The organism is Streptomyces sp. NPDC050145, from assembly GCF_044460245.1.
Taxonomy (GTDB): Bacteria; Actinomycetota; Actinomycetes; order Streptomycetales; family Streptomycetaceae; genus Streptomyces.
On record NZ_JBITJS010000007.1, the window covers coordinates 283359 to 339475 of the forward strand.

Genomic DNA, 56117 nt, shown 5'->3' on the forward strand with positions numbered 1-56117 from the left:
GGGGCGCGTGGCCGCTACTTGCCGGCCTCGACCCGCTTCTTCAGGCCGGCGAGGGCGCGGTCGATGATGACCTTCTCCGCCTTGCGCTTGATCATCCCGAGCATGGGGATCTTCACGTCGACCGTCAGGGAGTACGTGACCTCCGTGCCCGCACCCGCGGCGCGGAGCACATAGGTGCCGTCGAGAGAGCGGAGCATCTGGGACTTCACGAGCGTCCAGGACACCTCGTTCTCGCCCGTCCACGTGTACTTGAGCGTCTGGTCGTCCTTGATCGCACCCGCGTCCATGACGAGCCGGACCTGCTCGGCGCGCCCGGAGTCGTCGGTCGCCAGGACCTCCGCCTCCTTCACCTCGCCCGTCCAGTCCGGATACCGCGCGAAGTCGGCGATCACGCCCATGACCTCGGCAGGCGCCGCCTCGATCGTGATGCTCGAACTGGTGTGTTCCGCCATCGCCGTGGCTCCTCCAGATAACGGTCAGGGGTCGGCCGTGCCTACGTGTGTGTGCGCGAGCAGGCTATCGCGCGCGAGCGGGCCCGATGTCACCGCTCCGGCATCACCATTCGAGGGCCCAGGGCCGCCCGCCCCGGGCGAAGTGCCCGACGTTCACACACTCGGTGGCGCCGATGCGCATGCGCCGGGCGAGCGGCTGGTGGACGTGGCCGAAGAGTGAGTACCGGGGCCGGGTCTTCCGGATGGCGTCGAGGAGCGCGCGGCTGCCCCGTTCGAAGCGGCGCGCGACCGTGTCGTAGACGAGCTCGGGGACCTCCGGCGGGATGTGCGTGCAGAGCACGTCGACCTCTCCGACGGCCTCGATCTTCGCCGCGTACTCCTCGTCGTCGACCTCGAAGGGCGTCCGCATCGGGGTGCGCAGGCCGCCGCCGACGAAGCCGAAGGTCCAGCCGCCGATCTCGACCCGCTGCCCGTCGAGCACGGTCGTGCCCGGGCCCGCGTACTCGCTCCACAGCCCCGGGATGTCGACGTTGCCGTAGGTGGCGTACGTCGGAGTGGGGAACGCCGGGAACATCTCGGCGTACTGCTTGCGCACCGCCTTCTCGATGGCGGGGAAGCGGTCGACGCCGGCCCAGAGCTTCGCGCCGAAGGCGTGCGCCTCCTCGAAGCGGCGGGCGGTGCGCAGCTCGACGAGGTGGTGGGCGTTCTCGACTCCGAACAGATCGGGAAAAATGCCGCGTGAGTGATCCGCGTAGTCCAGGAAGAGGACCAGGTCGCCGAGGCAGAGGAGGGCGTCGGCACCGTCGCCGGCTCGTGCGAGGTCGGTGGAGTTTCCGTGCACATCGCTGACCACATGTACGCGCATACGATCACCCTAGGACGCCTGCCCCGAGGTGGGTAGAGGTGGCCGGACCTGCGGTGACTTCCTGGTTCGCAAAGAGGTGGACTACCCTGCGGAAAGCACCGCCCCGACGTGTGACGCAGCGAACATCTGGCCTGGACCCCCTACCGAAGAAGCTGTACTGATGGGTAACGTCCGGGCAGTCCAGTCGTGCTCAGTTCAACCATGATGAGCACCTGCCCGATCTTGGACCGTACCGACGCATCACACAGAGTCGTGGCGCCGGCGCCCTATGAGGAGCAGCAGTCTTGCGCGAGTTCAGCCTTCCGGCTTTGTACGAGGTCCCTGCCGACGGCAATCTGACCGACATCGTCCGCAGAAACGCCGCGCAGCATCCGGACGTCGCCGTCATCGGTCGCAAGATCGGCGGCACCTGGCAGGACGTGACGTCCGTCCAGTTCCTGGCCGAGGTGCGGGCCGCCGCCAAGGGCCTCGTCGCCGCCGGCGTCCAGGCCGGTGACCGGGTCGCCCTGATGTCCCGCACGCGCTACGAGTGGACCCTGCTCGACTTCGCGATCTGGAGCGCGGGCGCGATCACCGTCCCCGTGTACGAGACCAGCTCCGCCGAGCAGATCCAGTGGATCCTCGGCGACTCGGGCGCCGTCGCGATCCTCGTCGAGTCGGACGCGCACGCCGCGGCCGTCGCCTCCGTGCGCGACAGCCTGCCCGAGCTGCGGCACGTCTGGCAGATCGACGCCGGCGGCGTCGAGGAGCTGAACCGGTCCGGCGCCGTGCTGCCCGACTCGGCCGTCGACGAGCGCAGCGCCATCGCCAAGGCCGACGACCCGGCCACGATCGTCTACACCTCCGGCACGACCGGCCGCCCCAAGGGCTGCGTGCTCACGCACCGCAGCTTCTTCGCGGAGTGCGGCAACGTCGTAGAGCGTCTGAAGCCGCTCTTCCGCACCGGCGAGTGCTCGGTCCTCCTCTTCCTGCCCGTCGCGCACGTCTTCGGCCGGCTGGTCGAGGTCGCCTCGCTGATGGCGCCGATCAAGCTGGGCCACGCGCCCGACATCAAGCACCTCACCGATGAACTCGCCGCGTTCCGGCCGACGTTGATCCTGGGTGTGCCGCGTGTCTTCGAGAAGGTCTACAACTCGGCGCGGGCCAAGGCGCAGGCCGACGGCAAGGGCAAGATCTTCGACAAGGCCGCGGACACGGCGATCGAGTACAGCCGCGCGCTCGACACCCCCAAGGGCCCGTCGCTGGCCCTCAAGCTCAAGTACAAGACGTTCGACAAGCTCGTCTACAGCAAGCTGCGCGCGGTGCTCGGCGGGCGCGGCGAGTACGCGATCTCCGGCGGCGCCCCGCTCGGTGAGCGGCTCGGCCACTTCTTCCGCGGCATCGGCTTCACGGTCCTGGAGGGCTACGGCCTGACCGAGTCCTGCGCCGCGACCGCCTTCAACCCGTGGGACCGCCAGAAGATCGGCACGGTCGGCCAGCCGCTGCCCGGCTCGGTCGTGCGGATCGCCGACGACGGCGAGGTGCTGCTGCACGGCGAGCACCTGTTCACGGGGTACTGGAACAACGAGGGCGCGACCGAGGAGGCCCTGGCCGACGGCTGGTTCCACACCGGTGACATCGGCACGCTCGACGAGGACGGGTACCTCCGGATCACCGGGCGCAAGAAGGAGATCATCGTGACGGCGGGCGGCAAGAACGTCGCGCCGGCCGTCATCGAGGACCGCATCCGCGCGCACGCGCTGGTCGCCGAGTGCATGGTCGTCGGCGACGGGCGGCCGTTCGTCGGCGCGCTCGTCACGATCGACGAGGAGTTCCTCGGCAAGTGGGCCGAGGACCACGGGAAGCCGGCCGGCTCCAGCGTGGCGTCCCTCCAGGGTGACGCGGATCTGCTCGCGGCGATCCAGAGTGCCGTGGACGACGGGAACGCGGCGGTGTCCAAGGCGGAGTCCGTCCGCAAGTTCCGCGTGCTGGGCGCCCAGTTCACCGAGGACTCGGGGCATCTCACGCCGTCGCTGAAGCTCAAGCGGAATGTTGTGGCGAAGGACTACGCCGAGGAGATCGAGGCGATCTACCGGGGCTGACGCGCCTCATCGCCGTAGCGGGTACTTGCCGGTCGGCGAGTGCCCGCTTCGTCGTGGTTGCTCGCGCAGTTCCCCGCGCCCCTGGAAGGCATGCGGCTTCGCCGCGCCTTCCCCCGACCACAGGCGCCCCGCGCCTCGATCGGGGAAATGCGCCCGAAGGGCATGCATTTCAGGGGCGCGGGGAACTGCGCGAGAAGCCCCACCGGCCCGCACTCGCCCGGCAACCCCTACAACAACCCTCGTAGGCGCTCCGCCAGCAGATCCCAGCGCCACTTCTCCTCGACCCAGGCGCGCCCCCGCTCCCCCATCCGGGCCCGCAATTCCGGGTCCAACAACAGCGGCACGATTCGGTCCGCCGCCGCCTCCGGCGAACCGCCCCGCACGACCCACCCGGTCTCCCCGTCGAGCACCGCGTCCGGCGCCCCGCCGGAGTCCCCGGCGACCACGGGCAGCCCCGTCGCGGAGGCCTCCAGGTAGACGATGCCGAGCCCCTCGACGTCCAGCCCGCCGCGCCGCGTCCGGCACGGCATGGCAAAGACGTCGCCGGCCCCGTAGTGCGCCGGCAGCTCGCTCCACGGCACGGCCCCCGTGAACACCACCGAGTCCGCGACGCCGGTCTCGTGCGCGAGCCGCCGCAGTTCCTTCTCGTAGGACCCGCCGCCGACGATCAGCAGCACAGCGTCGGGCACCTCCGTGAGGATCCGCGGCATGGCCAGGATCAGCGTGTCCTGCCCCTTGCGCGGGACGAGCCGCGAGACGCACACGACGACGGGCCGGTCGCTGAGCCCGAGCCGGGCCCGCGCCTCCGCGCCGCCGGAACCGGGGTGGAAGGTCTTCTCGTCGACGCCGGGCGGGAGTTGGACCATGCGGCCGGCCGCCTCGGGGGTGAGCGCGGCGGCGATCCGGGAGCGCGTGTACTCGCCGAGGTACGTGATCGTGTCGGTGCCCTCGCCGATGCGGCGCAGCAGTTGACGGGAGGCGGGCAGCTGGGCCCAGCCCGCCTCGTGCCCGTGGGTCGTCGCGACGAGGCGCCGCGCTCCGGCCCGGCGCAGCGCGGGCGCCATCAGGCCGAGCGGGGCGGCGGCCCCGAACCAGACGCTCGTACAGCCGTGTTCCTTCAGGAGGCCCACCGCGCGGCGGGTCACGCGCGGGGTCGGCAGCAGCATCGTCGTACGGTCGCGCACGACGGTGAAGGGCTGCTCGGCGTCGAAGGCCTCGGTCGCCTCGACGCCCTCCCGGCTCCGCTTCCACGTGGACGCGTAGACGACGAGCTGTTCGGGATCCAGGCGCAGCGCCATGTTGTGCAGGAAGGCCTGGATGCCGCCGGGGCGGGGCGGGAAGTCGTTGGTCACGATCAGGGTCTTGTGCATCGTGGCAGACAGTACCGAACCGGTGAAGCGGCGCACGGCACGCCGTGGGGGTCCGTGGCCAGGGCGCGGGAGCGGCGGGCATGATGACTCGAATGAAGACGCGAACCCCCACATCGCTCCTCGTCGTCTGGGTCCTGACCAGGACGCTTCTGCTGCTGTGCGTCTTCAAGGTCGTGACGGTGCCGGGCCCGGACGTGACGAGCGACGTGTCGGTGATCTACCAGGGCTGGTTCGACGTCCTGCGTACCGGAACGTTTCCGCTGGACGATGTGACCTGGCAGTACCCGCCGGCCGCGGCGGTCGCGATCCTCTCCCCCGGCCTGCTGCCGTTCCTGGAGTACGCCTCGGCGTTCTTCCTGCTGTCGTTCCTCGCGGACGCGGCGGTCTTCTTCCTGCTCCTGTACGTGGCCGAGCGGCAGGGCAAGGCCCGGCGCGGGGTGTGGGTGTGGGTGGTGGGCCTGCCGCTGCTCGGGCAGACGGTGTACGCGCGCTACGACGTGATGGTCACCGCGGTCGCCGTCGCGGCGCTGCTCGCGATGGCGCGCCACCCGCGCGCGGCGGGGGTGCTGACCGGGATCGGGGCGATGCTCAAGGTGTGGCCGGTGCTGCTCCTGATCGGCACCCGGCGCGGCCGGGCCACCCGGGCGACGTGGGGCGCGGCGGCGCTGACGGCGGGGGTGCTCGCGCTGGTGTCGGCCCTGTCGATGCCCGGGGCGTTCGCGTTCCTGACGTTCCAGCGGGACCGGGGTACGGAGGTCGAGTCGCTCGGGGCGCTCGTGTTCCATGTGGCGCGGCGCTTCGGCTGGTCCGGTTCGGTGCAGCTGAACTACGGCTCGGTGGAGTTCCTGGGCCCGCACGTGGATCTGGTGAGCGCGCTGGCGCAGGGGCTGACGGCGCTGGCGTTCGGCTGGCTGGTGCTGTGGCGGCTGCGGGCGCGGGCCTGGTCCTCGTCGACGTTCGCTGACGCGGGTCTGACGGCGGTGCTGCTGTTCACGACGACGAGCCGGGTGATCAGCCCGCAGTACATGGTGTGGCTGGTCGGGGTCGCGGCCGTGTGCCTGCTGTTCCGTGAGAGCCGGATGGCGCTGCCGGTGTGGCTGGTGCTCGTGGCGTCGGCCGTGACCTTCCTGGAGTTCCCGGTCTGGTTCGGGCACGTGGTGGCGAGCGACTCGCTGGGCCTGGCCCTGATGCTGGTCCGCAACGGTCTGCTGGTGGCGGCGACGCTGCTGGCCTGCCGCCGCTTGTGGCGCGCGACGGTGACCGAGCCCCGCCGCGCGGAGCGCTCCGCGGTCCCGGACCAGTCCACCGACGACCGAGCGCTGTCCGTCTGACGGCCGGTGGGGGCTGGTCGCGCAGTTCCCCGCGCCCCTGAAATGCAGACCCTTCGGGTCGCATTTCCCCGATATGCCCGATCCTCAGCCGCCCAATTGCTGGCGCACGTACTCCCGCCAGCGCGCCGTGAAGTCCTGTTCGCCGATGCCGAGGACGTTCTGGAGGGCGGACTCCACCGCGCCGGCGCGGCCGTCGTGACGTCCTACGGCCGCGTAGAAGGCGTTCAGCTTCGCCTCGCCCCAGCGGTCTGCGATCATCCTGCAGGCCAGCCAGCCGCTCTCGTAGGCCCGTGCGAGGCGGCCCGGGTCGCTGCTGAAGCCGAAGTCGGCGTCCTCGGGGAGATCGGTGGGGGCGGCGCCGTCGCGGACCGCGCTGCGCAGTTCGGGCGCGGCCTGTGCGGTGGTGCGTCCGGCGTCCCGATATCCGGCCCAGTCCGCGTACCCCTCCGAGAGCCACAGCGGGGTCGCCGCGGTGGTCACCGCGCGGGTCGCCACGTGGGCGGTCTCGTGCGTGAGGACGACCTGTTTGCCGACGGAACCGAGCACCCCGTACGCCTCGGGGTTGATGATCACGCGGTCGGCGGGCGCCGCGCCGGAGCCGCCCGCCTCGCCCGTGGTGACGGCGGCGATGCCCCGGTAGCCGGAGGCGGGGGCACCGAGGAGCTGTCCCATGCCGTCGAGCGAGCCGGGGACGAGGATCACGACCTCGCGGGCCCAGTCCCGGCCCCAGGCGTCGGTGACGGCGGGCACGGCGCGGTCGGCGAGGCGGGCGTAGGAGCGCAGCACGTTGTCCTGCTGGCCGACGCCGAGGACGAGGCTGTGGGCGCCGCGGACGGCGGTCACCCGGCCCTGCTCCCACAGCTGCCGCCCGGACTTCCCGGCCGGTTCGTCGCCGACGACGCGCCAGCGGCCGTCGGAGCGCCGCAGGGTCAGGGTCCGCCGGGCCACGACGGGCACGGTGTCGTACCCGGCGACGCGGTAGCGCAGCTCGGCGTCGGCGGTGATCCGGGGCCCGGTGCCGTCGAGCCGGGTCACCCGGTACGTCCAGGAGGCGAGGGGGACGGCGGCGAGGTCGGTGAGCAGGTACGGGTCGGCGCCGCCGGTCTCCCGGTACGCGGTGGCGTCCCCGTCGAGGACGGCGTCCGCGCGCCGGTCCAGGACGCGCTGCACGGCGGCCCCGCGGGCGTCCACGGGCGCGGGTGCCCGCTCGCATCCGGCGCTGCCGAAGAGCAGGGCGCCGAGCGCCACCCAGCACCCCGCCCCGCGCACCGCACGCCGTCGACCAGCCATCCCGCTGATCGTACGGCGTGCCGGCGGGCCGGGTCTCAGACGCGGGTCACGGACGAGACGGGCATCATGCCGACCGGGTCGTAGCGGACCGGGGCGCCCGGGTAGGGGGCGTGGATGACCTGTCCGTTGCCGGCGTAGATGCCGATGTGGTGGGCGTCGGCGCCGTACGCGACGAGGTCGCCGGGCCGGGCCTGCGACAGCGGCACCTGGCGGCCCGCGTACCGCTGGGCCTGCGAGGTGCGCGGCAGGGCGACCCCGGCGCGCCCGTACGACCACTGCATGAGGCCCGAGCAGTCGAACGCGGAGGGCCCGCTGGCGCCCCACACGTACGGCTTGCCGAGGGCGGACTGGGCGGCGGCCAGGGCGGTCGCGGCGCGACCGGAGGCGGCGGCTCCGGCGCCGCTCAGGTCGGGGCGCTCGCCGCCGCGCGAGGAGCGTTCGTAGGCGGCGCGGTCGGCGTCCGGCAGGGAGTTGAGCAGCTGCCGGGCGCGGGCGAGCTTCGTCTCGACGCCGCGTTTGTGCCGGGCGACGGCCTTGCGGCTCGCGTCGAGCTCGGCGAGCTTGCGGCGGGCCTCGGTGCGTTCCTGCGCGAGGTCGCGTTGCGCGGCGCGCAGTTCGGTGAGCTCGCCGGCGTGCCGGGCGCTGATCCGGTCGAGGGTGCCGGCCTTGTCGAGGTAGGAGTCCGGGTCGGAGGAGAGCATGAGGGCGAGCGAGGGGTCGATGCCGCCGGAGCGGTACTGGGCGCCGGCGAGGAGTCCGAGGGCGCGCCGCATCGCGTTGATCCGCTCCTGGCCGCGGGCCACCTCGTCCTGGGTGGTGCGCAGTTCGGTGCGGAGCCGGTCGGCCCGCTCGTCGGCCTTGTTGAAGGCCTCGGTGGCCTTCTCGGCCTGCTCGTAGAGGCGGTCGACCTCGGCCTTGGTGTCGGCCGGGGTGTCCTTCGGGGCGGCGTCCGCGGGGACGGCGGCGAGTGCGGCGGCCGCGGAGGCGACGGCCACGGTGAGGACGGTTGCGCGAGTGTTCCGGTCGAGACCGGGGAGCCGAGAGTGCGCAGTTCGGCGATGGGACCCCACGGGAAGCCGCTCTCCCTTCCGCTGACGGACCCCCGTGCTCGGGGGAATGCGCGCCGACAGTAGTCGGGCGCCCCGGCCCCCTCCAACGATCGAACAGCGTCCGCACAACGCGGCACCCCGCCTCTGACGCAGGTCAGTGGCGGGGCGCGGGGTAAGTGCGGGATGCCGGAATTCGCCCGAACGGGCGCGTTTTCCGGTGTCGTTGGTACGAGGATCGCACGCGCACCGGACCGGGCACGGCTCCGGTCAGATGCGGACGCCGAACTGGAAGGATCCGATCGTGCTCATCGACTCGTAGCGGACGACGGCGCCGGGGTGCGGGGCGTGCAGCACCTGGCCGTTGCCGGCGTAGAGGCCGACGTGCGCGAGGTTGTTGAAGAAGACGAGGTCGCCCGGCTTGAGCTGGCTCATGCCGATCTTCGGGCCGTCGTTCTGCTGCGTGTACGTGGTGCGGGTGATGCCCACGCCGGCCTGGTTGTACGCCCACTGGGTCAGGCCCGAGCAGTCGTACGAGTTGGGGCCGGAGCCGCCGGAGACGTACGGCTTGCCGATCTGGGTGGCGGCGGCGCTCAGGGCGGCGGAGCCGCGCTGGGAGGCGGGCACCTCGTTGCCGAGGTCGACGCGGCCGGCGGCGTCGCGGCTGGCGCGCTGCTCCTTCTCGGCCATCTTCTGGCGCTCTTCGGCGGTGAGGGTGTTCAGGAGCCTCTGGGCCTCGCCCAGCTTGCTCTGAACTTCCTTCTTCTTCTTGCCGAGTTCGGTGCGGGTGTCCGCGAGGTCCTTGAGCTTCTCGGAGGCCTCGGCGCGCTCCTGCGCGAGGGTCCGCTGCTTCTCCTGGACCTTCTTGAGCGACTGCAGCTGCTGGGCGCTCAGCGAGTCGAGGGTGGACGCCTTGTCGAGGTAGTCGTCCGGGTCGGCGGAGAGGAAGAGCTGCACGGAGGGGTCGATGCCGCCCGAGCGGTACTGCTGGCTGGCGAGCGAACCGAGGCCCGTGCGCAGCTCGTTGAGATCCTCCTGGCCGCGCGCGACCTTGTCCTGGATCTCGCCGATCTGCTTCTCGAGCTTCTTCTGCTTCTCCTTGGCCCCGTTGTAGAGGTCGGTGGCCTTGCCCGCCTCTTCGTAGAGCTTGTCGACCTTGGCCTTGACCTCCCCCTTGTCGGGGTTCGGCGCGGCGTTGGCGGCCTGCGAGGTGAGGGCCACGGCAGCGGCGGCGGTCGCGGTGAGCACGGTCACACGGGTGCGGCTCGGCTGCTTGGGTCGACGGTGGGACGCCACGAAGGCGAGCTCCTTCTTCCTCCAGCCGCCCACAGACACCCGGTGGGCGGTGCCCTCCGCCGTCGCTCACCTCGTGCGAGCGATCATCCGAGCGGAGGTTCGAGGCCCGACCCTAGTGACCTTCTTGTGATCAGTTCAAATCCTGACGAGAAAATTCTCGGTCACCCACTGCATTCTTTGCCATCAACTCACGTGCAGTGATGTCCGTTTGACGCTACGTTGCGTGAAGGTTTCGCCAATTCGGGCAAGTGGAACGGATGTTGCCGGTCCGGCCGAACCGGACATCAGGCGTGCGAAAGCCTCTTCAGGAGCATCACGGACGGAACCGGACGGGCCCCCGCCTTCGCCACCCCGTCGGCGACCTCCCGGTCCGTCGAGACGACGATGACCGGACGGCCCGGCGGCTCGGCGCGCACCAGCTGACGGATCAGCTCGTCGGCCGTCACGCCCGCCTTCGAGAACAGGACGCGCACCCCGCGCGGCGGCGCGAGCAGCACCGGCGCGGCCAGCTCCGCCCCGTCGAAGACACATGTGACCTCGGCGCCGGTCTGCGCGGCCAGCTGGGACAGCGAACCGAGCAGCCGCAGCCGCTGCTTCTCCAGCGGCATCGTCGGATAGCCGGTCTTCGTCACGTTGTAGCCGTCGACCACGAGGTGGGCCTGCGGCAGCGCGAGCAACTGGTCGAGGATCGCCGGGTCGTGCTCGTGCAGGGCGCGCGCCGCGATGTCCTTCGGGGTCATCCGGCCCGGCTCCACGGCGTCCACCGAGTCGGCGGGCCGCATCGACACCGGCGGCAGCGCCAGCTCCCGGCGCAGCCCCTGCGCCGCCTCGAGCACGGTGTCCAGGAGCAGCCGCACCCGCATGTCCTCGACACTGCGCCCCTCGCGGGCCGCCCTGCGCGAGGCCTCGAGCGCCGCCTCGACCTCGCCGAGCCGCGCCTTGAGCCGCCGGCTCTCGCTCTCGGCGGACGACACCTGCGCCTGCCCCTCGGCCCGTGCCGAGTCGGCCTCGGCCCGCGCCTTGCGGGCGGCGGCCTCACCGCGCTTGACGTCGCTGAGCGCGGCCCGCAGCTTGCGGTGCACGGACTCGGCCTCGCGCCGGGCCGTGTCGAGCTCGGTGCGCAGCCGCTCGGTCTCGGACCGGGTGTGCGCCTGCGCCTCGGCCAGCTGCTCGCGCAGCCGGTCCAGCTCGGCGCGGGTCTCCTCGTCGACGCGCTCGGCGTCGGCCCGCTGGGCCTCCTCGCCGGCCGCGGCGACGAGCTTGACCCAGCCCGCCGGGCGCAGCACGTACGCGGCCGCGGCCACGTCGAGCGGGTCCGCGGCGGGCGGCGGGGTCCCGGAGTCCAGGGCCCCCGCGAGCTCGGGCTGCGCCTCACGCAGCCGCTCCCCGATCCGCTGGCGGAACAGGGTCTCGCTCTCCAGCGCGGCCGCCATCGCGTTCCCGGCGAACTTGGCGCGCCGGGTGGGCGTGAACCGCGCGTACTGGCGCAGCTGGGCCGGAAGTTCGTTCATCGTCAGACCGCCGAAGCCGTCCGAGACGATCGCCACGACCCGCCGCCGTACGCCTTCGGGCAACGGCCGGTCGAGCAGCTCGGCGGCTCCGCCGTCCCCGGCCTCCCCGCCCGTGCTCTCCACCATCCGTCACCCCAAAGTCCGTGGGGACCGCTCCGTCAGGAGTCGGCGCCCGGCCTGTCCACGAGTTCCACCTGGTCCACCGCGTTGCACCAGCGGCAGCGCACCGACTCGATGGTCTCATCGACCACCTTGCGTTCCTCGACGCTCGGCTCACCGGCCAGGTCGAGGTGGACGTACTCCACGACCTTCGAGGAGCGGGTCACGTCGAACCGCGTGAGGTTGCCGCAGAGCGTGCAGCGCCAGCGGGTGGTGGCGGTCGGCAGGGGAACCGTCATCGGACTGTGCCTTCTTTCAGCTCTCGGCTCTCGCGGCCGTCTTGCCCGTAACCCTACGGCCTGCCGTACGCCGTCCGCTCCCCGCCTTGCGTCATGCTCTGTCCCATGATCGGCAACGGGCGTGAGGGCATCGCACGGGCGACCGCGTTCCTGAGGGGCCCCGCCCCCGTCACGTACACCCTGATCGGGGTGTGCTGCGTCGTCTTCGTCCTGTCCCCGGCCTCCGGCCTGAACCCCTCCTACGGCACCGGGGACCGGCTGCTCGCGGCGCAGAGCGCGTACTTCGAGCGGTGGGGCGTGGTGCCCGCGGAGCTGTTCGCGGGGTCCTGGCGGGCGGCGCTCAGCCCGCTGACGGCCCTGTTCGTGCACGGCAGCTGGCTGCACCTGCTCGGCAACATGCTCTTCCTGCACGTCTTCGGCACGATGACCGAGGAGCGCGTGGGCCGGCTGCCCTATCTGCTCTTCTACCTGGTCACCGGGTATCTCGCGCTGTTCGGGTACGCGCTGGCGCACGCGAGCTCGGAGCAGACCCTGGTGGGCGCGTCCGGGGCGATCTCGGCGGTCCTGGGCGCGTTCCTGTACCTTTTCCCGGACGCGCGCGTGACGAGCCTGTTCCCGTTCCTGCTCTTCCTGCCGCTGCGCTTCCCGGCCTGGGTGGTGCTGCCGTTCTGGGTGGCGCTCCAGTGGGCGGCGGCGGGGCAGGCCGGACAGGGCCCGGGGGTGGCCTATCTGGCGCACCTGGTCGGCTTCTCCACCGGCTTCCTCTACGCATGGGTGCGGTACCGGGGCCGGGCTAGAGTGAAGGCGACCCACACCACGGCCACCGAGGGAGACAGCCAGCCGTGATCACCGCGATCGTGCTCATCAAGACCAGCGTGGACCGCATCCCCGAGATCGCGGAGTCGATCGCGGCGCTGGAGAGCGTCAGCGAGGTCTTCTCCGTCACCGGTACGTACGACCTGATCGCCATGGTCCGGGTCGCCCGCCACGACGACCTGGCCGATGTCATCCCCGGCAAGATCAGCAAGATTCCGGGTGTGGAGGCGACGGACACCCACGTCGCCTTCCGCACCTACTCCCAGCACGACCTGGAGGCCGCGTTCGCCATCGGCCTGGACGGCTGAGCGGACCTCCCTAAAAGTCTCGCAGGCCTCGTATGCCTCAGGAGGCCGGGACGCAGCGTCCGTCCTCCGTGCGGTAGTTCCAGCGGGCACCGTCCCGGACCAGCTCGGTCACCGCGGCGACGAAGCGCTCGACGTGCTCGTCGGGGGTGCCCGCGCCGAAGCTGACGCGGATCGCGTTCAGCGACTTCTCGCCGGGCGCGGCCTCGGGGGCACCGCACTCCCCCTGCTGCTGCGGGTCCGAGCCGAGCAGCGTGCGCACCAGCGGGTGGGCGCAGAAGAGACCGTCGCGCACGCCGATGCCGTACTCGGCGGAGAGCGCGGCCGCGAAGTGCGAGGAGTTCCAGCCCTCGACGACGAACGAGATGACGCCGACCCGCGGGGCGTCGTCGCCGAACAGCGACAGCACCTTCACCTCGGGCACCGCCGCAAGGCCCTCGCGCACCTTCCGGATCAGGTGCTGCTCCCGGGCGACGAGGGAGTCGAAGCCCGCCTCGGTCAGCGCCTTGCAGGCGGAGGCGATCGAGTAGACACCGATGACGTTGGGCGAGCCGGCCTCGTGGCGGGCGGCGCTCTCGTGCCACTCGACGTCCACGCCGCCGTCCGCGCGCCGGGCGACCTTGCGCGACGCGCCGCCGCCGGCCAGGTACGGCTCGGCCTCGGTCAGCCAGTCGGAGCGGCCCGCGAGCACGCCCGAGCCGAACGGCGCGTACAGCTTGTGCCCGGAGAAGGCGACCCAGTCGACGTCCAGGTCCTGTACGGAGACGGGGTGGTGGGGGGCGAGCTGGGCGGCGTCGAGGACGATGCGGGCGCCGTGCGCGTGCGCGGCGGCGGCCAGTTCGCGCACCGGCCACAGCTCACCGGTGACGTTCGAGGCGCCGGTGACGCAGACGAGGGCCGGACCGTAGGGGTCGCGGTCGGTGAGGGCGCGCTCCAGGGTGGCGACGGCCTCGTCGGGGGTGCGCGGCGCGTTCAGGTAGGTGACGCGGGCGTCGCGCCAGGGCAGCAGCGAGGCGTGGTGCTCGGTCTCGAAGACGAAGACCTGGCAGTCGGCCGGGAGGGCCTGGGCGAGCAGGTTGAGCGAGTCGGTGGTGGAGCGGGTGAAGACGACCTGGTCGCCCTCGCGGCAGTCGAGGAACTCGGCGACGGCGGTGCGGGAGTTCTCGAACAGGTCGGTGGACAGCTGGGAGAGGTACCCGGCGCCGCGGTGCACGCTGCCGTAGTACGGGGCGTACGCGGCGACGTCGTCCCACACGCGCTGGAGGGCGGGGGCGCTGGCGGCGTAGTCGAGGGCGGCGTAGGTGACTTCGCCGCCGGTGACGAGCGGCACGGTGACGTCGCGGCCGAGGACCGGCAGCGGGGCGCCGCAGGCGGGGTCGGCGGACTCGGCGCAGGCGGTGGCGGTGGCGGCGGAGGGGGTGTGAGCAGACATGGGTGTCTCCCGGCAGGACAAGGCGAAAGGACGGAGAGATCCCGCACGGCGGCACGACAGGGCTCAAAAGGCCGTCGGCGTACGGGTGTTGACCTCGACGCACGGCGGCAGAGACCCGGCCGGGCGGAGGGTGTGGTGGAGAAGGGGCGAGAAGCCCTAGCGCATTCGCTTGCTCACGAGACTGCTCCCTCGAACGACCCAGGACCCCAGGATTCGCGAGGGGTCCGCGCTTGCCATGCGCCTTGCTGCGCACGGCCTGGTCTTCACCCGGGGCACCCCGCCACGGACGGAGGGTTGCCGGACAGCGAGCCGGGGCCTAAATCGCTGTCACTCATGACCTTGCTCAGCATCCTGCCACACGTCCCGGAAACGGCAAGGGCGCAGTCCAGAATCTGGACTGCGCCCTTGTTCGCGCGGGTGCGGGCGGGTGCGGGTCAGCGCTGGGTGGCGGCCACCCAGCGCTCCAGGGCCGCCTTGGCCGCCCCGCTGTCGATCGAGTGCGCGGCCCGCTCCATGCCGGCCGCGAGCTGCTCGGTGAGCGTGCCCTCGCCCGGGCGCACGGCGACGAGCGCGGCCGCCGAGTTGAGCAGCACGGCGTCGCGGACCGGCCCGCGCTCGCCGTCGAGCAGGCGCCGCGCCACCTCCGCGTTGTACGCCGGGTCGCCGCCGCGCAGGGCCTCGATGGGGACCGGCTCGATGCCGACGTCGCGCGGGTCGAAGCGCTCCTCGCGCACGGCGCCGTCGCGCACCACCCAGACGCGGGAGCTCCCGGTGACGGTCAGCTCGTCGAGGCCGTCGTCGCCGCGGAAGACGAGCGAGGAGTTGCCGCGCTCGGCGAAGACTCCGGCCACGACCGGGGCCATCCGGGCGTCGGCGACCCCGACGGCCTGGGCGCGGACCCGGGCCGGGTTGGTCAGCGGGCCGAGCAGGTTGAAGACGGTACGGATGCCGAGCTGGCCGCGGGCGGCGCCGGCGTAGCGCAGCGCGGGGTGGAACTTCACGGCGAAGCAGAAGGTGATGCCCGCCTCCTCGGCGACCTGGGGCACCCGGGAGGGCGGCAGGTCGAGGTTGACGCCGAGCTTCTCCAGGACGTCGGAGGCGCCGGAGGCGGAGGACGCCGCCCGGTTGCCGTGCTTGACGACCTTGGCGCCCGCGCCGGCCACCACGATCGCCGACATGGTCGAGATGTTGACGGTCTTGGCGCCGTCGCCGCCGGTGCCGACGATGTCGACGGTCTCGCCGGGCACCTCGATCACGTTGGCGTGCTCGTACATGCCGCGGACCAGACCGGAGATCTCCGCGACGGTCTCGCCCTTGGCGCGCAGGGCCACCGCGAAGCCGGCGATCTGCGCGTCGGTGGCCTCGCCCCGCATGATCCGGTCCATCGCCCACGCGGTGTCGTCGGCGCTCAGGTCACGGCCCTCCAGCAGGCCGTTGAGGACGGAGGGCCAGGAACGGCCCGCCGCGGTGTCGCCTCCAGCGGGGGTCAAAGCGCTCATCGCCGCTCCTGGTGATACGCGTAGGACAGGTGGGAAAGGGGTGCTCCCACCTTATCCAGTGCCAGGACGGCGAAGAGCCCCCGTCCAGTGCCTGGACGGGGGCTCCTGCCGTGGCGAACAGCGTCAGAGATCAGTGGTGGCCGTGGCCGCTGGTGATCTCCTTGTACTCCTCGGCGGTGGGCTTGGAGATCTGGTTGTGCTCTCCGTAGTAGCCCTTCGAGAGCTTGGCGCGCAGCTTCTGCACGCGCGACAGCTTGCGCTCCACACCGTTCTCGTCGACCGTCGGGCCGAGCTCCAGCGGCGCGTACTGCTCGTGCGCCGTGAGGGTGTGCAGGGCGTCCTGGTTCAGCGGCTCGTGGACCTCGATGAACTCACCGTGCGGCAGGCGCTTGATGATGCCGGACTCGCGTCCGTGCAGCACCTTGTCCTTGTCGCGGCGCTGGAGGCCGAGGCAGATCCGCTTGGTGGCGATGAAGACCACGACCGGCATCACGAAGAAGCTGATGCGGACGAACCAGGTGATCGCGTTGATCGACAGGTGGAAGTGCGTGGCCCAGAGGTCGTTGCCACCACCGATCATCAGCACGAAGTACCAGGAGATCCACGCGGCGCCGAACGCGGTGCGCGTCGGGGCGTTGCGCGGGCGGTCCAGGATGTGGTGCTCGCGCTTGTCGCCGGTGACCCAGGACTCGATGAACGGGTAGACGGCGATGGCGACCAGGACCAGCGGGAAGATCACCAGCGGGATGAACACACCCAGGACGAGCGTGTGACCCCAGAGGTTGATCTCCCAGCCCGGCATCGTACGGATCAGGCCTTCGGAGAAGCCCATGTACCAGTCGGGCTGGGCGCCCGTGGAGACCTGGTCCGGACGGTACGGGCCGATGGCCCAGATCGGGTTGATCGTGGCGATCGCGGAGATGACCGCGATGACACCGAAGACCAGGAAGAAGAAGCCACCCGCCTTGGCCATGTAGACCGGCAGCAGCGGCATGCCGACGACGTTCTTCTCGGTCTTGCCGGGGCCCGCGAACTGCGTGTGCTTGTGGTAGAAGACCAGGATCAGGTGCGCCACCATCAGGCCGAGCATGATGCCCGGCAGCAGCAGGATGTGGACCGAGTAGAACCGGGCCACGAAGTCGCCGCCCGGGAACTCTCCGCCGAACAGGAAGAACGAGAGGTACGTGCCGACGATCGGCACGGACAGGACCGCGCCCTCCATGAAGCGGACACCGGTGCCGGAGAGCAGGTCGTCCGGGAGCGAGTAACCGGTGAAGCCGGTGAACATGCCGAGGACGAACAGCAGGAAGCCGAACAGCCAGTTGACCTCACGCGGCTTGCGGAACGCACCCGTGAAGAACACGCGCATCATGTGCACGAACATGCCGGCGAGGAAGATCAGCGCGGCCCAGTGGTGGATCTGCCGGATGAGCAGACCACCGCGCACATCGAAGCTGATGTGCATGGTCGAGTTGAACGCCTCGGACATCAGCTGACCCTGCAGCGGGATGTAGCTGCCGTTGTACTCCACCTCGTTCATCGACGGGTGGAAGAACAGCGTCAGGTACACACCCGTGAGGATGATGATGATGAAGCTGTACATGCAGATCTCGCCGAGCATGAAGGACCAGTGGTCCGGAAAGATCTTGCGCATGTTGGCCTTGGCCAGGGAGTAGATCCCCAGGCGGCCGTCGGCCCAGTCGGCGACGCGCTCGCCGGCCGGCGCCTTCTCGCGGGAAGACGCCTCGTTGGTGGTCGTAGTACTCATCCGCGCTCCCAGAAGGCAGGACCGACGGGCTCGTCGAAGTCGCCGAGCGCCGCGAGGTGGCCCTCGTCGTCAATACCGATGCGCAGCTGCGGCAGAGCGTGACCCGCCGGGCCGAAGATCACCCGCGCGCCGTCGGAGAGGTCGAAGGTGGACTGGTGGCAGGGGCACAGCGCGTGGTGCGTCTGCTGCTCGTACAGGGAGATCGGGCAGCCCACGTGGGTGCAGATCTTCGAGTACGCCACGATGCCCTCGTGCGACCACTCGAGCTCGCGCTTGTCCTTGATGTTCTCCGGCTGGATCCGGACGAGCATCAGGGCGTCCTTGGCGATGTTCGTCTGGAAGTCGTGGTCGTGCTCCTCCAGGCCCTCGGGCTTGGCGAAGGTGAGCGAGCCGACCGGGATGTCCGAGGGACGCAGCGGCTCGTTCGTGTTCATGTTGACGAGCTTGAGGCCCTTCTTCCACGACGTGGTGCGCAGCTTCTTCTCGGGCAGCGGCCCGAGGTCGCGCAGCAGCACCACACCGGAGAGCGGCACCATGGCCAGCGCGCCGAAGAGCGTGTTGCGGATCAGCTTGCGGCGGCCGAACTGCGACTCGCGCGCACCGTCGGCGAAGTCCTGCAGGACCTTCGCCTTGACCTCGGGCTCGGCCTCGATCGCGTGACGCTCCTGCGCCACCTCGACGTCCGACATCAGCGTGCGGGCCCAGTGGACCGCGCCGGCGCCGATGCAGAACAGGGCCACGCCCAGGGTCGTGCCCAGCGCGAAGTTCAGCGCGCTGATGTGACCGAGCGGGAAAATGTACACGCTCTTGTCGACGTCGAGGGTGACGTACGAGGCGATGAAGCCGATCGTGGCCAGCATCGAGAGCGTGAACAGGAAGGCGACCACACGCTCGGACCGCCTGGCGGCCCGGTCGTCGATGTCCTGGATCCGGTGCTCGTGCTCGGGCAGACCCGGGTCGGCGAAGGGGTCTTCCTTCACCGCGACCGAGCCGTGGGCCTCGGTGTCCTGCGCGGGCAGGTTCTCTTCTGGAATGTCTTGGCTACTCATGACTTCTTGGCCTTTGCGGTCCGAGCGGCGACCCAGATGGCGACGGCGATCAGGGCGCCGAGACCGAAGATCCACGCGAAGAGGCCCTCGCTGACGGGACCGAGCCCGCCGAGCTTGAGGCCACCGGGGCTCTCGGACTTGTCACCGTTGACCGTGTCGAGGTACGCGATGATGTCCTGCTTGTTCTGCTTGGTCATCGTCGTGTCCGGGAACGACGGCATGTTCTGCGGGCCGGTCTGCATGGCCTCGTAGATGTGCTTCGGGTCGACGCCCTCGAGCGTCGGCGCGAACTTGCCGTGCGTCAGGGCGCCACCCTCGCCGGTGAAGTTGTGGCACTGGGCGCAGTTGGTGCGGAACAGTTCGCCACCCTTGGCGATGTCCGCGCCTTCCGGGTTGTAGTCCTTCTTGGCCGGCGCGACCGGACCGGCACCCAGCGAGGCGACGTACGCCGCGAGCTGGTCGATCTCGGCCTGCGTGTAGATGACCTTCTTCTTCGGGACCTGCGCGCCGGGCTGCTGGGCCGGCATACGGCCGGTGCCGACCTGGAAGTCGACGGCGGCGGAGCCGACACCCACGAGGCTCGGGCCGTCGGTGGTGCCCTGACCGCCGGTTCCGTGGCAGCTGGCGCAGCCGACGGCATAGAGCTTCTTGCCCTCGTCGATGGCGAGGGACTGGGCGGTTTCATCGGCCTGCGCCTTGCTCGCGGGCGCGAACGCGGCGTACAGCCCCCCGGTGGCCGCCAGCGCGAGGAGTAGGACGACGACCGCCGCCAGCGGATGGCGTCGTCGTGCGGAGAGCTTTTTCACGGATTACCCCGGTGTCAGGATCTTCTGCGTCGGTGCTGCGGGAATGGGTCGGGCACGGTGCCCGAGGAGTGATCTTCCGGACTACTTGATCAGGTAGATCGTGGCGAAGAGGCCGATCCAGACGACGTCCACGAAGTGCCAGTAATAGGACACGACGATGGCCGCGGTCGCCTGCTCGTGAGTGAACCTCCGGGCCGCGTACGTCCTGCCGAGGACGAACAGGAAGGCGATGAGGCCGCCTGTCACGTGCATGCCGTGGAAGCCGGTGGTCAGGTAGAAGACCGAGCCGTACGGGTCGGAGGAGAGCGAGAGCCCGTCCTTCTTGACCAGCTCGGTGTACTCGTACACCTGACCGCCGATGAAGATCGCACCCATGATGAAGGTGACGATGAACCACATCCGGAGCTTCTTCACGTCACCGCGCTCGGCGGCGAAGACGCCGAGCTGACAGGTGAGAGAGGAGAGCACCAGGATCGTGGTGTTCGTCGCGGAGAACGGAAGGTTCAGCGCGGACGCCATTTCCTTCCAGTGCTCCGGTCCCGTCACCGATCGCAGGGTGAAGTACATCGCGAAGAGGGCCGCGAAGAACATCAGCTCGGAACTCAGCCAGATGATGGTTCCGACGCTGGTGAGGTTCGGTCGATTGACCGACGGGTGCGCGTGCCCGGTTTCTACTGTCGTTGCTGTCGCCACGACCGACATTATGTCGGTCGCTTATCTCGCCCTCACCCCGGGGGGTGCCGTTCGGAGTGTCTGACCCTCGTGTCCAGCCCATATGGCCCATCGCGGGCCCGTACGAACCGGTGTTGACGGGGTGTCGGGAGGAGTAGGCTCCGGCGCAACCGAACGACGCCGATGTCTCGGAGGAACGATGCAGTCGACCGCGACGGTCCTGGTCTACAGCGACGACGCCAACACGCGCGAGCAGGTGCGCCTCGCCACCGGCCGCAGGCCCGCTGCCGATGTCCCCGAGGTCCGGTTCGTCGAGTGCGCGACGCTCCCGGCGGTCCTCAAGGAGCTGGACCGCGGCGGCATCGACGTCTGCGTGCTGGACGGCGAGGCGACTCCGGCGGGCGGGATGGGCGTGTGCCGGCAGATCAAGGACGAGGTCTTCCGGTGTCCCCCGGTGCTGGTGCTCATGGGGCGCCCGCAGGACGCCTGGCTGGCCACCTGGAGCCGTGCGGAGGCCGCGGTGACCCTCCCGGTCGAGCCGGTCGAGTTCGCGGGCGCTCTGGCCGCCCTGCTGCGTTCCCGGCTGGCCGTCGGGGCCTGACCGGCCCGGCACAGCGGCCGACTCCCGTGCGCCGTGGCGTACGGGAGTCGGAAGTGTCACATCCGGAGCCCGGCTCCGGCTCCGCCGGGTCCGCTCAGACCTCGGGGCTCAGCCGCGCCCGCAGTACGGGGGCGGGCTTCTTCGGGTTCGTCAACGAGCTGCCCGCCTGCCACTTCTTCCAACTGACGTTCCAGTCACCGAAGCCGTTCCCGAACGGGTCCATGTCCTCGCCGTTGCTGTTGACGACCTTCACGATGTCGCCCTCGCGCACGGTGTCGAAGAACCAGGCGGCGTTGTCGGTGCTCATCCCGGTGCAGCCGTGGCTGACGTTCTCGGAGCCCTGGGAGCCCGTGGACCAGGGCGCTGCGTGCACGTACTCACCGCTCCAGGTGACCCGGGTCGCGTAGTACACCGGCAGGTCGTACGAGTCCGAGGACCCCTCGGAGATGCCGATGCTGGTGCCGCGCATCCGCACGTAGTACTCCTTGCCGAGCACGACCTTGATGCCGTTGCGCGTCTCGAAGCCGGGCTTGCCCGTGGTCACGGGGATGGAGTTGATGGCCTCGCCGTTGCGGTAGACCGTCATCTCGTGCGACGAGGCGTCCGTGACGGCCTCTATGCGGTCCCCCGTGGTGATGGTCAGCGGCTTGCTCTCGCCGCCCCACAGGGAGTCGGTCACCTTTATGCCCTTGAGGTTGCTGCGCGCCGTCACGGTGGCGTGGGCGGGCCAATACTTCTCGGGGCGGTAGTGCAGCGTCTTGTCGTCGACCCAGTACCAGGAGCCGCCCTCGGCGGCGGGCTGCGAGTCGACCTTCAGGGCCCGTTCGACGACGGTGCGGGCGTCGGGGTCCTTGACGGGCTTGTTGAGCACGGCGGTGATGGGCTGGCCGACGCCGTACTTGCCCTTCTGCGGACCGAAGGTGACCTTGAGGTCCTTCTCCTTGGTCGGCTTGCCGGTCTCGAAGGTGAGGACCTTGCGGCCGGGTGCCCCGTCCTCGTCCTCGGTGCTGACCCGGACCGTGTACGCGGCGTTCGCGGCCAGCGGGGTGGTGGTGTGCCACCTGCGGCCGTCGGCGGAGAGTTCGCCCGCCACGTAGCGGCCCATGGCGTCCGTGGCGGTCACATCGGTGATGCGGCCGTCGCCGTCCTCGGAGGTGATCTCCAGCGGCTTGTCGGGATCGGCCTTCTTCTTGCCCGAGGGGCCCTTGAAGGTGATCTGGCTCGCCGCGTCGTACGGCTGGGCGGAGAGCGGGTGGCCGGAGCTGCCGCAGGCCGTGACACCCACACCGAGGGCGGCCACCAGCACGGAGCTTCCGACTACCGAGAATATGCGCGGTGAGTGGTTCATGAACTCACCGTAGGAAGGTTCCCGCGGCGCGGCGCGCCGGGTGAGCCGCACGGGTCACGCCGCGACACGCCGAAGGGCCCGGACCTCCTTCAGGAGTGTCCGGGCCCTTCGGGTACGGGAGTTCAGAACCTCGGTGCTACTGGTTCTGGTTCTCGCCGCGGTAGTACTCGAAGACCCAGCCCCACAGGCCGAACAGGATCACGGGGGCGGAGAAGTACAGCAGCCACCAGCCGAAGATGACGCCCATGAAAGCGAGCGCGCCACCGACGGCGAGGGAGAGCGGCTGCCAGGAGTGCGGGCTGAAGAAGCCCACCTCACCGGCGTCGTCGGAGACCTCGGCCTCCTTGTTGTCCTGGGCGCCGGTGTCGACCCGCCGGGCCGTGAAGGCCAGGTAGTAGCCGACCATGATGCACAGACCGAACCCGAGGAACAGGGCGGTGGTACCGGCCGGCTCCTTCGACCATGCGCCGTACACACCGGCCATGATCAGGATGAAGAGGCTCAGCCAGATGAACATCTTGCCTTGGACCTTCACTTGCCGGCCTCCTTGCCGCCAGCGATGGCCTTACCACCGTGGCCGGAGTTCTCCAGCTGGTCGAGGGCCGCGATCTCCGGGTGGTGCAGGTCGAACGCCGGGGATTCCGAACGGATCCGCGGCAGCGTGAGGAAGTTGTGCCGCGGCGGCGGGCAGGACGTCGCCCACTCGAGCGAACGGCCGTAGCCCCACGGGTCGTCGACCTCGATCTTCTTGCCGTACTTGGCCGTCTTCCAGATGTTGTAGAAGAACGGCAGGATCGACAGACCGAGCAGGAAGGACGCGATCGTCGAGACCGTGTTCAGCGCGGTGAAGCCGTCGGCCGCGAGGTAGTCCGCGTAACGACGCGGCATGCCCTCGACACCCAGCCAGTGCTGCACCAGGAACGTGCCGTGGAAGCCGATGAAAAGCGTCCAGAAGGTGATCTTGCCGAGGCGCTCGTCCAGCATCTTGCCGGTGAACTTCGGCCACCAGAAGTGGAAGCCGGCGAACATCGCGAAGACGACCGTTCCGAAGACGACGTAGTGGAAGTGCGCCACCACGAAGTACGAGTCGGAGATGTGGAAGTCCAGCGGCGGGGCCGCCAGGATCACACCGGTCAGACCACCGAAGGTGAAGGTGATCAGGAAGCCGATCGCCCACAGCATCGGAGTCTCGAAGGACAGGGAGCCCTTCCACATCGTTCCGATCCAGTTGAAGAACTTCACGCCGGTCGGTACGGCGATGAGGAACGTCATGAAGGAGAAGAACGGGAGCAGGACGCCACCGGTGACGTACATGTGGTGCGCCCACACCGTCACGGAGAGACCCGCGATCGCGATCGTCGCGCCGATCAGACCCGAGTAACCGAACATCGGCTTGCGGGAGAAGACCGGGATGACTTCCGAGATGATGCCGAAGAACGGCAGGGCGATGATGTACACCTCTGGGTGTCCGAAGAACCAGAAGAGGTGTTGCCACAGCAACGCGCCGCCGTTGGCCGCGTCGAAGACATGGGCACCGAACTTGCGGTCCGCCTCCAGGGCGAACAGCGCGGCGGCCAGGACCGGGAAGGCCAGCAGGACGAGGACACCGGTCAGCAGCACGTTCCACACGAAGATCGGCATGCGGAACATGGTCATGCCCGGAGCACGCATGCAGATGATCGTGGTGATGAAGTTGACCGAGCCGAGGATCGTGCCGAAGCCGGAGAAGGCCAGACCCATGATCCACATGTCGGCGCCGATGCCCGGCGAGCGGACGGCGTCCGACAGCGGGCTGTAGGCGAACCAGCCGAAGTCGGCGGCACCCTGCGGGGTGAGGAAGCCGGCCACGGCGATCAGCGAGCCGAACAGGTACAGCCAGTAGGCGAACATGTTCAGTCGCGGGAACGCCACGTCGGGCGCGCCGATCTGCAGCGGCATGATCCAGTTCGCGAAGCCCGCGAACAGCGGCGTCGCGAACATCAGCAGCATGATCGTGCCGTGCATCGTGAACGCCTGGTTGAACTGCTCGTTCGACATCAGCTGGTTGCCGGGTCGAGCGAGTTCGGCGCGCATGAAGAGCGCCATCAGTCCGCCGATGCAGAAGAAGGCGAACGACGTGACCAGGTAGAGCGTGCCGATCGTCTTGTGGTCAGTGGTGGTGAGCCACTTGATCACGGTCGCGCCGGGGCTCTTGGGCCGTACCGGCAGCTCGTTCTCGTACGAGTCGTCTGCTGCCGCGGCACCCTGAGGTTCGTTGAGGATGCTCACGTTGTCTTCGTCTCCCGGTTCTTCTCGTGGTCCGTCTGGGCGATGCCCGACGGGACGTAACCGGTCTGCCCCTTCTTGGCCAGGTCCTTGAGGTGCTGCTCGTACTTCTCCGGAGAGACGACCTTCACGTTGAACAGCATCCGGGAGTGGTCGACGCCGCAGAGCTCGGCGCACTTGCCCAGGAAGGTCCCCTCCTTGTTGGGGGTCACCTCGAAGGCGTTGGTGTGGCCCGGGATGACGTCCTGCTTCATGAGGAACGGCACCACCCAGAAGGAGTGGATGACGTCACGCGAAGTGAGGACGAAGCGGACCTTCTCGCCCTTGGGGAGCCAGAGGGTGGGGCCGGGGTTGTTGGTCTGCGGGTTCCGCGTACCGGGGGTACCGACCTCGTAGACACCGCCGGCGTTCGCCGGGAAGTCGTCCTTGAAGCGCTGCGGGATCGCAGCCAGTTCCTTGGACGTCTTGCCGTCGCCTTCGACACCCGGCACGTTCTCGACGTAGTTGAAGCCCCAGCTCCACTGGTAGCCGACCACGTTGATGGTGTGCGCGGGCTTGTCGTCGAGCTTCAGAAGCTTCGACTCGTCCCGTGCCACGAAGTAGAAGAGGACGGAGACGACGATGAGGGGGACCACCGTGTACAGCGCCTCGAGAGGCATGTTGTACCGGGTCTGAGTCGGAACCTCGATCTTGGTGCGGCTGCGCCGGTGGAAGATGATGCTCCACAGGATCAGTCCCCACACCAGCACGCCCGTGGCGAGCGCTGCCGCCCACGAGCCCTGCCAGAGGGAGAGGATCCTAGGGGCCTCCTCCGTCACCGGGGTGGGCATACCAAGACGAGGAAAGTCCTTGTATGTGCAACCGGTAGCGGTAACCAGGATCAGGCCCGCAGTCAGCACCTGCGGCAGCTTCCGCCGCATCGGGCGCCGCGACGAGCGGTCGGAGCCGTTGGGACTCACGTAGCGCCTTCCCGAGAGTCTCGCCCGCGCTCTTTGGTTGGCTACGGCCGCCATCTCGCTGGTCGCTCGCCGCCCTGGCACACGGGCAGGGGTTTGGATGTTTATGCGGACCAAACCCTACTGGACGCTATTTGGGGTCGCGCGGGGAGGGTGCCTAACGCGCCGCGGGTCACTCCGAAGGGTGGGATCGGGGGGCTGGATCTGGTTTCTGACGGGGGGTTTGGGGGGTGTTTGGGCTGGTGTTCGAGGGGTCTCCCGAGGGGCGGGCGGGCGCGGCGCTCTAGTTTTGGGGCGTGGGTTATTTCGATGTTGCTTCGGGCGCTCCGCTTCATCCGGTGGCGCGGCAGGCGTTGCTGGCCTCGCTCGACGAGGGGTGGGCCGATCCGGCGCGCCTGTACCGGGAGGGGCGGCGGGCGCGGCTGCTGCTCGACGCCGCGCGGGAGGCCGCCGCGGAGGCGGTGGGCTGCCGGCCGGACGAGCTCGTTTTCACGCCGTCCGGAACCCGTTCGGTGCATGAGGGTGTGGCGGGGGCGCTCGCCGGACGCCGGCGCGCCGGGCGGCGGCTGACGGTCTCCGCGGTGGAGCACTCCGCCGTACTCCATTCGGCCGCGGCCCATCGGAGCGCGGGCGGCGTGGTCGACGAGGTGGGGGTGGACCGGACGGGGGCCGTCCGGGTCGCCGAGTACGCCGCTGCGCTGCGGGCCGACACCGCGCTGGCCGCGCTGCAGTCCGCCAATCACGAGGTGGGCACGGTTCAGCCGGTCGAGGAGGTCGCCGAGGCGTGCCGGGCGGCCGGGGTGCCGCTGTTGGTGGACGCCGCGCAGTCGCTGGCCTGGGGGCCGGTGCCGGGGCCCTGGTCGCTGCTGGCCGGGAGCGCGCACAAATGGGGCGGCCCCGCGGGGGTCGGGCTGCTGGTGGTGCGCAAGGGAGTGCGATTCGCTCCGCAGGGGCCCGCCGACGAACGGGAGTCGGGGCGGGCGGCCGGGTTCGAGAACATCCCGGCGATCGTCGCCGCGGCGGCGTCGCTGCGGGCGGTGCGGGCCGAGGCGGCCGCGGAGTCCGTGCGGCTGCGGGAGCTGACGGCGCGGATCCGGGAGCGGGTGCCCGCGCTGGTCCCGGACGTGGAGGTCGTCGGGGATCCGGAGCGGCGGCTGCCGCATCTGGTGACGTTCTCCTGTCTCTATGTCGACGGGGAGACCGTGCTGCACGAGCTGGACCGGGCCGGTTTCTCCGTCTCGTCCGGTTCGTCCTGTACGAGCAGCACGCTGACGCCCAGCCATGTGCTGCGGGCGATGGGCGTGGTGAGCGAGGGGAACGTACGGGTGTCGCTGCCGCTCGGGGTCGAGGCCGCGGAGGTCGAGCGGTTCCTGGACGTGCTGCCCGGGGTCGTGCGGGGGGTGCGGGAGAAGCTCGGGGCGCCGGTGGCCGGGCCGGCGGGGTCCGCGGAGGCGGTGACCGTGGACGCGCTGGGGATGACCTGTCCGCAGCCGGTGATCGAGCTGGCCCGGGCGATCTCTTCGGTGCGGGTGGGTGGCACGGTGACGGTGCTCGCCGATGACGAGGTCGCCGCCGTCGACATCCCGGCCTGGTGCTTCACGCAGGGCCACGAGTACGAAGGCTCTGCACCGGGCCGAGATGGCGCCACCTCTTACGTGGTACGGCGGGCCAAGTAGCCCCGAAAGGGGCGCGGGGCTGTGTCGATGTGCGGCTCCGCCGCGTGGGCGCGAGCAACCCACGAAAAGCCGCGGACGCGTCTGCCAGGTACATGAGCAGACGCGTCTGCGGCTTTCGTCGTGGCTGGTCGCGCAGTTCCCCGCGCCCCTGACGGGGCGCTTCGCACCCGGAGATTCTCGGCGCCGCCGGCGAGGGCCTAGCCGAGGTGGGCCTCGACCTCTTCCGCGGCAGCGTCACCGTAAGCCTTACGGAAGCGCTCCATAAAAGCCGCGCGGCGCAGCTCGTACTCCTGGGTGCCCAGGGTCTCGATGACCAGGGTGGCGAGCATGCAGCCGATCTGCGCGGCGCGCTCCATCGAGACGCCCCAGGCGAGACCGGAGAGGAACCCGGCGCGGAAGGCGTCGCCGACACCGGTGGGGTCGACCTTCGCCTTCTCCTCGGGGACGCCGACCTCGATCGGGTCCTCCCCGACCCGCTCGATGCGGACCCCGCGCGAGCCGAGCGTGGTGACGCGGTGGCCGACCTTGGCGAGGATCTCCGCGTCGCTCCAGCCGGTCTTCGACTCGATGAGGCCCTTCTCGTACTCGTTGGAGAAGAGGTACGTGGCGCCGTCGAGGAGCGTGCGGATCTCGTCGCCGTCCATGCGCGCGATCTGCTGCGAGAAGTCCGCGGCGAACGGGATGTCGCGGCTGCGGCACTCCTCGGTGTGGCGGAGCATGCCCTCCGGGTCGTCGGCGCCGATGAGGACCAGGTCGAGGCCGCCCACGCGGTCGGCGACGGTCTTCAGCTCGATGAGGCGGGCCTCGCTCATGGCGCCGGTGTAGAAGGAGCCGATCTGGTTGTGGTCGGCGTCCGTCGTGCACACGAAGCGGGCGGTGTGCAGGGTCTCGGAGATACGGACGGAAGCGGTGTCCACGCCGTGCCGGTCGAGCCAGGCGCGGTACTCGTCGAAGTCGGAGCCGGCGGCGCCGACCAGGACCGGGCCGGTGCCGAGCTGGCCCATGCCGAACGCGATGTTGGCGCCGACGCCGCCCCGGCGCACGTCGAGGTTGTCGACGAGGAAGGAGAGGGAGACCGTGTGCAGCTGGTCGGCGACGAGCTGGTCGGCGAAGCGGCCGGGGAAGGTCATCAGGTGGTCGGTGGCGATGGAGCCGGTGACTGCGATTCGCACGGCGAGGTCACGCTTCCTGAGGAGGGAGGGGGTTGACGCTTCACGCTACCCGGTCGGGGACCGGGCCTGAAGTGCGGAAACTACCCGATAGTAGGCCTTTTTTCGTGTGACCTGTCGTGCATACGGTGCGGTCATGACGTACGACGTGTCGCATCTGACGCAGGACGGGCTGGCGGCGCTGCGCGTCGACTGCGCCCGCATGGTTCCGCACTGGGTGACGCCCCTGGCGCCGTGGGAGACGGAGCGGAAGGCTCCGGTCGTGGCGGGGCCGGTGTCGGCGCGGATCACCGGGGTGGTGGTGCCCGCCTCGTCCGCCCGGCTGATCGACTCCATGGCCGGTTTCGGCGACTGACGGAGCGCGCGCCGAGCGCGCGAGGGAACCGCGCGCTCCCCTGCCGCGTCACATCGCTGTCCCCATCGGCCTCCCCTGTCGAGGGGACGCGGGACACGACGCATGACGTGGCAGTCGAAGGAGCGATGCGGTGAGCACCGAAGAACAGACGCAGGACCGGCCGCGACGGCGCACGACGCTGGCGGTCGCCTCGGTCGCGGCGGCTGTCCTCCTCGCGGGTGGCGGCGGCGCGTACCTCGCGACGAGCGCGTCCGGCGACAAGGACGGCGCCGCCTCGCCGGCCGGCCCCGCCGGTGACGGCACTCCCCCGCCGCTCGCCCTGGACGGTTACGCGGCGGGCGGCGACCCGGGCACGTCGAACGGGATCGCGCCGGGTGAGCCGGACCCGAACGGGACGACGTACCGGGCGACGGTGCCGCTGCCGAAGGGGCCCGCCGAGGCGCCGGTGTACCGGGCCGCGGGCGAGGTGAGCGCCGCCGAGGTGAGCGCGCTCGGCAGGGCGCTCGACATCGACGGCACGCCGAAGCTGACGGACGGCGCCTGGCGGCTCGGCCCGGCGAAGGACGGCTCCGGCCCGTCGCTGCAGGTGAACCGGGCGGCGCCCGGCACATGGACGTACGCGCTGCACGCGCCGTCGGCGGGCGACAAGTGCGCGGGCGTGGCGAAGTGCCCCGATCCGGTGGGCTCCGGCAGCGAGAAGGACGCGGTGAGCGAGGCCGCCGCGAAGAAGGCCGCGGCGCCGGTCCTCAAGGCGCTGGGCCAGGACGACGCGAAGCTGGACGCGGGCCAGTTGATGGGCGCGACGCGCGTGGTGAACGCGGACCCGGTGGTGGGCGGCCTGCCGACGTACGGCTGGTCGACGGGGATCCAGGTCGGCGCGGACGGTCAAGTGATCGGCGGCAGCGGCCAGTTGAAGGCTCCGGTCAAGGGCGACACGTATCCGGCGGTGAGCGCCGATCGGACGCTGAAGCGGATGAACGGTTCGGTGTCCGGTGACCGGGTCGCCGTCGGAGGGTGCGCGAGCGCCGTGCCGCTTGAGCGCGGGGGTGCGGATCAGCAGGGCACCGGATGCACGCCGTCCTCGCCGCGGCCGCCCGCGTCCACGACGACCGCGGTCACGAAGGCCACGTTCGGCCTGGCCGCGCAGCACTCGGGCGGGCGGCAGATCCTCGTACCGTCCTGGCTGTTCCAGGTGAAGCCGACCGGGGCCACGACGCCCACGACGGTGACGCATCCGGCGATCGCTCCGGAGTTCCTGGTGGCGCCGTCGAGCGCGGCGGCGACGCCGCCGCAGGAGGCGCCGAGTCCGCGGCCGAGCGCGTCGCCGGGCGAGTCGGGGACGGACACGCAGGACGTGCGGGTGTCGGGGTACGAGGCGGACGGCAAGAAGCTGACGCTGCACTTCACGGGCGGGGTGTGCGCGACGTACCGGGCCGCCGTCGACGAGTCGAAGGACCGGGTGTCGGTGAAGGTGACCGCGACCCAGAAGAAGGGCACCGTCTGCATCATGATGGCGAAGTTCTACACGCTGGACGTGACGCTCGACGGTCCGCTGGACGGGCGGAAGGTCGTCGGCTCGGACGGGCACGAGGTGCGGGTCGCGCAGCAGAACGGTCCGGGCGGGGTGAAGCCGGCGCCGCGCGGCTGACGCGCTCGGGCGCGGAGTACGCCGATGGCCCGGTCCCCTGTCGCAGGGGGCCGGGCCATCACGCGTGGTCGCGGGGCGAGCCGCACTCGCCGAGCGGTCTAGCTGAACGAGTCGCCGCAGGCGCAGGAGCCCGTGGCGTTCGGGTTGTCGATCGTGAAGCCCTGCTTCTCGATGGTGTCGACGAAGTCGATGGAGGCGCCGCCCAGGTACGGGGCGGACATGCGGTCGGTCACGACCTTGACGCCATCGAAGTCCTTGACGACGTCACCGTCGAGCGAGCGCTCGTCGAAGAACAGCTGGTAGCGCAGACCGGAGCAGCCACCCGGCTGAACGGCGACGCGCAGCGCCAGGTCCTCGCGGCCTTCCTGGTCGAGCAGAGCCTTGACCTTGGCCGCGGCGGCGTCGCTCAGGATGATGCCGTCGCTGACGGTGGTGGTCTCGTCCGATACGGACATCTACATCTCTCCCGGGTTGTACGGAGACTGCTTGCCGACCATTGCAACCGGCAAGGGCCCGGATCCATTCCGGGTGTCGCTCTTCTTCTTTCATGCTCGCACACGGCTCGCGGCCGGGGCACGGGACGGCCGAGGCGGATTGCGTCACATCGACATGATGAGTGTCGTCAAACTGACGTGAACCACGTATGATAGATAGCGTCATTTCGACGAAAAGTCGTTCTGTAGATGAGAAAGGGTGCGTGACGTGACCACGGCCCAGACCCCCCAGGCCCCTGTCGACCTGGACGTTTCCCCCACTCCCCTGGCTCTGCTGCTGCTCGGCCGCGAGGCCGACCCCAAGAGCGAGCGCGGTGTGGAGTGTCCTGGCGACCTTCCCTCGCCCTCCGACCCGGACCTGGTGGAGCGGGCCCGCGCGGCCAAGGAGAAGCTCGGCGACAAGGTGTTCGTGCTCGGGCACCACTACCAGCGCGACGAGGTCATCCAGTTCGCCGACGTCACCGGCGACTCCTTCAAGCTGGCGCGGGACGCCGCGGCGCGGCCCGAGGCCGAGTACATCGTCTTCTGCGGTGTGCACTTCATGGCCGAGTCGGCGGACATCCTCACCGGTGACGACCAGAAGGTCGTGCTGCCCGACCTCGCCGCCGGCTGCTCGATGGCCGACATGGCCACCGCCGAGCAGGTCGCCGAGTGCTGGGACGTGCTGACCGAGGCCGGCATCGCCGAGCAGGTCGTGCCCGTCTCCTACATGAACTCCTCGGCGGACATCAAGGCGTTCACCGGCAAGCACGGCGGCACGATCTGTACGTCGTCCAACGCCGAGCGCGCACTGAACTGGGCGTTCGAGCAGGGCGAGAAAGTCCTGTTCCTCCCGGACCAGCACCTGGGGCGCAACACCGCGGTGCGGGATCTCGGCATGTCGCTCGAGGACTGCGTCCTCTACAACCCGCACAAGCCGAACGGCGGGCTGACCGTCGAGGAGCTGCGCGCCGCCAAGATGATCCTGTGGCGCGGGCACTGCTCGGTGCACGGGCGCTTCTCGCTGGACTCGGTGAACGACGTGCGCGAGCGCATACCGGGCGTGAACGTCCTGGTGCACCCCGAGTGCAAGCACGAGGTCGTGGCCGCGGCGGACTACGTCGGGTCCACGGAGTACATCATCAAGGCGCTCGAGGCCGCCCCGGCCGGGTCCAAGTGGGCCATCGGCACGGAGCTGAACCTGGTCCGGCGCCTCGCCAACCGGTTCGCCCCCGAGGGCAAGGAGATCGTCTTCCTCGACAAGACGGTCTGCTTCTGCTCGACCATGAACCGGATCGACCTGCCGCACCTGGTGTGGACCCTGGAGTCCCTGGCGGACGGCCAGCTGGTCAACCGCATCGAGGTCGACCGCGAGACGGAACAGTTCGCGAAGCTGGCGCTCGAGCGGATGCTGGCGCTGCCGTAGCGGTAGCCGAGATGAAAGGGCTGAGCCGCTATGCGGCTCAGCCCTTTCATCTATGAAATGCGGCGCGAAGCGCCAGGCATTTCAGGGGCGCGGGGCTGTGTCGATATGCGGCTCCGCCGCGTGGGCGCGGCCCGCCCCCACCGGGGCGAGCGCCGGATGATGCGCTCGCCCCAGCGGCGGGAAGGCGTCAGGCCTTCGCCGGCTCCGGGTCGGACTCCGACTCCGGGGACGACTGCTCAGGCACCGGCGCCCCGCGCTTAGCGGCCCGCTTCGCCGCCCGGCGCTCCTTGCGGAGCTCCAGCATCGCGTAGAGCGTCGGGACGAGGAGCAGGGTCAGCAGGGTCGACGTGATCAGGCCGCCGATCACGACCACCGCCAGCGGCTGCGCGATGAAGCCGCCCTCGCCGGTGACGCCGAGCGCCATCGGGAGCAGGGCGAAGATCGTCGCCAGGGCCGTCATCAGGATCGGGCGGAGCCGGTGCCGGCCGCCCTCGACGACCGCCTCGACGACGCCCAGGCCCTGCGCCCGGTACTGGTTGATCAGGTCGATCAGCACGATCGCGTTCGTGACGACGATGCCGATGAGCATCAGCATGCCGATCATCGCCGGAACACCCATCGGGGTGCCGGTGGCGACGAGCAGGCCGATCGCGCCCGTCGCCGCGAACGGGATGGAGACCAGCAGGATCAGCGGCTGGGCCAGCGAGCGGAACGTCGCGACGAGGAGCATGAAGACGATCGCGATCGCCGCGAGCATCGCCAGGCCCAGGTTCTTGAACGCGTCGTCCTGGTCGGAGGTGACACCGCCGATGGTGGCGGTGGCCCCGGCCGGCAGGTCCAGCTTCGCGAGCTCGGACTGGAGGTCTGCGGAGACCGCCCCCGTGTTGTCCCCGGTCGGCTTGGCCGTGATCGTGGCGGCGCGGGCGCCGTCGATGCGGGTCATCGAGACCGGACCGTCGACGAGCTTCACCGTGGCGATGTCGCCGAGGGTGACACCGCGCGGGCCCATCGGCAGCTTCTTCAGCTCGGCCATGGTCGTGGCCGGCTTCGCCGACTTCACGACGACGTCGCGCTCGGTGTCGTCGAGGATCGCCTTGCCGCTGGTGGTGCCGCGCACCGCCTGGGCGACGGCCGCGCCGAGCGTCGTGTCGTCGAACCCGGCCGCGGCCGCCTTGGAGTTGGCCTTGACCGCGATGCGCGGGACCGACTGCGACAGGTCGCTGGTCACGTCCGTGACGTCGTCGAGCGAGGCGACGGACTTGCGGACCTGCTCGGACGCCTTGTCGAGGACCTCTCCGTCGGCGGCCTTCACGACCACGCTCAGGTCCTGGCTGCCGAAGCCGTCACCGGCCGCGATGGTCGTCGTACCGATGCCGGACAGCTTGCCGAGCTCGCGCTCGATGCGGTCCTGCGTGTCCTCGAACGAGGCCTTGTCCTTCAGGGTGACCTGGTACGAGGCCTGGTTGGTGTCCGTGCCGCCGCCGAAGGCCGCCATGAAACCGGAGGAGCCGACGGTGACCTGGTAGTCCTTGATCGCGTCGATGCCCTGGAGCGCCTTCTCGACCTTCCGCGCGGAGGCGTCGGTCGCGGCGAGGCTGGTGCCGGGCTTCAACTCCTGCTTGATGGACAGGACTTCCTGCTCGCCCTGGTCGAAGAAGTTCGTCTTCAGGAGCGGGGCCATGCCGAAGGTGCCGACGAGGACGACGATCGCGAGGGCCACGCTGGTGAGGCGGCGACGGGTCGCGAAGCGCAGCACCGGCACGTAGATCCGCTGGAGCCAGGAGCGGGACTCCTTCTCCTCGGCCTTGCGGCGGGCCTCCTCCGGGTCGACGCCCTGGATCGCCTTCGGGGCGCGCAGGAACCAGTAGGAGAGGACCGGAACGACGGTCAGGGAGACGAGGAGGGAGGCGAGCAGCGCCGCCGTCACCGTCAGGGAGAACGAGCCGAACAGCTCGCCGACCATGCCGCCGACCAGACCGATGGGCAGGAACACGGCGACCGTGGTGAGCGTCGACGAGGTGACCGCGCCGGCGACCTCGCGGACCGCGGTGAGGATGGCCTCCTTGCGCTCCTCGCCGTAGCCGAGGTGCCGCTTGATGTTCTCCAGGACGACGATCGAGTCGTCGACGACGCGGCCGATCGCGATGGTCAGCGCGCCGAGCGTGAGCATGTTCAGGGAGAGGTCGCGGGTCCACAGGACGATCAGCGCGAGGACCACCGACAGCGGGATGGAGACCGCGGTGACGAGGGTGGAGCGCAGCGACGCGAGGAAGACCAGGATGACGATGACGGCGAAGAGCAGGCCGAGCGCGCCCTCGGTGGTCAGCCCGGAGATGGACTTCGAGACGGCCGGGCCCTGGTCGCTGACGACGGTGAGCTTCGCGCCGGAGCCGAGGTCCTGGCGCAGGTCGTGCAGCTTGTCGTGGACCGCGTCGGAGATGGCGACGGCGGAGCCGTCCTGGTCCATGGTGACCATGACGGCGAGGCTGGGCCGGCCGTCGGTGCGGGTGAGCGAGTCGGCCGTGGACGGCTGCTGCTTCACCGTGGCGATGTCCCCGAGGCGTACGGGCTTCTTGATGCCCTGGCCGGTGATCATCAGGTCCTCGATCTGGCGCAGCGAGGTGAAGCCGCCGCCGACCTGGACCGTACGGTTCTTGCCGCTCTCGTCGAAGGAGCCCGCGGGGAGCGTGGCGCCGCCGGCCCGGAGCGACTGGCCGAGCGCCATGACGGAGACACCGGCCGAGGCCATCTTCCGGTCGTCCGGGGTGACGTTCACCTGGAGGTCGCGGACGCCGTCGACGGTGACCTGGGAGACGCCGTCGATGTCCTTGAGGGACGGTACGACGGTCTTGTCGAGCTGGTCGGCGAGCGCCTGCTGGTCCTTGTCGGAGGTGACGGCGAGGACGACGGTCGGGATGTCGTCCGTGGAGCCGGCGACGACCTGCGGGTCGACCTCGTCGGGCAGTTGGGCGCGGGCCCGGTTCACGGCCTGCTGGATGTCGGCGACGATCTGCTTCGAGCCGTTGCCGAAGTCGAACTGGGCCATCAGGACCGCATTGCCCTCGGAGGCCGTCGCGGTGATGCCGGTGACGCCGTCGACGGCGTCGATGGAGTTCTCCAGCGGCTCGACGACCTGCTTCTCGACCACGTCCGGGGACGCGCCCTGGTAGGGGGCCAGGACGGAGACCATCGGCAGTTCGATGGAGGGCAGCAGCTGCTGCTTGAGCTGAGGGATCGCGATCGCGCCGAAGACGATCGCGATGATCGACATCAGGCCGATCAGGGCGCGTTGGGCGAGGCTGAATCTCGACAGCCAGGACATGGGTGGGGTCTCCGGGGGCGTGGGACGACGAGCGGACTGCGGCCCGCCCACACGGTCGCGCACAGGGTCGCGCACAGGGGGCCGCTCATACTTTCAGCCATCCCCAGGGTCCGATTCGTCGCTCCCAGGTCCCGTCTTCACGCCGCGCATACTGCGGCCGTAGTACGTGTCGGGCCCTCCTCACTCCACCCTTGGACGGACCAGGCCCGATTCGTACGCGATGACGACGAGTTGGGCGCGGTCGCGGGCGCCCAGCTTGGCCATCGCCCGGTTCACATGGGTCTTGACGGTGAGCGGGCTGACCTCGAGGCGTTCGGCGATCTCGTCGTTGGAGTGGCCGCCCGCGACGAGGACGAGGACCTCGCGCTCGCGTCCGGTGAGCGCGGCGAGCCGCTCGGCGTGCGCGCCGGCGCCCCGGCCGTCCTCGTCGAAGCCGTCGCCCTGCGCGAGAAACTTGGCGATGAGGCCCTTGGTCGCGGCCGGTGAGAGCAGCGCGTCGCCCGCCGCCGCGACGCGCACCGCGCCGAGCAGTTCCTCGGGTTCGGCGCCCTTGCCGAGGAAGCCGGAGGCACCCGCGCGCAGCGACTGCACGACGTACTCGTCGACCTCGAAGGTGGTCAGCATGACGACGCGGACCCGGGCGAGCGCGGGGTCGGCGCTGATGGCGCGGGTGGCGGCGAGGCCGTCGGTGCCGGGCATCCGGATGTCCATGAGAACGACGTCGGGGAGGTGTTCCCGGGCGAGGGCGAGGGCCTCGGCGCCGTCGGAGGCCTCGCCGATCACCTCCATGTCGGCCTCGGAGTCGACGAGGACGCGGAAGGCGCTGCGCAGCAGTGCCTGGTCGTCGGCGAGCAGTACCCGGATCGTCATGCGCCGGTGTCCCCTGACGTGGTGGTGGGTGAAACGGCCCCGGAGGTGCTGGGCTTGACGGGAAGGATCGCATGGACGCGGAAGCCGCCGCCGTAGCGCGGTCCGGCGCTGAGGGTGCCGCCGAGCGCGGAGACCCGCTCGCGCATGCCGAGCAGTCCGTGACCGCCGCCGCCCTCCTCGGGGGCGGGCCGTCCGGGGGTCGCCTCGGGCCCGTTGTCGAGGACGGTGATCTCGACGTTCGGGCCGACGTGCACGACGCTGACCTCGGCCTTCGCGTCGGGGCCCGCGTGCTTGTGGACGTTGGTGAGGGCCTCCTGGACGACGCGGAACGCGGCGAGGCCGACGGCGGCGGGCAGGACGGGGGCATCTTCGGCTCGGGCCACCTCGACGGGCAGGCCCGCGTTGCGGAACGTGCCGACGAGGTCGTCGAGGCGGTCGAGTCCCGGGGCCGGTTCGGTGGGGGCCTCGGGGTCGCCGGACTGGCGCAGCAGGCCGACGGTGGCGCGCAGTTCGTCGAGGGCGGAGCGGCTGGCGGTGCGGACGTGCGCGAGGGCTTCCTTCGCCTGGTCGGGCCGCTTGTCCATGACGTGGGCGGCGACGCCGGCCTGCACGTTGACGAGCGCGATGTGGTGGGCGACGACGTCGTGGAGGTCGCGGGCGATGCGCAGCCGTTCCTCGGCGACGCGGCGCCTGGCCTCCTCCTCGCGGGTGCGTTCGGCCCGTTCGGCGCGTTCGCGGATGGCGTCGACGAAGGCGCGCCGGGAGCGGACGGCGTCGCCGGCCGCGGCGGCCATGCCGGTCCAGGCGAAGATCCCGAGGTTCTCCTGTGCGTACCAGGGCAGTGGGCCGACGAACATGGCGATGCCGGTGAGCAGGGCCATGGTGGCGAAGCCGACCCGCCAGGTGGTGGGCCGGTCGGTGGTCGCGGCGACGGTGTAGAGGGCGACGACGGCCGACATGACGACGGGGGCGCGCGGCTCGCCGGTGACGAGTTCGACGACGGAGACGGTGGCGGTCGCCGCGAGGACGTACATGGGGGCGACGCGGCGGAAGACCAGGGCGGCGGCGCCCAGCACCATGAGCGCGAGGCTGAGGGTGTCCGGGGTGCGGGCGCCCCAGGCGTAGGTGCCCTGCGGCCCGTGGGGGTCGACGAAGGAGCCCGCCACCATCGCGAACAGGACGCCGAGGGCGACGATCGCGTCCAGGGCCAGGGGATGGGTCCTGGCCCACCGTACGAGCGAGGTCACCGGCGTCACGGTAGCCTCCCCTCCCCGCTCGTCGGCCGGGTGGGGAGGGTCCGCCGGGAATCTCCCGGAAACCTGCCCGGGATCAGCCAGGAATGAGCCCGTCGTCGGAGAGCATGGCCCTGACCTCCTCGAGCGAGGCGTCGGGCGCCGGGAGGATCAGCTCGGAGGGCTCCAGGGAGTCGTCCGGCAGCGGGGTGCCGAGCCGGCGGACGGCGTCGAGGAGGGCGGCCAGAGTCTGGCGGAAGCCCGGCTCGTCGCCGCTCTCCATCTCGGCGAGGAGTTCGTCGTCCAGCTTGTTGAGCTCGGTGAGCTGGTCGTCCGCCAGCCTCACCTGCCCCTCCCCCATGATCCGTACGATCATGACGAGCGCCCTCCTCGTAGGCGATGCGGCCTCTCGAAGCTACTGCTTGTCGAAGCGCGGAGTGTCCTGCTGCTGCCCGCTCTGCTGGCCCTGGCCCTGGCCGCCCTCGATCGCCTGCTGGGACGAGGAGGAACCACCGGCGAGCTCGGCCTTCATGCGCTGCAGCTCCAGCTCTACATCCGTACCACCGGAGAGCCGGTCCAGCTCGCTCTGGATGTCGTCCTTGGCGAGACCGGAGGGGTCGTCGAGGGCGCCGGAGGCGAGCAGCTCGTCGATCGCGCCGGCGCGGGCCTGCAGCTGTGCGGTCTTGTCCTCGGCGCGCTGGATCGCGAGGCCGACGTCGCCCATCTCCTCGGAGATGCCGGAGAAGGCCTCACCGATCCGGGTCTGCGCCTGGGCCGCCGTGTAGGTCGCCTTGATGGTCTCCTTCTTGGTGCGGAAGGCGTCCACCTTGGCCTGGAGTCGCTGGGCCGCGAGGGTGAGCTTCTCCTCCTCGCCCTGGAGCGTCTGGTGCTGCGTCTCCAGGTCCGTGACCTGCTGCTGGAGCGCGGCACGGCGGGAGAGGGCCTCGCGGGCGAGGTCCTCACGGCCGAGCGCGAGCGCCTTGCGGCCCTGGTCCTCCAGCTTGGAGGACTGGCCCTGGAGCTGGTTGAGCTGCAGTTCCAGTCGCTTGCGGCTCGTCGCCACGTCGGCGACACCGCGGCGCACCTTCTGCAGCAGCTCCAGCTGCTTCTGGTACGAGTAATCGAGGGTCTCGCGAGGGTCCTCGGCCCGGTCAAGGGCCTTGTTCGCCTTCGCGCGGAAGATCATCCCCATACGCTTCATGACACCGCTCATGGGCTTCGCGCGCCCCCTTCTGACCGACTTCAGCTCCAGCACTGCGACAGAACCCACAGTACGGGTCCTGCCTCTATTACCGCACTGTTCAGGTACGGATGCGCTCATCCCCGAGGACGACTGCGTCCTGCTCCGGGTCCCGCGCAGGGAGTAGGGAGCCCCCTTCTCCCCTCGGGGTCCCGTGCCCCTGTCACGGGGTAAGGACGCAGGGTGTTGCCGGATCGTTCCCCATGGGCCTGTGGTCCATGCACGTCCAGCACGTACCCTTGGTCTTTGTGTTCCGTAGCCGATCCAAGGACGACAAGGCGCCGGCCGACAAGGCCCCGGTGACCGCCTCCGACGCGTCCAAGCAGACCCGAGACCCGCAGGCGCCCAAGGGCCGCCCCACGCCCAAGCGCAGCGCGGCCCAGTCGCAGCGCCGCAGCGTGGCCAACACCAAGATGTCGCCGAAGGAGGCCCGCTCGCGTTCGCGCGAGGAGCGCCGCACCGCGATGGAGCGCCAGCGCGCCGCCCTCGCCAGCGGCGACGAGCGTTATCTGCCGGCCCGTGACAAGGGACCGGTGCGCAAGTACGCGCGCGACTTCGTCGACTCGCGTTTCAGCATCGCCGAGTACTTCCTGCCGATGGCGGTGATCATCCTCGTCCTGAGCATGGTCCGCGTGGGCTCGCTGCAGGCCATCGCGCTGTGGCTGTGGCTCTTCGTGATCGTCGCGATCGTGATCGACTCGGTCATCACGGGCCTGCGCCTGAAGAAGCTGCTGGCGGAGAAGTTCCCCGACCAGCCGCGCAAGGGCGCCGTCGCCTACGCGCTGATGCGCACCCTCCAGATGAAGCGGCTGCGGCTGCCCAAGCCCCAGGTCAAGCGCGGGGAGCGGCCCTGAGCACCGAGGCCTTCGCCGGGGACGCCCCGCAGGCCTGGCTGGACAAGCTGGGCGGTCTGCGGAACGTCGTACGGCAGGAGCTGGTGGCCCGGCAGCTCGACGAGCAGATAGCCGGGCGCTTCCCCGTGGGGCGGCGACTGCGCGTGCTCGACGTGGGCATGGGCCAGGGCACGCAGGCGCTGCGCCTGGCCCGGGCCGGTCACAAGGTGACCGGTGTGGAGCAGGATCCGACGATGGTGGCCGCGGCGCGCCAGGCGCTCGCCGCGGAGCCGGAGGGGGTGCGCGAGCGGGTCCGGCTCGTCGAGGGCGATGGCCGGGACACCGGCGTGCACTTCCTGCCCGGCAGCTTCGACGTCGTGCTCTGTCACGGCGTCCTGATGTACGTGGAGGACCCGGACGCGCTGCTCGCGGGTCTGGCGCGGATGCTGGCCCCGGGCGGCCTCCTGTCGCTGCTCGTGCGCAACGCGGACGCGCTGGCGATGCGGCCCGGCCTGGCCGGTGACTGGGTCACGGCCCTCGGCGCCTTCGACTCGACGATGTACGCGAACCGGCTGGGCCTGGACGTGCGGGCGGACCGGCTCGACACCCTGACCTCGACACTCGCCGGGATCGGGGCCCCGCTGCACGCCTGGTACGGGGTGCGGGTCTTCACGGACCAGGCGGCCGACGGCCCGGTGGTGCCCGAGCAGCGGGGCGAGCTGCAGACGCTGCTCGCCGCCGAGGAGCGGGCGGGCCGCACGGAGCCGTACCGGCGGGTGGCGGCGCTGCTGCACCTGTGCGGAGTGCGCGGCTAGGACCTGTCCGAGGAGGGCCGGCGTCCGGTGGGCGTCGGCTCGTTCGGCGGTGCAGGACGCGCGAGCCCTCTCGTACGAACGTGACAATCCGGGCATGAACGTCTTTCGCGCGCGCACGCCGCGCCTCGCTCTTCCGCTGTCCGGGGTGCTGTGCGTCGGGGTCCTGCTGTCCGGGTGCTCAGGGTCCGAGGGGGCGGCGCGCTCGACGGCGCGGGCCGCCGTGCCGGTCGAACAGCAGAAGAAGGCCGGCGACAGCCTGCAGGACGACTACATGCGGGTGATCAAGAAGGTCCTGCCGTCGGTCGTGCAGATCCAGGCCTCGTCGGATCTCGGCTCCGGGGTCGTGTACGACGACAAGGGGCACATCGTCACGAACGCCCATGTGGTCGGTGACGAGAAGACGTTCCGGGTGACGACGGCCAACAGCACCGAGGAACTCTCGGCGAGGCTCGTCTACTCGTACCCCGAGCAGGACCTCGCGGTGATCAAGCTGGACAAGGTGCCGGACCCGATGGAGCCGGCGAGGTTCTCGGACTCCTCGAAGGTCGCGGTCGGGCAGATCGTGCTGGCGATGGGTTCGCCGCTCGGCCTGTCGTCGAGCGTCACCCAGGGCATCGTGTCGGCGACCGGCCGCACTGTGAGCGAGGGCCGGTCCGGCGGCGGCACCGGCGCGACGATCGCGAACATGGTGCAGACCTCGGCGGCGATCAACCCCGGCAACAGCGGCGGCGCCCTGGTGAATCTCGACGGGGAGGTCGTCGGCATCCCCACGCTCGCGGCGACCGACCCCGGCCTGGGCGGCAGCGCGGCACCCGGCATCGGTTTCGCGATCCCCGCGTCGATGGTCACGACCGTCGCCGGCCAGGTGCTCGAGGACGGCAGGGTGACGGACTCGGGGCGGGCGGCGCTCGGCATCAAGGGCCGCTCGGTCCTCGACGACGGGTACCGGCCGGCCGGGGTCGGCGTGGTCGAGGTGACGGACGGCGGGGCCGCGCAGCAGGCCGGCATCCGGCCCGGCGACGTCATCGTGCGGATCGGCGACACGGACGTGACGACGACGCAGTCCCTGGCGGAGGCGCTGGCGGAGGAGAAGCCCGGCGACAAGGTCTCCGTGACGTACACCCGGGACGGCGCCGACAAGAAGACGACGGTCACGCTCGGCGAGATGTGACCGTCCTTCGGGATCCGCGGTGCCGGGCGCGGCCGTGGCGGGCGCCCGGCACCGGTCGGGTCAGTCCTGCGGCGCGGCCGCGTCCTCCGCGTGCAGGCTCATCGGGCCGTAGATCTCGGTCGTGTCCTCGAAGAGGTGGACCTGGTCGGCGCCGCCCTCGGCGAGCTCCTTCCAGTACTCACCGATCCAGGACTCGGCGTCCCCTTGCGTCGTGAACTCCTCGGGCTCCACCGCCGGGGCCACCTCGGTCCCGTCGGCCTTCTCGAACCGCCACGTCCATGCCGCCATGTGTCAGCCTCCCGCGTACCGGATGTCCGATGCGTTCTGTCACCGTCGCTCGCTCTGTGCGCCGAGCGATGTCCCTGGAAGACTAGCCGGGCGCGCGTACGTCACGGGGGCGCGGGAGGATCTTGGTGTGGAACTCACTCTGCTCGGCACCGGCGCCCCCGAGGGGCTGCCCCGCCCCGACTGTCCCTGTGCCGCCTGCGCGGCCGCGCTCGGCCCGCACGCACGGGCCGCGACGGCGCTGCTGATCGACGGCACGCTGCTGCTCGACCTGACGCCGGGCGCCGCGTTCGCCGCGGCCCGCGCGGGGCACAGCCTCGGCGGGGTGCGGCAGGTGCTGCTCTCCCATCCGCACGACGGGCCCGCCGTCGAGGTGCCGGCCGGGCTGCCGACCCCGGGCCGGGTGCCGGACGGGCGCGAGCTGGCGCTGCTCACCGGGCATCGCGTACGGGCCCTGGCGCTGGACGCTCCGGGCACCGGGTACGAGGTGGCGGGGCCGGAGGGCGAGCGGCTGCTGTACCTGCCGCCGGGGGCCGCGCCCTCGGGCCTGGAGGCGGTGCGCACCCCGTACGAGATGGTGATCGCCGATGTGATCGGGCGGCCCGACGCGCTGGCTCGGCTGCGCTCGGCCGGGGCGATCGGCCCCACCACGGACGTGCTCGCCGTCCACCTCGACCACGACGTGCCGCCGGGCGCGGAGCTGGCGCGGCGGCTCGCGGCGGCCGGGGCGCGGGCCGTGTCGGACGGTACGACGCTGGTCGTCGGGGCGTACGAGGAGGTGCCGGACGTGCCGCGCCGGACGCTGGTGCTCGGCGGGGCGCGGTCCGGGAAGTCGGTGGAGGCGGAACGGCGCCTGGAGGCGTTCCCCGACGTCCTGTACGTGGCGACGGGCGGGACGCGGGGCGGGGACACGGAGTGGGCGCAGCGGGTCGCTCTGCACCGGGAGCGGCGGCCCGGCTCGTGGCGCACCTCGGAGACCTGCGATCTGGTGCCGCTGCTCACCGACCCGGACGACGACGCGCCGCTGCTGATCGACTGCCTGTCGCTGTGGCTGACCTACGCGATGGACGAGGTCGGGGCCTGGGACGACGCGGAGTGGGCGGACGGCGGGGAGAAGACGCTTCGCTCGCGCGTGGCCGAGCTGGTGGGGGCGGTGCGGGCGACTCGGCGGGTCGTGGTGGCCGTGTCCAACGAGGTCGGATCCGGGATCGTGCCGGCGACCGCCTCCGGGCGCCGGTACCGGGATGAGCTCGGGCGGTTGAACGCGGCGTTCGCGGGCGAGTGCGAGCACGTTCTGTTGGTGGTGGCGGGGCAGGCGCTTCCGTTGCGGGGTTGATCGGTTTCGTCGGCGGGGTGCGGCCCGGTGGGGCTTCTCGCGCAGTTCCCCGCGCCCCTGAGATGCGCACTTCGTGCGCCATCTCAGGGGCGCTGACACGTCGGGGAAATGCGACGCGAAGCGTCTGCATTTCAGGGGCGCGGGGAACTGCGCGAGAAGCCCCACCGGGGCCGCGGATCACGACGACGGGTCGGAGTTACGGCGGGCGATCACCCGGTACGCGTTCGCGTAAGGGCTTCGGGAGATCAGCGGAGCCAGGGCCCGGTCGGCGACCCGCGCCGACAACAGGGCCGGCACACTCGCCCGGGTCAGAGCGGAGCGAACCCCCCGCTGGAGCCCCGTCGGCGCCGAGGTCCGCCAGGGCTCGTCGGCCCGGGGCGACCACCGCTCCAGGAACAGCGCACAGGCCGCCGTCAGATCCCGCGGCACATGCGCCGCCCGCCGGTCGACCCCGACGACCGTGAAGCCCAGCGCCGCGAGTTCGGCCCGCAGGTTGGCGAGCGGAATGAAGTGCAGGTGCTGCGGCTGGAAGTAGGAGACCCACCAGCGGCCGAGGAGATGGGCGTACCGGCACTCGGGATCGGGCAGTTCGAGGAGGAGATGCCCGCCGGGCCGCAGCACCCGCCGCGCGGCCCGCAGCTCCGCCCGCGGGTCCGGGGTGTGTTCGAGATGGTGGAGCATGCTGAGCGCGTCGTACCGCCCGGCGAGCCGCGGCACGAGTTCCGCGAGCCTCCCCTCGTGGGCCTCGTCGACCCGCCCCTCGCGCCGCGCCTCGGCGATCCCGGCCCCGACGTCGGCCCCGTCGAACGCGGTGTAGGGCAGCTCCTCGCGGGCGGCGGCGGGGAACTCCCCGTTCCCGGTGCCGACGTCGAGCCAGCTCTCGGGTTCGATGTGCCGGGCCAGGGCGCGGGCCCGCTCCCGGTGACGGCGGGTGTCGCCGCGGGCGCCCGGGACGCGCCGCATGTGTTCGGCACGCAGCCCGTCGTAGAAGTCGCGGTGGTAGAAGTCGAGGCCCTCGGGAGTCAGCCGCGGGTTCTGGAACGAGTGGGCGCAGGCCCGGCACTGGTCGACGGTGAAGCTGCCGGGCTTGTGCTGGAGGAGGTCGGTGGTGCGCAGCCGGGTGCGCAGTCGGGTGGAGCCGCACCAGGGGCAGTCGGGGCGGCGCGGTTCGTGGAAGCGCTCGGTGCCCTGGGCGAGCTCGCTGAGGTAGGCGGGGCGGCGCTCCGCCACCACCTGGGCCGTGGTACGACAATCCGACACAAACCGGAACGTAAAGGATCGGGAAGGGCGATGCAACGACGCTGTGAAGTCGGTGCGTCGCCCGCCCGGCGGCAGGGCTCGACGGGGCCGGTACTGTTCGGCGAATGAGCTCGCTGAATCTCGACGACTTCACCGATCTGATCGAGCGCCCGGACGGCGGGACCCGCCGTGACGCCGAGGAGCGCAGGGCCCGACAGGCCGTGCCGCCCGGCGCCCTCGGCCGCCTCGACGAACTGGGCGAATGGCTCTCGGCCGCCCAGGGTGCCGTGCCCGTACGGCCGGTGGCCCGGCCGCGCGTGGTCGTGTTCGCGGGCGACCACGGGATCGCGGAGCTCGAGGTGTCGAAGCGGCCCGCGGGCAGCGCCACGGAACTGGTGCGCGAGCTCCTCGAGGGCGCGTCCGCGGGGGCGGTCCTCGCCCGGCGGCTCGACGTGGGCGTACGGATCGTCGACCTGTCCCTGGACTGCGAGCCGGACGAGCTGCCGAAGGGCGTCGAGGACCGCCGGGTGCGGCGCGGCTCCGGGCGCATCGACATCGAGGACGCGCTCGGCCTTGAGGAGGCGGAGGCCGCGTTCCGCGCGGGCATGGCCGTCGCCGACGAGGAGGCGGACTCCGGTACGGATCTGGTGGTGCTCGGCGATCTCAGCGTGGGCGGCACGACGGCGGCGGCCACGCTGATCGCGGCGCTGTGCGGCACGGACGCGTCGGTCGTCACGGGGCGCGGCGGTGATCCCATCGACGACCTGGCGTGGATGCGCAAGTGCGCGGCCGTGCGGGACGCCCTGCGGCGGGCGCGGCCGGTGCTGGGCGACCAGTTGCAGTTGCTGGCGACGGTGGGCGGGGCGGATCTGGCCGCCGCCACCGGGTTCCTGTTGCAGTGCGCGGTGCGGCGCACTCCCGTGATTCTGGACGGGGTCGTCTCGGCTGCCTGCGCGCTGGTGGGGCAGCGGGTCGCGTTCCGGGCGCCCGACTGGTGGCTCGCGGGGCATGCCAGCGGGGAGCCGGCGCAGGCGAAGGCGTTCGACCGGATGGCGATGGATCCGCTGCTCGATCAGGGCATTCGGCTGGGCGGGGCCACGGGGGGCCTGTTGGCGCTGCCGCTGGTCCAGGCCGCCGCGTCCCTCGCCGCCGAACTGCCTGAGCTGCCTGAGCTGCCGGAACAGCCCGAACTGCCTGAACTGCCGCTTCAGAGCTGAGCGTCACGACAAGCCGCGGACGCATCCGCTCACTCACGAGCGGACGCGTCCGCGGCTTTCTCGTGGCCGGTCGCGCCCGGAAACGGCACCGCGCCGCTGGCCGGACTGGACAAATACCCGCAATATGCTCGCCCGCATGGGAGCAGCCGTCACGACAAGCACACCCGCCTCGCGCCGCGCCGCGGGCTTCACGGTCTGGTATCTCCGGGTCGTCACGTTCATCAACCTGCTGAGCGCGGTCTGGGTCTCGTTCGGACAGGACCTGCGCCGCCACAACTCGGAGAACTACTTCACTCCGTACCTGCTGGCGGCCGGCTTCTCCTCGGCGCTGGTGGCCGCGTTCCTCGCCATCACGATGCGCCGCCGCAAGCGGGCCGCGTGGATCCTCAACCTGGTGCTGAGCGGCCTGTTCCTCGTGCTGTTCGCCCTGGTGATGTTCTTCCCCGAGGTCCGCGGACACGCCCAGAACTGGATCTCGCTCGTGCTGACCGCCCTGTTCGTGGCGGCGCTGATCGTCGGGCGGCGCGAGTTCTACGCGAAGGGCGACCGGTCGAACCCCAAGCTGGCGGCGGTCGTCGCGGCCGTCGGCCTGCTGGTCACCTCGCTCTTCGCCACGTTCCTGGTGACGGTCACCAACCACGCCCACGACGAGCACCGTTCGACGTTCCTGGAGCGCTGGCGCTACGGCACCCTGCGCATGCTGTCGGTCGCCTCGAACGACGCGCACTACGCCGGGATCTCCACCCCGAACTGGGTCAACGTCGTCATCAACATCCTGTCCACCGCCCTGCTGATCGCCGTCGTCTACGCCGCGTTCCGCTCCCGCCGCGCCGTCGACCCCCTCTCCCCCGAGGACGAGGAGAAGCTGCGCAACCTGCTCGACAAGGAGGGCGAGCGGGACTCGCTCGGCTACTTCGCGCTGCGCCGCGACAAGAGCGTCGTGTGGTCGCCGACCGGCAAGGCCGCCGTCACCTACCGCGTCGTCAGCGGTGTCTCGCTCGCCTCCGGCGACCCGATCGGCGACCCCGAGGCGTGGCCCGGCGCGATCGAGCCCTGGCTCGCCGAGGCGCGGGCGCACGGCTGGCTCCCGGCCGTGATGGGCGCGAGCGAGGAGGCCGGCACGATCTACGCCCGGCACGGCCTCGACGCCCTGGAGCTCGGCGACGAAGCCCTCGTGGAGACGAAGGAGTTCACCCTGGAGGGGCGGGCGATGCGCACCGTCCGCCAGGCCTTCAACCGCGTCAAGCGGGCCGGCTACACGGTCCGCATCCGCCGCCACGAGGACATCCCCGCGGCGGAGATGGAGCGCCTGCTGAAGCGGGCGGACGACTGGCGCGACGGCGCCACCGAGCGCGGCTTCTCGATGGCGCTGGGCCGGCTCGGCGACCCGCACGACGGGCAGTGCGTGATGCTCGAATGCTCGGACGGCGAGGGTGAGTTGCGCGCGCTCCTGTCCTTCGTGCCGTGGGGGCCGAACGGCCTCTCCCTCGACCTGATGCGCCGTGACCGGGACGCGGAGAACGGCCTGATGGAGTTCATGGTCATCGAACTCCTGCAGCGCGCCCAGGAGATCGGGATCACACAGGTGTCGCTGAACTTCGCGATGTTCCGCTCCGTCTTCGAACGTGGCTCGCGACTCGGCGCGGGCCCGGTGCTGCGCCTGTGGCGCTCGCTGCTCAGCTTCTTCTCGCGGTGGTGGCAGATCGAATCGCTCTACCGGGCCAACGCCAAGTACCGGCCCATCTGGGAACCCCGCTTCCTCCTCTTCGAGAAGAGCGCCGACCTGCCGCGCATCGGCATCGCGTCGGCCCGCGCCGAGGGCTTCCTCGAGGTGCCGGGCCTGCCCTCGTGGCTGCGCCGCAGGCGGCTGGAGCACCACTGATGACCGCGGTGCGCCGCTGGGCGCACCGCGAATGGGGCCCGCTGTACCGCGCTGTGCGCGACGGGCTGGTGGCCCGCCGGTGGCGGGCGGTCCCGATGACGCTCGCCGCGGTGTGCCTGACGGCCGCGTTCCAGTACGTGCAGAACCGGCCCTGGGGCTACGGGTTCGTGCAGGACGTCGGCGCGGTGCGGGCCGCCGACCCCTGGTGGCTCGCCCTGCTGCGCACCCCGCTCTCCCTGTTCGTCCCGGCCCTCGACCTGCCGGTGTGGGGCGCGCTCGGCCAGATCCTGGTGGTGTTCGGCGTCGCGGAGATCTGCCTGGGCCGGCCCCGCACCCTCGTCATCGCCTACCTGGCCACGCTCATCGGCACCCTGTACGCGCGGCTCGGCATCGCGCTCGGCCCCGGCAGCCCGTTCGGACTGCCCGCCTCGGACGCGCGGGTCGTCGACACCGGTCCGTCGGCGGCGGTCGTCGGCCTCGCGGTGTACGTGTGCGTGCGGCACCGCGCCCGGTGGACGGCCGCCTGCGTCGTCGTGGCGATGTGCGTCGAGTGCGCGCTCAAGCCGAACCTCGCCGGCAAGGAGCATCTCGCCGCGATCGGCGCCGTGCTCCTGCTGTGCGCGGCGGAGGCGCTGGCGCGGCGTCAGGACGGAGGCGGCCTGCGCTCCGGGTCCGGGGTGCCGCCGATCAGGTTCTGGAAGCCGCGGTCGAAGCGGGACCAGCGGCGCTCGTGCCGATAGGCCCGCAGGCCGGCCCGGGCACGGGCGCGGGGCCGCTTCCGGTACCAGCGGCGCGCCCAGTACGAGCCGGGCCGGGCCAGGCGCAGCGCCCCGAACCAGGCGACGAACGGCACGAGCACGCCGATGACCGCGAGCCGGGGCTTGCCCTTGAGCAGCGTGACGAACACGAACGTGAAGTTGACGATCAGCGTCGACACGAGGGTGACCCGGTCGTTCTGCTCCTGGTCCGTCATGTCGTTCACGCCGAGCGGCGAGAACCCGCCGATCACCAGGAGCCCGAGGGCGGACGCGAGGACCACGACCTCCACGCTGCGCCGCCCCTGCTCGCTCCAGTACACGTCCTGGAGATGCAGGATCAGGGCGAACTCGTCGAGCACGAGGCCCGCGCCGATCCCGAAGACGACGGCGCAGAGGGATGCGGCGAGTCCGTGCCGGCCGCTGCCGACCGCGCCGAAGCCGCCGACGACGGTGAGCACGACCCCGGGCACCACGTGGTGGATGTGCACCCCGCCCGGCGTGATGTTGCGGAACGGGCCGCGGCCCGCCCGGATCAGCCGGGTGATGGTGCGGGTGATCAGGAACGTCGCCATGAAGGACAGCAGCGCGAGGAGCAGCGGGAGTTTGCCCGGCTCCGTGATGTTCCGGTACCACCAGTCGCCCATGGGCCCATCCTGCCGCCGGGCCCCGGGCGCCGCCCGCCCTCGTCGCCTGTCCGGGTAACCTCCCCCGATGCCCGATGTGAACTCCCGCGCCTTCCTGCCCGACGGCATACGTTTCGCCTTCGGAACCCTCACGGTGCTGCCCGTCACCGTCACCCGCTGGGACCGGGACGCGGCCCGCACGGGCATGCTGTGCGCCCCGCTCGCCGGTCTCGTCGTGGGGCTGTGCGCGGCCGCGCTCGGCGGGGCGCTGACCCTGCTCGGCGCGGGCCCCCTGCTCGCCGCGGTCGCCTCCGTCGCGGTGCCCGCCGCGCTCACCCGGGGACTGCACCTGGACGGGCTCGCAGACGTCGCCGACGGGCTCGGCAGCGGGAAGCCCGCCGAGGACGCGCTGCGCATCATGAAGCAGTCGGACATCGGCCCGTTCGGCGTCGTCACCCTCGTGCTCGCCCTGTTCGCCCAGGTGGCCGTCCTGGCCCAGCTCTACGACGAGTCCTGGGCGCGGGGCGCGATCGCGGCGGCCGTCGCCGCGGTGACCGCCCGCCTCGCCCTCACCCTCGCCTCCCGCGCCGGGGTCCCGCCGGCCCGCCCCGAGGGGCTCGGCGCGGCGGTCGCGGGCACGGTCGGGCCCCGGGCCGCCCTGGTGGCGGGCCTGGTCGTGGTCGGGGTGACGGCCGGCGTCTCCTTGCCGGGGGCGGCCGCCGTCGTCCTGGGGTGCGGTGCGGCGGAGTTGCTGCTGCGCCGGTGCGTGCGGCGGTTCGGAGGGGTGACGGGGGATGTTTTCGGGGCGCTGGCGGAGGTCGCGGCGACGGCCGCTCTGATAGCACTTGCGCTGTAAGCACACCCTCCGCGGGTCACATGGTGAGACACCGGCGTAGGCTCGCGTCCGGGCCACCCGACCCCGACAACGAAAGAGGGACCTCACCACCGTGACTGCTCTGACTCTCAGCACCGCTACGGCCACCGGCCTCCGCGCCGACGCGCTCGTCGTCGGCGTCGCGAAGGGCGACAAGGGCCCGGTCGTCGCGCCGGGCGCGGAGGCCGTGGACCAGGCGTTCGACGGAAAGCTCGCTTCCGTCCTGGAGACCCTGGGCGCCGCCGGCGCCGAGGGCGAGGTGACCAAGCTCTCCACGCCGTCCGGCGTCAAGGCTCCGGTCGTGCTGGCGGTCGGTCTCGGTGCCCTTCCCGAGAAGGACGACGTGTTCGCCGCCGAGACGCTGCGGCGTGCCGCCGGCGTCGCGGCCCGCGCCCTGGCCGGCTCGAAGAAGGCCGCGTTCGCCCTCCCCGTCGAGGACGCCGAGGACGCCGGTGCGATCGCGGAGGGCGCGCTGCTCGGCGCGTACTCCTTCGACGCCTACAAGGAGTCCGCCAAGGACGCGAAGAAGAACGGCAAGGCGCCGCTCGCCGAGATCGCGATCCTCGGCGGCAAGCCGCGCGACAAGGCGTTCAAGGCGGCCGTCGAGCGCGCCGTCGCGCTGGGCGAGGAGCTCAACCGCGCCCGCGACCTCGTCAACACCCCGCCGAACGACCTGAACCCGGAGTCCTTCGCCGCCGTCGCGCAGGCCGCGGCCAAGGAGCACGGCATCAAGGTGCAGGTGCTCGACGAGAAGGCGCTCGCCAAGGGCGGCTACGGCGGCATCCTCGGCGTCGGCGCCGGTTCCGCCGCGACGCCGCGCCTGGTGAAGCTGTCGTACACGAGCTCCAAGGCGGACAAGCACCTCGCGTTCGTCGGCAAGGGCATCACGTACGACTCGGGCGGCATCTCCCTGAAGCCGGCCGGGCACAACGAGACGATGAAGTGCGACATGGCCGGCGCCGCCGCCGTGTTCGCCGCCGTCGTCACGGCCGCCCGCCTGAAGCTCGACGTCAACGTGACGGGCTGGCTGGCGCTCGCCGAGAACATGCCGTCGGGTTCCGCCACCCGCCCGGGCGACGTGCTGCGCATGTACTCGGGCAAGACCGTCGAGGTCCTGAACACGGACGCCGAGGGCCGTCTGGTCCTGGCCGACGCGATCGCCAAGGCCTCCGAGGAGAACCCGGACGCGATCGTCGACGTGGCGACGCTGACCGGCGCGATGATGCTGGCGCTCGGCAACCGCACGTTCGGCATCATGGCCAACGACGACGCGTTCCGTACGTCGATCCACGAGGTCGCCGAGGAGACGGGCGAGCCGGCCTGGCCGATGCCGCTGCCGGCCGACCTGAAGAAGGGCATGGAGTCCTCCACCGCCGACATCGCCAACATGGGCGAGCGGATGGGCGGCGGTCTCGTCGCCGGTCTGTTCCTCCAGGAGTTCGTCGGCGAGGGCATCACGTGGGCCCACCTCGACATCGCGGGCCCGGCCTTCAACGAGGCCGCCCCGTTCGGTTACACGCCGAAGGGCGGCACGGGTTCCGCGGTGCGCACCCTGGTCCGCCTCGCGGAGCGCACGGCGGCCGGCGACCTCGGCTGAGTCCCGCTCCTTCGCAGGTGATCGACGTGTTCGGCCCCGGGTGCACAGCGCCCGGGGCCGTTCGCTTTCGACGAAATCCGTAGGTTCCTCCGAGGCCCGTACGGTCGATTCGGGTGTAACCGCCGTCTCAGACCCCGGCCCGACGTCCCGCACTCCTTCGACAAGTGCGAGGATGGGTGCCGGCAGGACAGGGCCCCCACCCGAGGGCCGAAGCAAAGAGCGGCCACACCAGCCGCCGCCCGGTCACGCGAGACCGGCGTACGGCGCACATGCATGGAGGACGTGACGTGGCGAACGACGCCAGCACCGTTTTCGACCTAGTGATCCTCGGCGGTGGCAGTGGCGGCTACGCCGCGGCCCTGCGCGGAGCGCAGCTGGGTCTCGATGTCGCCCTGATCGAGAAGAACAAGGTCGGCGGCACCTGCCTGCACGTCGGCTGCATCCCCACCAAGGCGCTGCTGCACGCCGGTGAGATCGCCGACCAGGCTCGCGAGTCCGAGCAGTTCGGCGTGAAGGCGACCTTCGAGGGCATCGACATGCCCGCCGTCCAGAAGTACAAGGACGAGGTCATCTCGGGCCTGTACAAGGGCCTGCAGGGGCTGATCGCCTCCCGCAAGGTCACGTACATCGAGGGCGAGGGCCGGCTGTCCTCCCCCACCTCGGTGGACGTGAACGGCCAGCGCATCCAGGGCCGCCACGTGCTGCTCGCGACGGGCTCCGTGCCGAAGTCGCTGCCGGGCCTGGAGATCGACGGCAACCGGATCATCTCCTCGGACCACGCGCTGACCCTGGACCGCGTCCCGCAGTCCGCGATCATCCTGGGCGGCGGCGTCATCGGCGTCGAGTTCGCCTCGGCGTGGAAGTCCTTCGGCACCGACGTCACGGTCGTCGAGGGCCTGAAGCACCTGGTCCCGGTCGAGGACGAGAACAGCTCGAAGCTTCTTGAGCGCGCGTTCCGCAAGCGCGGCATCAAGTTCAACCTCGGCACCTTCTTCGAGAAGGCCGAGTACACGCAGGACGGCGTCCGCGTGACCCTCGCCGACGGCAAGACCTTCGACGCCGAGGTCCTTCTCGTCGCCATCGGTCGTGGCCCCGTCTCGGCCGGCCTCGGTTACGAGGAGCAGGGCGTCGCGATGGACCGCGGCTACGTCCTGGTCGACGAGTACATGCAGACCAACGTGCCGACCATCTCGGCCGTCGGTGACCTCGTCCCGACCCTCCAGCTCGCGCACGTCGGCTTCGCCGAGGGCATCCTGGTGGCGGAGCGTCTGGCCGGCATCAAGACCGTCCCGATCGACTACGACGGTGTGCCGCGGGTGACGTACTGCCACCCGGAGGTCGCCTCCGTCGGCATCACCGAGGCCAAGGCCAAGGAGATCTACGGCGCGGACAAGGTCGTCGCCCTGAAGTACAACCTGGCGGGCAACGGCAAGTCCAAGATCCTGAAGACCGCGGGCGAGATCAAGCTCGTCCAGGTCAAGGACGGTGCCGTGGTCGGCGTCCACATGGTCGGCGACCGGATGGGCGAGCAGGTCGGCGAGGCCCAGCTGATCTACAACTGGGAAGCGCTGCCGGCCGAGGTCGCCCAGCTCATCCACGCCCACCCGACCCAGAACGAGGCGCTCGGCGAGGCCCACCTGGCCCTCGCGGGCAAGCCGCTGCACTCGCACGACTGACCTCGTTCCCGCCTGTCGCACTGTCGCATGGGCGCGACGACCGACCCCACAGACTTCCGCACTGCGTTGCCGCGCATTGCACATTCGTAAGGAGCAACAGAAACCATGGCGGTTTCCGTATCCCTTCCGGCGCTCGGTGAGAGCGTCACCGAGGGCACTGTCACCCGCTGGCTGAAGGCCGAGGGCGAGCGCGTCGAGGTCGACGAGCCGCTGCTCGAGGTCTCGACCGACAAGGTCGACACCGAGATTCCTTCGCCGGCCGCCGGCATCCTGGCCTCCATCAAGGTCGCCGAGGACGAGACGGTCGAGGTCGGCGCCGAGCTGGCCGTCATCGACGACGGCACGGGCGCGCCCGCTGCCGCTCCGGCTCCGGCCGCCGCCGAGGCTCCGGCCCCGGCCGCCCCGGCTGCCGAGGCCGCTCCGGCCCCGGCTCCCGAGGCCCCCGCCGCCGCTCCGGCCGGCGCCGCCTCCGGTACCGACGTCGTGCTGCCCGCGCTGGGCGAGTCGGTCACCGAGGGCACCGTCACCCGCTGGCTGAAGGCCGTCGGTGACGAGGTCGCCGAGGACGAGCCGCTGCTCGAGGTCTCGACCGACAAGGTCGACACCGAGATCCCCTCGCCCGTCGCCGGTGTTCTCCTGGAGATCTCCGTCGCCGAGGACGAGACCGCCGAGGTCGGCGCCAAGCTCGCCGTGATCGGTGCCGCCGGTGCCGCTCCGGCCGCCGCCGCCCCGGCCGCGCCCGCTGCCCCGGCCGCCGCTCCGGCTGCCCCGGCCGCTCCCGCCGCCGCTCCGGCTCCGGTCGCCCCCGCGGCTCCGGCCGCTCCGGCCGCGCCCGCCGCCCCGGCCGCTCCGGCTCCGGCCCCCGCGCCGGTCACCCCGGCTCCGGCCGCGCCGGCCGCCGTGTCCCCCGTGGACGACGGCGCCTACGTGACCCCGCTGGTGCGCAAGCTCGCGTCGGAGAACGGCGTGAACCTGTCCACCGTCAAGGGCACCGGCGTCGGTGGCCGCATCCGCAAGCAGGACGTCATCGCCGCCGCGGAGGCCGCCAAGGCCGCCGCTCCGGCCGCTGCCGCTCCGGCCGCCGCCGCCGCGCCGAAGGCCCCCGCCCTGGAGGTCTCCCCGCTGCGTGGCCAGACGGTCAAGCTGCCGCGCATCCGCAAGGCGATCGCGGACAACATGACCAAGGCGCTGCACGAGCAGGCGCAGCTGTCCTCGGTCATCGAGGTCGACATCACCAAGCTGATGAAGCTCCGCAACCGGGCCAAGGACGGCTTCGCCGCCCGCGAGGGCGTCAAGCTCTCCCCGATGCCGTTCTTCGTCAAGGCCGCCGTCCAGGCGCTGAAGGCCCACCCGGTCATCAACGCCCGCCTGAACTACGACGAGGGCACGATCACCTACTTCGACTCGGAGAACGTCGGCATCGCCGTCGACTCGGAGAAGGGCCTGATGACCCCGGTCATCAAGGGCGCGGGTGACCTGAACATCGCGGGTATCGCGAAGCGGACCGCCGAGCTGGCGAACAAGGTCCGTACGAACAAGATCGCTCCGGACGACCTGGCCGGCGCCACCTTCACGATCTCCAACACGGGGTCGCGCGGTGCGCTGTTCGACACGGTCATCGTCCCGCCGAACCAGGTCGCCATCCTGGGCATCGGTGCCACGGTCAAGCGTCCGGTCGTCGTCTCCGACCCGGAGCTCGGTGACACGATCGCCGTGCGCGACATGACCTACGTGACGCTCTCCTACGACCACCGTCTGGTGGACGGCGCCGACGCGGCCCGTTACCTGACGACGGTCAAGCAGCTCCTCGAGGCGGGCGAGTTCACCGCCGAGCTGGGCCTGTAAGACGCTCAGGCGCGCCTCAGCAGTACGACGGAGCCCCCGTCCGGAGACCGACCTCCGGGCGGGGGCTCCGTGCTGCCCCGGGGCCGGGGCGGGACCGACGGTGTCTCAGCCTGTGGGCACCGGGTGTCCACCGGGGGCCCCGGGGCGGGTCCGGGCGCGGGTGCGCCGATCGATGCCGGTTCGGGGCCCAACGGGGCTTGTGGGCGCCGGAGTTGGGCCGTTTCGGGGGCGGCGCGGCAGGGCGGCCCGCGCCCGGCACATCGATGGCAAACCGTGCCACGTAACGCGCATCACCTGCGACGGAAGCCCTCGCGCCCTTCCTGGCCTGGGGCGCGGCCGTATTGTCTAGTGGTCGATGTCCTTGGCCTCCCGGAGGAGCCCACAATGACCACGCCCGTCGTCCACTCGCTGCGCGAACAGATCCGCGAGCACATCGTGGAGGGGATCGTGAGCGGCCGCTGGAAGCCGGGCGAACGGATCGTGGAGCGACGCATCGCGACCGAGCTGGAGGTCAGCCAGACGCCCGTGCGGGAGGCGCTGCGGGAGCTGGAGTCGCTGCGCCTGATCGAGTCGGCGCCGAACAAGGGCGTGCGGGTGCGGAACCTGTCGGCGGCCGACCTGGAGGAAAGCTATCCGGTCCGGGCCGGCCTGGAGGCCATCGCGGCCGAGCTGGCCGCCGAGCGCCTGGCCGAGGACTGCTCGGCCCTGGAGCCGCACGTGGCGGCCCTGTACCGGGCCGACCAGGAGGCGGACGGGACCGGGCAGGTGCGGCACACGGTGGGCTTCCACCGGGAACTGGTGCGCGCCGCGAACAACTCGGTGCTGCTGCACACCTGGGAGGGGCTCGGCATCGAGGTCTTCACCGCGCTGTCCATCCGCTGGCTGGGCACCGTGCAGCAGTCGTACGCGGAGGAGCACGAGGAGATCGTCGCCGCGTTCCGGCGCCGGGACCCGGCCATCGCGGAGATCGTCAAGACGCATGTCCTCGGGTGTGCGCCCCGGGCCTGACCTGCGCGTGAGCGGTAGTGGCGAAAGGGGCACTGGGTGCCCCTTTCCTGCGTTTTCGCTGGCACCTTGTGCCGACTTTCGCGTTCTGGCGAGGTTTTACCCCTCCACCCTTTGATCGATCATCGATCAGGGAGTTACAGTCGCCGACGGGTCCACACCCGGACCCCGCCCTGTCCTGCCAAAGACATCAAGGGCACCCCCAACCCCACCCCCTTCGACTCAGGAAGGCGTGCGGCGACTATGACCGACCCCATGCGCACCCAGCAGAGCGAGCTCGACCAGCTTCCGGACCGCGACCCGGAGGAGACCGCCGAATGGCAGGCCTCCCTGGACGCCGTCACGGAGGCCGCCGGCCCGCACCGTGCCGCGTACCTGATGCGGCGCACGCTG

At 71.1% G+C, this 56117-nt stretch carries 50 protein-coding genes and 1 riboswitch (1 of these 51 only partly in view); of the genes, 22 read left to right on the plus strand and 28 right to left on the minus strand.

The window, feature by feature from the left end:
• Window positions 1-14: 14 nt before the first annotated feature.
• Together ACIBTU_RS16570 and ACIBTU_RS16575 are read right to left on the minus strand one after the other, a co-directional pair.
• Window positions 15-452, minus strand: a complete 438-nt coding sequence (locus ACIBTU_RS16570) for an SRPBCC family protein (RefSeq protein ID WP_399126870.1) — start codon at window positions 450-452, stop codon at window positions 15-17.
• Window positions 453-555: 103 nt separating this feature from the next.
• Window positions 556-1317, minus strand: coding sequence for a metallophosphoesterase (locus ACIBTU_RS16575; protein ID WP_399126871.1), 762 nt, complete (start codon window positions 1315-1317; stop codon window positions 556-558).
• 284 nt (window positions 1318-1601) lie between these two features.
• Here ACIBTU_RS16575 and ACIBTU_RS16580 point away from each other — a divergent pair, with 284 nt between their 5' ends.
• Window positions 1602-3398, plus strand: coding sequence for an AMP-dependent synthetase/ligase (locus tag ACIBTU_RS16580; RefSeq protein ID WP_399126873.1), 1797 nt, complete (start codon window positions 1602-1604; stop codon window positions 3396-3398).
• A 227-nt stretch (window positions 3399-3625) separates the two neighbouring features.
• Here the strand turns inward: ACIBTU_RS16580 and ACIBTU_RS16585 are convergent, their stop codons facing one another.
• A complete protein-coding gene (locus tag ACIBTU_RS16585; protein WP_399126874.1) occupies window positions 3626-4768 on the minus strand; it encodes a glycosyltransferase family 4 protein in 1143 nt (380 codons plus the stop codon).
• A 92-nt stretch (window positions 4769-4860) separates the two neighbouring features.
• Here ACIBTU_RS16585 and ACIBTU_RS16590 point away from each other — a divergent pair, with 92 nt between their 5' ends.
• The gene (locus ACIBTU_RS16590; protein ID WP_399126875.1) at window positions 4861-6099 is read left to right on the plus strand and encodes a glycosyltransferase 87 family protein; all 1239 of its coding nucleotides are present in this window, start codon (window positions 4861-4863) and stop codon (window positions 6097-6099) included.
• 84 nt (window positions 6100-6183) lie between these two features.
• On the opposite strand, the gene ACIBTU_RS16595 is transcribed toward ACIBTU_RS16590, so the two are convergent.
• The 5 genes from ACIBTU_RS16595 to ACIBTU_RS16615 all read right to left on the minus strand — a co-directional run bounded on the left by ACIBTU_RS16595 (window position 6184) and on the right by ACIBTU_RS16615 (window position 11640).
• Window positions 6184-7389: a hypothetical protein gene (locus ACIBTU_RS16595; protein ID WP_399126877.1), complete on the minus strand. Its 1206-nt coding sequence runs from the start codon at window positions 7387-7389 to the stop codon at window positions 6184-6186.
• A gap of 35 nt (window positions 7390-7424) precedes the next feature.
• Window positions 7425-8459, minus strand: coding sequence for an NlpC/P60 family protein (locus ACIBTU_RS16600; RefSeq protein ID WP_399126878.1), 1035 nt, complete (start codon window positions 8457-8459; stop codon window positions 7425-7427).
• 246 nt (window positions 8460-8705) lie between these two features.
• The gene (locus ACIBTU_RS16605) at window positions 8706-9731 is read right to left on the minus strand and encodes an NlpC/P60 family protein (protein ID WP_399126879.1); all 1026 of its coding nucleotides are present in this window, start codon (window positions 9729-9731) and stop codon (window positions 8706-8708) included.
• Window positions 9732-10015: 284 nt separating this feature from the next.
• A complete protein-coding gene (locus ACIBTU_RS16610) occupies window positions 10016-11368 on the minus strand; it encodes an NYN domain-containing protein (protein WP_399126880.1) in 1353 nt (450 codons plus the stop codon).
• A gap of 32 nt (window positions 11369-11400) precedes the next feature.
• On the minus strand, window positions 11401-11640 hold the full coding sequence (locus ACIBTU_RS16615; RefSeq protein WP_188339365.1) for a hypothetical protein: 240 nt from the start codon (window positions 11638-11640) through the stop codon (window positions 11401-11403).
• A gap of 105 nt (window positions 11641-11745) precedes the next feature.
• Here ACIBTU_RS16615 and ACIBTU_RS16620 point away from each other — a divergent pair, with 105 nt between their 5' ends.
• Together ACIBTU_RS16620 and ACIBTU_RS16625 are read left to right on the plus strand one after the other, a co-directional pair.
• Window positions 11746-12486, plus strand: a complete 741-nt coding sequence (locus tag ACIBTU_RS16620; protein ID WP_399126881.1) for a rhomboid family intramembrane serine protease — start codon at window positions 11746-11748, stop codon at window positions 12484-12486.
• On the plus strand, window positions 12483-12764 hold the full coding sequence (locus ACIBTU_RS16625; protein ID WP_399126882.1) for an Lrp/AsnC family transcriptional regulator: 282 nt from the start codon (window positions 12483-12485) through the stop codon (window positions 12762-12764). The genes ACIBTU_RS16620 and ACIBTU_RS16625 overlap by 4 nt, the downstream gene beginning before the upstream one ends.
• A gap of 37 nt (window positions 12765-12801) precedes the next feature.
• Here the strand turns inward: ACIBTU_RS16625 and ACIBTU_RS16630 are convergent, their stop codons facing one another.
• The 6 genes from ACIBTU_RS16630 to ACIBTU_RS16655 form a co-directional block, all read right to left on the minus strand.
• Window positions 12802-14193: an aminotransferase class V-fold PLP-dependent enzyme gene (locus tag ACIBTU_RS16630; protein WP_399126883.1), complete on the minus strand. Its 1392-nt coding sequence runs from the start codon at window positions 14191-14193 to the stop codon at window positions 12802-12804.
• Window positions 14194-14414: 221 nt separating this feature from the next.
• Window positions 14415-14532: riboswitch (SAM riboswitch) on the minus strand.
• Window positions 14533-14627: 95 nt separating this feature from the next.
• Complete coding sequence (gene trpD / locus ACIBTU_RS16635) at window positions 14628-15692, minus strand: anthranilate phosphoribosyltransferase (RefSeq protein WP_399126884.1); 1065 nt, start codon at window positions 15690-15692, stop codon at window positions 14628-14630.
• 130 nt (window positions 15693-15822) lie between these two features.
• Entirely contained in the window at window positions 15823-17460 is a 1638-nt protein-coding gene (locus ACIBTU_RS16640) for a cytochrome bc complex cytochrome b subunit (protein WP_399126886.1), read from the minus strand.
• Window positions 17457-18509 carry a Rieske 2Fe-2S domain-containing protein gene (locus tag ACIBTU_RS16645; protein WP_399126888.1) on the minus strand — a complete coding sequence of 351 codons (1053 nt, stop codon included), beginning with the start codon at window positions 18507-18509 and terminating at the stop codon, window positions 17457-17459. Before ACIBTU_RS16645 ends, ACIBTU_RS16640 begins: the two co-directional genes overlap by 4 nt.
• Window positions 18506-19315 carry a c-type cytochrome gene (locus ACIBTU_RS16650; protein ID WP_399126889.1) on the minus strand — a complete coding sequence of 270 codons (810 nt, stop codon included), beginning with the start codon at window positions 19313-19315 and terminating at the stop codon, window positions 18506-18508. The genes ACIBTU_RS16645 and ACIBTU_RS16650 overlap by 4 nt, the downstream gene beginning before the upstream one ends.
• Before the next feature lie 81 nt (window positions 19316-19396).
• Window positions 19397-20017, minus strand: coding sequence for a heme-copper oxidase subunit III (locus ACIBTU_RS16655; RefSeq protein WP_188339357.1), 621 nt, complete (start codon window positions 20015-20017; stop codon window positions 19397-19399).
• A gap of 169 nt (window positions 20018-20186) precedes the next feature.
• Between ACIBTU_RS16655 and ACIBTU_RS16660 the strand changes: the two genes are divergently transcribed.
• On the plus strand, window positions 20187-20588 hold the full coding sequence (locus tag ACIBTU_RS16660; protein ID WP_399126891.1) for a hypothetical protein: 402 nt from the start codon (window positions 20187-20189) through the stop codon (window positions 20586-20588).
• A 94-nt stretch (window positions 20589-20682) separates the two neighbouring features.
• Here the strand turns inward: ACIBTU_RS16660 and ACIBTU_RS16665 are convergent, their stop codons facing one another.
• From ACIBTU_RS16665 to coxB, 4 genes are all read right to left on the minus strand, one after another.
• Window positions 20683-21936 carry an Ig-like domain-containing protein gene (locus ACIBTU_RS16665; protein ID WP_399126892.1) on the minus strand — a complete coding sequence of 418 codons (1254 nt, stop codon included), beginning with the start codon at window positions 21934-21936 and terminating at the stop codon, window positions 20683-20685.
• 136 nt (window positions 21937-22072) lie between these two features.
• A complete protein-coding gene (locus ACIBTU_RS16670) occupies window positions 22073-22471 on the minus strand; it encodes a cytochrome c oxidase subunit 4 (RefSeq protein WP_399126893.1) in 399 nt (132 codons plus the stop codon).
• Entirely contained in the window at window positions 22468-24204 is a 1737-nt protein-coding gene (ctaD, locus tag ACIBTU_RS16675) for a cytochrome c oxidase subunit I (protein ID WP_399126894.1), read from the minus strand. Before ctaD ends, ACIBTU_RS16670 begins: the two co-directional genes overlap by 4 nt.
• Window positions 24201-25160 carry a cytochrome c oxidase subunit II gene (gene coxB / locus ACIBTU_RS16680; protein ID WP_399126895.1) on the minus strand — a complete coding sequence of 320 codons (960 nt, stop codon included), beginning with the start codon at window positions 25158-25160 and terminating at the stop codon, window positions 24201-24203. Before coxB ends, ctaD begins: the two co-directional genes overlap by 4 nt.
• 293 nt (window positions 25161-25453) lie before the next feature.
• On the opposite strand from coxB, the gene ACIBTU_RS16685 reads away from it, so the two are divergent.
• The gene (locus tag ACIBTU_RS16685) at window positions 25454-26833 is read left to right on the plus strand and encodes a cysteine desulfurase/sulfurtransferase TusA family protein (protein ID WP_399126896.1); all 1380 of its coding nucleotides are present in this window, start codon (window positions 25454-25456) and stop codon (window positions 26831-26833) included.
• A 197-nt stretch (window positions 26834-27030) separates the two neighbouring features.
• On the opposite strand, the gene ACIBTU_RS16690 is transcribed toward ACIBTU_RS16685, so the two are convergent.
• Window positions 27031-28005: a carbohydrate kinase family protein gene (locus tag ACIBTU_RS16690; RefSeq protein WP_399126897.1), complete on the minus strand. Its 975-nt coding sequence runs from the start codon at window positions 28003-28005 to the stop codon at window positions 27031-27033.
• Window positions 28006-28138: 133 nt separating this feature from the next.
• Here ACIBTU_RS16690 and ACIBTU_RS16695 point away from each other — a divergent pair, with 133 nt between their 5' ends.
• Complete coding sequence (locus tag ACIBTU_RS16695) at window positions 28139-28357, plus strand: hypothetical protein (RefSeq protein ID WP_399126898.1); 219 nt, start codon at window positions 28139-28141, stop codon at window positions 28355-28357.
• A 130-nt stretch (window positions 28358-28487) separates the two neighbouring features.
• The gene (locus ACIBTU_RS16700; protein ID WP_399126900.1) at window positions 28488-30005 is read left to right on the plus strand and encodes a hypothetical protein; all 1518 of its coding nucleotides are present in this window, start codon (window positions 28488-28490) and stop codon (window positions 30003-30005) included.
• A gap of 98 nt (window positions 30006-30103) precedes the next feature.
• On the opposite strand, the gene ACIBTU_RS16705 is transcribed toward ACIBTU_RS16700, so the two are convergent.
• A complete protein-coding gene (locus ACIBTU_RS16705; RefSeq protein ID WP_010987443.1) occupies window positions 30104-30460 on the minus strand; it encodes an iron-sulfur cluster assembly accessory protein in 357 nt (118 codons plus the stop codon).
• Window positions 30461-30707: 247 nt separating this feature from the next.
• Here ACIBTU_RS16705 and nadA point away from each other — a divergent pair, with 247 nt between their 5' ends.
• Window positions 30708-31904, plus strand: coding sequence for a quinolinate synthase NadA (gene nadA / locus ACIBTU_RS16710; protein WP_399126901.1), 1197 nt, complete (start codon window positions 30708-30710; stop codon window positions 31902-31904).
• A gap of 187 nt (window positions 31905-32091) precedes the next feature.
• Here the strand turns inward: nadA and ACIBTU_RS16715 are convergent, their stop codons facing one another.
• From ACIBTU_RS16715 to ACIBTU_RS16735, 5 genes are all read right to left on the minus strand, one after another.
• Window positions 32092-35226, minus strand: coding sequence for an efflux RND transporter permease subunit (locus tag ACIBTU_RS16715; RefSeq protein WP_399126902.1), 3135 nt, complete (start codon window positions 35224-35226; stop codon window positions 32092-32094).
• A gap of 180 nt (window positions 35227-35406) precedes the next feature.
• Window positions 35407-36096 carry a response regulator gene (locus ACIBTU_RS16720; RefSeq protein ID WP_399126903.1) on the minus strand — a complete coding sequence of 230 codons (690 nt, stop codon included), beginning with the start codon at window positions 36094-36096 and terminating at the stop codon, window positions 35407-35409.
• Window positions 36093-37343, minus strand: a complete 1251-nt coding sequence (locus tag ACIBTU_RS16725) for a sensor histidine kinase (RefSeq protein ID WP_399126904.1) — start codon at window positions 37341-37343, stop codon at window positions 36093-36095. The genes ACIBTU_RS16720 and ACIBTU_RS16725 overlap by 4 nt, the downstream gene beginning before the upstream one ends.
• Window positions 37344-37425: 82 nt before the next feature.
• Window positions 37426-37704: a hypothetical protein gene (locus ACIBTU_RS16730; protein ID WP_399126906.1), complete on the minus strand. Its 279-nt coding sequence runs from the start codon at window positions 37702-37704 to the stop codon at window positions 37426-37428.
• A 39-nt stretch (window positions 37705-37743) separates the two neighbouring features.
• The gene (locus tag ACIBTU_RS16735; protein WP_399126908.1) at window positions 37744-38541 is read right to left on the minus strand and encodes a PspA/IM30 family protein; all 798 of its coding nucleotides are present in this window, start codon (window positions 38539-38541) and stop codon (window positions 37744-37746) included.
• A gap of 230 nt (window positions 38542-38771) precedes the next feature.
• On the opposite strand from ACIBTU_RS16735, the gene ACIBTU_RS16740 reads away from it, so the two are divergent.
• The 3 genes from ACIBTU_RS16740 to ACIBTU_RS16750 all read left to right on the plus strand — a co-directional run bounded on the left by ACIBTU_RS16740 (window position 38772) and on the right by ACIBTU_RS16750 (window position 41387).
• Window positions 38772-39422, plus strand: coding sequence for a DUF3043 domain-containing protein (locus ACIBTU_RS16740; protein WP_399126910.1), 651 nt, complete (start codon window positions 38772-38774; stop codon window positions 39420-39422).
• An 83-nt stretch (window positions 39423-39505) separates the two neighbouring features.
• Window positions 39506-40216, plus strand: a complete 711-nt coding sequence (locus ACIBTU_RS16745; protein WP_399126911.1) for a class I SAM-dependent methyltransferase — start codon at window positions 39506-39508, stop codon at window positions 40214-40216.
• A 94-nt stretch (window positions 40217-40310) separates the two neighbouring features.
• A complete protein-coding gene (locus ACIBTU_RS16750) occupies window positions 40311-41387 on the plus strand; it encodes a S1C family serine protease (RefSeq protein ID WP_399126913.1) in 1077 nt (358 codons plus the stop codon).
• Window positions 41388-41447: 60 nt separating this feature from the next.
• Here ACIBTU_RS16750 and ACIBTU_RS16755 read toward each other — a convergent pair whose 3' ends face one another.
• Complete coding sequence (locus tag ACIBTU_RS16755; protein ID WP_399126915.1) at window positions 41448-41675, minus strand: hypothetical protein; 228 nt, start codon at window positions 41673-41675, stop codon at window positions 41448-41450.
• A 127-nt stretch (window positions 41676-41802) separates the two neighbouring features.
• Between ACIBTU_RS16755 and ACIBTU_RS16760 the strand changes: the two genes are divergently transcribed.
• Window positions 41803-43008 carry a bifunctional adenosylcobinamide kinase/adenosylcobinamide-phosphate guanylyltransferase gene (locus ACIBTU_RS16760; protein ID WP_399126916.1) on the plus strand — a complete coding sequence of 402 codons (1206 nt, stop codon included), beginning with the start codon at window positions 41803-41805 and terminating at the stop codon, window positions 43006-43008.
• A gap of 177 nt (window positions 43009-43185) precedes the next feature.
• On the opposite strand, the gene ACIBTU_RS16765 is transcribed toward ACIBTU_RS16760, so the two are convergent.
• The gene (locus ACIBTU_RS16765; protein ID WP_399126917.1) at window positions 43186-44268 is read right to left on the minus strand and encodes a class I SAM-dependent methyltransferase; all 1083 of its coding nucleotides are present in this window, start codon (window positions 44266-44268) and stop codon (window positions 43186-43188) included.
• A 104-nt stretch (window positions 44269-44372) separates the two neighbouring features.
• Between ACIBTU_RS16765 and cobT the strand changes: the two genes are divergently transcribed.
• The 3 genes from cobT to ACIBTU_RS16780 all read left to right on the plus strand — a co-directional run bounded on the left by cobT (window position 44373) and on the right by ACIBTU_RS16780 (window position 48086).
• Window positions 44373-45464, plus strand: a complete 1092-nt coding sequence (gene cobT / locus ACIBTU_RS16770; RefSeq protein WP_399126918.1) for a nicotinate-nucleotide--dimethylbenzimidazole phosphoribosyltransferase — start codon at window positions 44373-44375, stop codon at window positions 45462-45464.
• A gap of 136 nt (window positions 45465-45600) precedes the next feature.
• A complete protein-coding gene (locus ACIBTU_RS16775) occupies window positions 45601-47346 on the plus strand; it encodes a phosphatidylglycerol lysyltransferase domain-containing protein (RefSeq protein WP_399126919.1) in 1746 nt (581 codons plus the stop codon).
• Complete coding sequence (locus tag ACIBTU_RS16780) at window positions 47346-48086, plus strand: hypothetical protein (protein WP_399126921.1); 741 nt, start codon at window positions 47346-47348, stop codon at window positions 48084-48086. Before ACIBTU_RS16775 ends, ACIBTU_RS16780 begins: the two co-directional genes overlap by 1 nt.
• On the opposite strand, the gene ACIBTU_RS16785 is transcribed toward ACIBTU_RS16780, so the two are convergent.
• On the minus strand, window positions 47990-48748 hold the full coding sequence (locus ACIBTU_RS16785; protein ID WP_399126922.1) for a hypothetical protein: 759 nt from the start codon (window positions 48746-48748) through the stop codon (window positions 47990-47992). The two genes, ACIBTU_RS16780 and ACIBTU_RS16785, sit on opposite strands and share 97 nt — an antisense overlap.
• A gap of 67 nt (window positions 48749-48815) precedes the next feature.
• Between ACIBTU_RS16785 and cobS the strand changes: the two genes are divergently transcribed.
• From cobS to aceE, 6 genes are all read left to right on the plus strand, one after another.
• Complete coding sequence (cobS, locus tag ACIBTU_RS16790; RefSeq protein WP_399126923.1) at window positions 48816-49583, plus strand: adenosylcobinamide-GDP ribazoletransferase; 768 nt, start codon at window positions 48816-48818, stop codon at window positions 49581-49583.
• 91 nt (window positions 49584-49674) lie between these two features.
• Window positions 49675-51198, plus strand: a complete 1524-nt coding sequence (locus ACIBTU_RS16795) for a leucyl aminopeptidase (RefSeq protein WP_399126924.1) — start codon at window positions 49675-49677, stop codon at window positions 51196-51198.
• A 287-nt stretch (window positions 51199-51485) separates the two neighbouring features.
• Window positions 51486-52874 carry a dihydrolipoyl dehydrogenase gene (gene lpdA / locus ACIBTU_RS16800; RefSeq protein WP_399126926.1) on the plus strand — a complete coding sequence of 463 codons (1389 nt, stop codon included), beginning with the start codon at window positions 51486-51488 and terminating at the stop codon, window positions 52872-52874.
• Window positions 52875-52979: 105 nt separating this feature from the next.
• Entirely contained in the window at window positions 52980-54719 is a 1740-nt protein-coding gene (sucB, locus tag ACIBTU_RS16805) for a 2-oxoglutarate dehydrogenase, E2 component, dihydrolipoamide succinyltransferase (RefSeq protein WP_399126927.1), read from the plus strand.
• A gap of 384 nt (window positions 54720-55103) precedes the next feature.
• A complete protein-coding gene (locus ACIBTU_RS16810; protein WP_399126928.1) occupies window positions 55104-55727 on the plus strand; it encodes a GntR family transcriptional regulator in 624 nt (207 codons plus the stop codon).
• Between the two features lie 240 nt (window positions 55728-55967).
• A protein-coding gene (aceE, locus tag ACIBTU_RS16815) for a pyruvate dehydrogenase (acetyl-transferring), homodimeric type (RefSeq protein WP_399126929.1) crosses the window boundary here: on the plus strand, window positions 55968-56117 show its beginning. The gene runs 2553 nt beyond the window's last position; the window shows 150 of its 2703 coding nt (coding positions 1-150); its start codon is at window positions 55968-55970; its stop codon lies beyond the right edge, outside the window.

Excerpts from the sequence above, each read along its gene's own strand:
- ACIBTU_RS16570 (WP_399126870.1), bottom strand. The coding sequence starts at position 452 with ATGGCGGAACACACCAGTTCGAGCATCACGATCGAGGCGGCGCCTGCC.
- ACIBTU_RS16575 (WP_399126871.1), bottom strand. The coding sequence starts at position 1,317 with ATGCGCGTACATGTGGTCAGCGATGTGCACGGAAACTCCACCGACCTC.
- ACIBTU_RS16585 (WP_399126874.1), bottom strand. The coding sequence starts at position 4,768 with ATGCACAAGACCCTGATCGTGACCAACGACTTCCCGCCCCGCCCCGGC.
- ACIBTU_RS16590 (WP_399126875.1), top strand. The coding sequence starts at position 4,861 with ATGAAGACGCGAACCCCCACATCGCTCCTCGTCGTCTGGGTCCTGACC.
- ACIBTU_RS16595 (WP_399126877.1), bottom strand. The coding sequence starts at position 7,389 with ATGGCTGGTCGACGGCGTGCGGTGCGCGGGGCGGGGTGCTGGGTGGCG.
- ACIBTU_RS16610 (WP_399126880.1), bottom strand. The coding sequence starts at position 11,368 with ATGGTGGAGAGCACGGGCGGGGAGGCCGGGGACGGCGGAGCCGCCGAG.
- ACIBTU_RS16615 (WP_188339365.1), bottom strand. The coding sequence starts at position 11,640 with ATGACGGTTCCCCTGCCGACCGCCACCACCCGCTGGCGCTGCACGCTC.
- ACIBTU_RS16620 (WP_399126881.1), top strand. The coding sequence starts at position 11,746 with ATGATCGGCAACGGGCGTGAGGGCATCGCACGGGCGACCGCGTTCCTG.
- ACIBTU_RS16630 (WP_399126883.1), bottom strand. The coding sequence starts at position 14,193 with ATGTCTGCTCACACCCCCTCCGCCGCCACCGCCACCGCCTGCGCCGAG.
- trpD (WP_399126884.1), bottom strand. The coding sequence starts at position 15,692 with ATGAGCGCTTTGACCCCCGCTGGAGGCGACACCGCGGCGGGCCGTTCC.
- ACIBTU_RS16640 (WP_399126886.1), bottom strand. The coding sequence starts at position 17,460 with ATGAGTACTACGACCACCAACGAGGCGTCTTCCCGCGAGAAGGCGCCG.
- ACIBTU_RS16645 (WP_399126888.1), bottom strand. The coding sequence starts at position 18,509 with ATGAGTAGCCAAGACATTCCAGAAGAGAACCTGCCCGCGCAGGACACC.
- ACIBTU_RS16655 (WP_188339357.1), bottom strand. The coding sequence starts at position 20,017 with ATGTCGGTCGTGGCGACAGCAACGACAGTAGAAACCGGGCACGCGCAC.
- ACIBTU_RS16660 (WP_399126891.1), top strand. The coding sequence starts at position 20,187 with ATGCAGTCGACCGCGACGGTCCTGGTCTACAGCGACGACGCCAACACG.
- ACIBTU_RS16665 (WP_399126892.1), bottom strand. The coding sequence starts at position 21,936 with ATGAACCACTCACCGCGCATATTCTCGGTAGTCGGAAGCTCCGTGCTG.
- ACIBTU_RS16695 (WP_399126898.1), top strand. The coding sequence starts at position 28,139 with ATGACGTACGACGTGTCGCATCTGACGCAGGACGGGCTGGCGGCGCTG.
- ACIBTU_RS16705 (WP_010987443.1), bottom strand. The coding sequence starts at position 30,460 with ATGTCCGTATCGGACGAGACCACCACCGTCAGCGACGGCATCATCCTG.
- ACIBTU_RS16715 (WP_399126902.1), bottom strand. The coding sequence starts at position 35,226 with ATGTCCTGGCTGTCGAGATTCAGCCTCGCCCAACGCGCCCTGATCGGC.
- ACIBTU_RS16720 (WP_399126903.1), bottom strand. The coding sequence starts at position 36,096 with ATGACGATCCGGGTACTGCTCGCCGACGACCAGGCACTGCTGCGCAGC.
- ACIBTU_RS16730 (WP_399126906.1), bottom strand. The coding sequence starts at position 37,704 with ATGATCGTACGGATCATGGGGGAGGGGCAGGTGAGGCTGGCGGACGAC.
- ACIBTU_RS16735 (WP_399126908.1), bottom strand. The coding sequence starts at position 38,541 with ATGAGCGGTGTCATGAAGCGTATGGGGATGATCTTCCGCGCGAAGGCG.
- ACIBTU_RS16740 (WP_399126910.1), top strand. The coding sequence starts at position 38,772 with ATGGGCCTGTGGTCCATGCACGTCCAGCACGTACCCTTGGTCTTTGTG.
- ACIBTU_RS16750 (WP_399126913.1), top strand. The coding sequence starts at position 40,311 with ATGAACGTCTTTCGCGCGCGCACGCCGCGCCTCGCTCTTCCGCTGTCC.
- ACIBTU_RS16755 (WP_399126915.1), bottom strand. The coding sequence starts at position 41,675 with ATGGCGGCATGGACGTGGCGGTTCGAGAAGGCCGACGGGACCGAGGTG.
- cobT (WP_399126918.1), top strand. The coding sequence starts at position 44,373 with ATGAGCTCGCTGAATCTCGACGACTTCACCGATCTGATCGAGCGCCCG.
- ACIBTU_RS16775 (WP_399126919.1), top strand. The coding sequence starts at position 45,601 with ATGGGAGCAGCCGTCACGACAAGCACACCCGCCTCGCGCCGCGCCGCG.
- ACIBTU_RS16780 (WP_399126921.1), top strand. The coding sequence starts at position 47,346 with ATGACCGCGGTGCGCCGCTGGGCGCACCGCGAATGGGGCCCGCTGTAC.
- ACIBTU_RS16785 (WP_399126922.1), bottom strand. The coding sequence starts at position 48,748 with ATGGGCGACTGGTGGTACCGGAACATCACGGAGCCGGGCAAACTCCCG.
- cobS (WP_399126923.1), top strand. The coding sequence starts at position 48,816 with ATGCCCGATGTGAACTCCCGCGCCTTCCTGCCCGACGGCATACGTTTC.
- sucB (WP_399126927.1), top strand. The coding sequence starts at position 52,980 with ATGGCGGTTTCCGTATCCCTTCCGGCGCTCGGTGAGAGCGTCACCGAG.
- ACIBTU_RS16810 (WP_399126928.1), top strand. The coding sequence starts at position 55,104 with ATGACCACGCCCGTCGTCCACTCGCTGCGCGAACAGATCCGCGAGCAC.